The sequence below is a fragment of the Nocardioides sp. ChNu-153 genome, from assembly GCF_030466625.1.
Taxonomy (GTDB): domain Bacteria; phylum Actinomycetota; class Actinomycetes; order Propionibacteriales; family Nocardioidaceae; genus Nocardioides.
The window spans coordinates 56,507-113,547 of record NZ_JADEVT010000006.1 but is presented as its reverse complement, the minus strand read 5'-3'; the positions used below and the strand labels follow the sequence as shown (position 1 = coordinate 113,547).

Annotated in this window: 50 protein-coding genes (2 of these 50 running past the window's edge); 22 read left to right on the top strand and 28 right to left on the bottom strand. The window is 75.1% G+C overall.

The annotated features are described in order from the left end of the window. On the bottom strand, positions 1-1,158 hold the 5' portion of the coding sequence (locus INN71_RS10100) for a glycine hydroxymethyltransferase (RefSeq protein WP_301800193.1). 402 nt of this gene lie to the left of the window's left edge; only the first 1,158 of its 1,560 coding nucleotides appear in the window; it begins with the start codon at positions 1,156-1,158; its stop codon lies off the left edge, out of view. Between the two features lie 292 nt (positions 1,159-1,450). Here INN71_RS10100 and INN71_RS10095 point away from each other — a divergent pair, with 292 nt between their 5' ends. The 4 genes from INN71_RS10095 to INN71_RS10080 all read left to right on the top strand — a co-directional run bounded on the left by INN71_RS10095 (position 1,451) and on the right by INN71_RS10080 (position 4,988). After that, a complete protein-coding gene (locus INN71_RS10095; protein ID WP_277498265.1) occupies positions 1,451-3,184 on the top strand; it encodes a nitrite/sulfite reductase in 1,734 nt (577 codons plus the stop codon). After that, the gene (locus INN71_RS10090) at positions 3,177-3,380 is read left to right on the top strand and encodes a hypothetical protein (RefSeq protein WP_277498264.1); all 204 of its coding nucleotides are present in this window, start codon (positions 3,177-3,179) and stop codon (positions 3,378-3,380) included. The genes INN71_RS10095 and INN71_RS10090 overlap by 8 nt, the downstream gene beginning before the upstream one ends. Further along, positions 3,377-4,117 (top strand): phosphoadenylyl-sulfate reductase, encoded by a 741-nt coding sequence (locus INN71_RS10085; protein ID WP_277498263.1) that lies wholly within the window; start codon positions 3,377-3,379, stop codon positions 4,115-4,117. Before INN71_RS10090 ends, INN71_RS10085 begins: the two co-directional genes overlap by 4 nt. A gap of 127 nt (positions 4,118-4,244) precedes the next feature. Next, positions 4,245-4,988 carry a sirohydrochlorin chelatase gene (locus INN71_RS10080; RefSeq protein WP_277498261.1) on the top strand — a complete coding sequence of 248 codons (744 nt, stop codon included), beginning with the start codon at positions 4,245-4,247 and terminating at the stop codon, positions 4,986-4,988. Between the two features lie 4 nt (positions 4,989-4,992). Here the strand turns inward: INN71_RS10080 and INN71_RS10075 are convergent, their stop codons facing one another. The 7 genes from INN71_RS10075 to INN71_RS10045 all read right to left on the bottom strand — a co-directional run bounded on the left by INN71_RS10075 (position 4,993) and on the right by INN71_RS10045 (position 9,666). Next, the gene (locus tag INN71_RS10075) at positions 4,993-5,376 is read right to left on the bottom strand and encodes a DUF3037 domain-containing protein (protein ID WP_277498260.1); all 384 of its coding nucleotides are present in this window, start codon (positions 5,374-5,376) and stop codon (positions 4,993-4,995) included. After that, entirely contained in the window at positions 5,373-6,137 is a 765-nt protein-coding gene (locus tag INN71_RS10070) for a HipA family kinase (protein ID WP_277498259.1), read from the bottom strand. The genes INN71_RS10075 and INN71_RS10070 overlap by 4 nt, the downstream gene beginning before the upstream one ends. Further along, positions 6,134-6,979 (bottom strand): PPK2 family polyphosphate kinase, encoded by an 846-nt coding sequence (locus INN71_RS10065; protein WP_277498257.1) that lies wholly within the window; start codon positions 6,977-6,979, stop codon positions 6,134-6,136. The genes INN71_RS10070 and INN71_RS10065 overlap by 4 nt, the downstream gene beginning before the upstream one ends. A gap of 23 nt (positions 6,980-7,002) precedes the next feature. Beyond that, complete coding sequence (locus INN71_RS10060; protein WP_277498256.1) at positions 7,003-7,587, bottom strand: regulatory protein RecX; 585 nt, start codon at positions 7,585-7,587, stop codon at positions 7,003-7,005. Then, positions 7,577-8,614, bottom strand: coding sequence for a recombinase RecA (gene recA / locus INN71_RS10055; protein ID WP_277498255.1), 1,038 nt, complete (start codon positions 8,612-8,614; stop codon positions 7,577-7,579). Before recA ends, INN71_RS10060 begins: the two co-directional genes overlap by 11 nt. A gap of 231 nt (positions 8,615-8,845) precedes the next feature. Next, positions 8,846-9,040: a DUF3046 domain-containing protein gene (locus INN71_RS10050; RefSeq protein WP_277498254.1), complete on the bottom strand. Its 195-nt coding sequence runs from the start codon at positions 9,038-9,040 to the stop codon at positions 8,846-8,848. Next, complete coding sequence (locus INN71_RS10045) at positions 9,037-9,666, bottom strand: DinB family protein (protein ID WP_277498253.1); 630 nt, start codon at positions 9,664-9,666, stop codon at positions 9,037-9,039. The genes INN71_RS10050 and INN71_RS10045 overlap by 4 nt, the downstream gene beginning before the upstream one ends. A 41-nt stretch (positions 9,667-9,707) precedes the next feature. On the opposite strand from INN71_RS10045, the gene INN71_RS10040 reads away from it, so the two are divergent. From INN71_RS10040 to INN71_RS10030, 3 genes are all read left to right on the top strand, one after another. Next, positions 9,708-10,238, top strand: a complete 531-nt coding sequence (locus INN71_RS10040) for a GNAT family N-acetyltransferase (RefSeq protein WP_277498252.1) — start codon at positions 9,708-9,710, stop codon at positions 10,236-10,238. Positions 10,239-10,310: 72 nt separating this feature from the next. Next, the gene (locus INN71_RS10035; protein WP_301800180.1) at positions 10,311-15,101 is read left to right on the top strand and encodes an ATP-dependent helicase; all 4,791 of its coding nucleotides are present in this window, start codon (positions 10,311-10,313) and stop codon (positions 15,099-15,101) included. Then, complete coding sequence (locus tag INN71_RS10030) at positions 15,088-15,894, top strand: DNA-formamidopyrimidine glycosylase family protein (RefSeq protein WP_277501076.1); 807 nt, start codon at positions 15,088-15,090, stop codon at positions 15,892-15,894. Before INN71_RS10035 ends, INN71_RS10030 begins: the two co-directional genes overlap by 14 nt. A 67-nt stretch (positions 15,895-15,961) precedes the next feature. Here the strand turns inward: INN71_RS10030 and INN71_RS10025 are convergent, their stop codons facing one another. The 9 genes from INN71_RS10025 to INN71_RS09985 all read right to left on the bottom strand — a co-directional run bounded on the left by INN71_RS10025 (position 15,962) and on the right by INN71_RS09985 (position 28,604). Next, the gene (locus INN71_RS10025) at positions 15,962-16,276 is read right to left on the bottom strand and encodes a helix-turn-helix domain-containing protein (protein ID WP_277501075.1); all 315 of its coding nucleotides are present in this window, start codon (positions 16,274-16,276) and stop codon (positions 15,962-15,964) included. Between the two features lie 41 nt (positions 16,277-16,317). Continuing rightward, the gene (locus tag INN71_RS10020; RefSeq protein ID WP_277501074.1) at positions 16,318-16,824 is read right to left on the bottom strand and encodes a CinA family protein; all 507 of its coding nucleotides are present in this window, start codon (positions 16,822-16,824) and stop codon (positions 16,318-16,320) included. A 21-nt stretch (positions 16,825-16,845) separates the two neighbouring features. Beyond that, positions 16,846-19,965 (bottom strand): ExeM/NucH family extracellular endonuclease, encoded by a 3,120-nt coding sequence (locus INN71_RS10015; protein ID WP_277501073.1) that lies wholly within the window; start codon positions 19,963-19,965, stop codon positions 16,846-16,848. Positions 19,966-20,121: 156 nt separating this feature from the next. Beyond that, positions 20,122-20,736: a CDP-diacylglycerol--glycerol-3-phosphate 3-phosphatidyltransferase gene (gene pgsA / locus INN71_RS10010; RefSeq protein WP_277501072.1), complete on the bottom strand. Its 615-nt coding sequence runs from the start codon at positions 20,734-20,736 to the stop codon at positions 20,122-20,124. Next, the gene (gene rimO / locus INN71_RS10005; RefSeq protein WP_277501078.1) at positions 20,733-22,190 is read right to left on the bottom strand and encodes a 30S ribosomal protein S12 methylthiotransferase RimO; all 1,458 of its coding nucleotides are present in this window, start codon (positions 22,188-22,190) and stop codon (positions 20,733-20,735) included. Before rimO ends, pgsA begins: the two co-directional genes overlap by 4 nt. Positions 22,191-22,350: 160 nt before the next feature. Further along, positions 22,351-24,471, bottom strand: coding sequence for a RodZ domain-containing protein (locus INN71_RS10000; RefSeq protein ID WP_277501071.1), 2,121 nt, complete (start codon positions 24,469-24,471; stop codon positions 22,351-22,353). Next, complete coding sequence (locus INN71_RS09995; protein ID WP_277501070.1) at positions 24,468-27,194, bottom strand: DNA translocase FtsK; 2,727 nt, start codon at positions 27,192-27,194, stop codon at positions 24,468-24,470. The genes INN71_RS10000 and INN71_RS09995 overlap by 4 nt, the downstream gene beginning before the upstream one ends. A gap of 94 nt (positions 27,195-27,288) precedes the next feature. Then, positions 27,289-28,188, bottom strand: coding sequence for a M56 family metallopeptidase (locus tag INN71_RS09990; protein ID WP_301800172.1), 900 nt, complete (start codon positions 28,186-28,188; stop codon positions 27,289-27,291). Between the two features lie 5 nt (positions 28,189-28,193). Then, positions 28,194-28,604 (bottom strand): BlaI/MecI/CopY family transcriptional regulator, encoded by a 411-nt coding sequence (locus INN71_RS09985; RefSeq protein WP_277501068.1) that lies wholly within the window; start codon positions 28,602-28,604, stop codon positions 28,194-28,196. Between the two features lie 115 nt (positions 28,605-28,719). Here INN71_RS09985 and INN71_RS09980 point away from each other — a divergent pair, with 115 nt between their 5' ends. From INN71_RS09980 to INN71_RS09955, 6 genes are all read left to right on the top strand, one after another. Beyond that, positions 28,720-30,237 carry a cytochrome ubiquinol oxidase subunit I gene (locus INN71_RS09980; protein ID WP_277501067.1) on the top strand — a complete coding sequence of 506 codons (1,518 nt, stop codon included), beginning with the start codon at positions 28,720-28,722 and terminating at the stop codon, positions 30,235-30,237. Between the two features lie 33 nt (positions 30,238-30,270). Next, on the top strand, positions 30,271-31,299 hold the full coding sequence (gene cydB / locus INN71_RS09975; protein WP_277501066.1) for a cytochrome d ubiquinol oxidase subunit II: 1,029 nt from the start codon (positions 30,271-30,273) through the stop codon (positions 31,297-31,299). A gap of 28 nt (positions 31,300-31,327) precedes the next feature. Beyond that, positions 31,328-34,774, top strand: a complete 3,447-nt coding sequence (gene cydD / locus INN71_RS09970; protein WP_301800168.1) for a thiol reductant ABC exporter subunit CydD — start codon at positions 31,328-31,330, stop codon at positions 34,772-34,774. Between the two features lie 17 nt (positions 34,775-34,791). After that, a complete protein-coding gene (locus INN71_RS09965) occupies positions 34,792-35,478 on the top strand; it encodes a lysoplasmalogenase (protein ID WP_277498759.1) in 687 nt (228 codons plus the stop codon). Between the two features lie 10 nt (positions 35,479-35,488). Then, a complete protein-coding gene (locus tag INN71_RS09960; RefSeq protein WP_277498757.1) occupies positions 35,489-36,568 on the top strand; it encodes a VOC family protein in 1,080 nt (359 codons plus the stop codon). A gap of 329 nt (positions 36,569-36,897) precedes the next feature. Next, positions 36,898-37,569 (top strand): slipin family protein, encoded by a 672-nt coding sequence (locus INN71_RS09955; RefSeq protein WP_277498754.1) that lies wholly within the window; start codon positions 36,898-36,900, stop codon positions 37,567-37,569. A 91-nt stretch (positions 37,570-37,660) separates the two neighbouring features. Here the strand turns inward: INN71_RS09955 and INN71_RS09950 are convergent, their stop codons facing one another. Together INN71_RS09950 and dapA are read right to left on the bottom strand one after the other, a co-directional pair. Beyond that, a complete protein-coding gene (locus INN71_RS09950) occupies positions 37,661-39,352 on the bottom strand; it encodes a ribonuclease J (RefSeq protein WP_277498753.1) in 1,692 nt (563 codons plus the stop codon). 8 nt (positions 39,353-39,360) lie between these two features. After that, a complete protein-coding gene (gene dapA, locus INN71_RS09945; protein WP_277498752.1) occupies positions 39,361-40,263 on the bottom strand; it encodes a 4-hydroxy-tetrahydrodipicolinate synthase in 903 nt (300 codons plus the stop codon). Between the two features lie 80 nt (positions 40,264-40,343). On the opposite strand from dapA, the gene INN71_RS09940 reads away from it, so the two are divergent. Continuing rightward, positions 40,344-40,904: a hypothetical protein gene (locus INN71_RS09940; RefSeq protein WP_277498751.1), complete on the top strand. Its 561-nt coding sequence runs from the start codon at positions 40,344-40,346 to the stop codon at positions 40,902-40,904. On the opposite strand, the gene INN71_RS09935 is transcribed toward INN71_RS09940, so the two are convergent. After that, positions 40,873-41,796 carry an LLM class F420-dependent oxidoreductase gene (locus INN71_RS09935; protein WP_277498750.1) on the bottom strand — a complete coding sequence of 308 codons (924 nt, stop codon included), beginning with the start codon at positions 41,794-41,796 and terminating at the stop codon, positions 40,873-40,875. The genes INN71_RS09940 and INN71_RS09935 overlap by 32 nt on opposite strands. A gap of 40 nt (positions 41,797-41,836) precedes the next feature. Here INN71_RS09935 and INN71_RS09930 point away from each other — a divergent pair, with 40 nt between their 5' ends. Further along, positions 41,837-42,700: a YwqG family protein gene (locus INN71_RS09930; RefSeq protein WP_277498748.1), complete on the top strand. Its 864-nt coding sequence runs from the start codon at positions 41,837-41,839 to the stop codon at positions 42,698-42,700. A 33-nt stretch (positions 42,701-42,733) separates the two neighbouring features. On the opposite strand, the gene INN71_RS09925 is transcribed toward INN71_RS09930, so the two are convergent. Together INN71_RS09925 and INN71_RS09920 are read right to left on the bottom strand one after the other, a co-directional pair. Further along, complete coding sequence (locus INN71_RS09925; RefSeq protein ID WP_277498746.1) at positions 42,734-43,228, bottom strand: dihydrofolate reductase; 495 nt, start codon at positions 43,226-43,228, stop codon at positions 42,734-42,736. Continuing rightward, a complete protein-coding gene (locus INN71_RS09920; RefSeq protein WP_277498745.1) occupies positions 43,225-44,037 on the bottom strand; it encodes a thymidylate synthase in 813 nt (270 codons plus the stop codon). Before INN71_RS09920 ends, INN71_RS09925 begins: the two co-directional genes overlap by 4 nt. 52 nt (positions 44,038-44,089) lie before the next feature. On the opposite strand from INN71_RS09920, the gene INN71_RS09915 reads away from it, so the two are divergent. Then, the gene (locus tag INN71_RS09915; protein ID WP_277498743.1) at positions 44,090-45,010 is read left to right on the top strand and encodes a hypothetical protein; all 921 of its coding nucleotides are present in this window, start codon (positions 44,090-44,092) and stop codon (positions 45,008-45,010) included. Between the two features lie 439 nt (positions 45,011-45,449). Here the strand turns inward: INN71_RS09915 and INN71_RS09910 are convergent, their stop codons facing one another. Continuing rightward, positions 45,450-46,412: a sulfotransferase gene (locus tag INN71_RS09910; RefSeq protein ID WP_301800160.1), complete on the bottom strand. Its 963-nt coding sequence runs from the start codon at positions 46,410-46,412 to the stop codon at positions 45,450-45,452. 53 nt (positions 46,413-46,465) lie between these two features. Continuing rightward, complete coding sequence (locus INN71_RS09905) at positions 46,466-46,723, bottom strand: hypothetical protein (protein WP_277498738.1); 258 nt, start codon at positions 46,721-46,723, stop codon at positions 46,466-46,468. Between the two features lie 51 nt (positions 46,724-46,774). On the opposite strand from INN71_RS09905, the gene INN71_RS09900 reads away from it, so the two are divergent. Next, on the top strand, positions 46,775-48,151 hold the full coding sequence (locus INN71_RS09900) for a bifunctional adenosylcobinamide kinase/adenosylcobinamide-phosphate guanylyltransferase (protein ID WP_301800158.1): 1,377 nt from the start codon (positions 46,775-46,777) through the stop codon (positions 48,149-48,151). Then, positions 48,148-48,954, top strand: a complete 807-nt coding sequence (locus INN71_RS09895) for an adenosylcobinamide-GDP ribazoletransferase (RefSeq protein ID WP_301800156.1) — start codon at positions 48,148-48,150, stop codon at positions 48,952-48,954. Before INN71_RS09900 ends, INN71_RS09895 begins: the two co-directional genes overlap by 4 nt. A 32-nt stretch (positions 48,955-48,986) precedes the next feature. On the opposite strand, the gene gcvT is transcribed toward INN71_RS09895, so the two are convergent. Further along, complete coding sequence (gene gcvT / locus INN71_RS09890) at positions 48,987-50,108, bottom strand: glycine cleavage system aminomethyltransferase GcvT (RefSeq protein WP_301800155.1); 1,122 nt, start codon at positions 50,106-50,108, stop codon at positions 48,987-48,989. 76 nt (positions 50,109-50,184) lie between these two features. On the opposite strand from gcvT, the gene INN71_RS09885 reads away from it, so the two are divergent. Beyond that, on the top strand, positions 50,185-51,744 hold the full coding sequence (locus INN71_RS09885) for a leucyl aminopeptidase (protein ID WP_301800153.1): 1,560 nt from the start codon (positions 50,185-50,187) through the stop codon (positions 51,742-51,744). Position 51,745: 1 nt separating this feature from the next. Here INN71_RS09885 and INN71_RS09880 read toward each other — a convergent pair whose 3' ends face one another. Further along, positions 51,746-52,108, bottom strand: coding sequence for a hypothetical protein (locus INN71_RS09880; protein WP_277498731.1), 363 nt, complete (start codon positions 52,106-52,108; stop codon positions 51,746-51,748). 430 nt (positions 52,109-52,538) lie between these two features. Between INN71_RS09880 and sucB the strand changes: the two genes are divergently transcribed. Continuing rightward, the gene (gene sucB / locus INN71_RS09875) at positions 52,539-54,362 is read left to right on the top strand and encodes a 2-oxoglutarate dehydrogenase, E2 component, dihydrolipoamide succinyltransferase (RefSeq protein WP_301800150.1); all 1,824 of its coding nucleotides are present in this window, start codon (positions 52,539-52,541) and stop codon (positions 54,360-54,362) included. Between the two features lie 105 nt (positions 54,363-54,467). Continuing rightward, the gene (locus tag INN71_RS09870) at positions 54,468-55,373 is read left to right on the top strand and encodes a TIGR01777 family oxidoreductase (RefSeq protein WP_277498729.1); all 906 of its coding nucleotides are present in this window, start codon (positions 54,468-54,470) and stop codon (positions 55,371-55,373) included. Between the two features lie 21 nt (positions 55,374-55,394). Here the strand turns inward: INN71_RS09870 and INN71_RS09865 are convergent, their stop codons facing one another. Continuing rightward, entirely contained in the window at positions 55,395-55,943 is a 549-nt protein-coding gene (locus INN71_RS09865; RefSeq protein WP_301800147.1) for a hypothetical protein, read from the bottom strand. A 177-nt stretch (positions 55,944-56,120) separates the two neighbouring features. Here INN71_RS09865 and lipB point away from each other — a divergent pair, with 177 nt between their 5' ends. After that, the gene (gene lipB / locus INN71_RS09860) at positions 56,121-56,870 is read left to right on the top strand and encodes a lipoyl(octanoyl) transferase LipB (RefSeq protein WP_301800145.1); all 750 of its coding nucleotides are present in this window, start codon (positions 56,121-56,123) and stop codon (positions 56,868-56,870) included. On the opposite strand, the gene INN71_RS09855 is transcribed toward lipB, so the two are convergent. Further along, a protein-coding gene (locus INN71_RS09855) for a cytochrome c oxidase assembly protein (RefSeq protein WP_301800143.1) crosses the window boundary here: on the bottom strand, positions 56,851-57,041 show its final stretch. It continues 667 nt past the right edge of the window; the window shows 191 of its 858 coding nt (coding positions 668-858); its start codon lies beyond the right edge, outside the window; the stop codon is at positions 56,851-56,853. The two genes, lipB and INN71_RS09855, sit on opposite strands and share 20 nt — an antisense overlap.

Sequence of the window (57,041 nt, the reverse complement as noted above, 5' to 3'; positions counted from 1 at the left end):
CCGACTGAGGAAGCCCTCCGCGAGCGACTGCGCGTTGTCGGCGACCTGCTTGGCGTAGGTGGCGAACTCCGGACGGCGCGCCTCGGCCAGCGCCACGGCCTTGGCGGCCATCACGTGCGAGAGCGGGCCACCGAGCACCATCGGGCAGCCGCGGTCGACGCTCGGGGCGTACTCCTCCGTGGCCAGCACCATGCCGCCGCGCGGACCGCGCAGCGACTTGTGGGTCGTGGTGGTGACGACGTGGGCGTGGGGCACGGGGTTCTCGTCGCCCGTGAACACCTTGCCGGCGACGAGCCCGGCGAAGTGCGCCATGTCGACCATGAGGGTGGCGCCGACCTCGTCGGCGATCTCGCGCATCTTGGCGAAGTTCACCCGCCGCGGGTACGCCGAGTACCCGGCGACGAGCACGAGCGGCTTGAACTCCTTGGCGCGGGCGCGGACGACGTCGTAGTCGAGCAGGCCCGTCTCCGGGTCCGTGCCGTACTGCTGCTGGTGGAACATCTTGCCCGAGATGTTCGGGCGGAAGCCGTGGGTGAGGTGGCCGCCGGCGTCGAGGCTCATGCCGAGCAGGCGCTGGTTGCCGAGCTCGTTGCGCAGGCGCTCCCAGTCGGCCTCGGTGAGGTCGTTGACGTTCTTCGCGCCGGCCTCCTCCAGCCACGGCCCCTCGACGCGGTGGGCGAGGATCGACCAGAACGCGACGAGGTTCGCGTCGATGCCGGAGTGCGGCTGGGCGTACGCGTACTCGGCGCCGAACAGCTCCCGGGCGTGCTCGGCGGCGAGGGACTCGACGGTGTCGACGTTCTGGCAACCGGCGTAGAAGCGGTGACCGACCGTGCCCTCGGCGTACTTGTCGCTCAGCCAGGTGCCCATGGTGAGCAGCACGGCGGGCGACGCGTAGTTCTCGGAGGCGATGAGCTTGAGCGAGCTGCGCTGGTCGGCGAGCTCGGCGCGGGTCGCGTCCGCGATGCGGGGCTCCACCGAGGCGATGACCTCGAGAGCCTGGGAGTACGCACTGCTGATGAGGGCATCGGTCATGGACGCCAATGTAGTGAGGGCGCGCCGCAGCCGTCGATTTCGCGTCGTACGACGCGCAGCCCGCTGTGACCTGTGCCTCACGGGCGCCCGATCCGCCCTGCTGGCGCGGGGGTCCGTCCGCATCCTGGACAGCGTTCCCACATCATGAGATTCGTGGTTGTGGGACGCGTTCCGCCAGTTGAGACTCCTGTCCATGGTCACTGCTGCGACGCACGCGTACCTCGTGGTTCGACGCCACGTGGACCTCATGCGCACGCGCAGCATGATGTGTTGGCCGTCCTGACGTCCTCATCCGTCGGCCTCGCCGACGACGCACCGACCCGACCCACGTCGAGGTCGCAGGACCCGGCCGACGACCGTCCCCCGACGGCGACCTGATACCTGCGATCCCGCATCCCCGCGAAGGATCCTGGCTGTGAGCACCCCGGCAACCCCCGCCCAGCGCCGCCCCGCCGCGCCCCGCCGCAAGCGCGGCGAGGGCCAGTGGGCGCTCGGCTACACGGAGCCGTTGAACAAGAACGAGCAGTCCAAGAAGGACGACAACCCGCTCAACGTGCGGGCGCGCATCATCAACATCTACTCCAAGCGCGGCTTCGACTCGATCGACCCGGCCGACCTGCGCGGCCGCTTCCGCTGGATGGGTCTCTACACCCAGCGGGCCCCGGGCTTCGACGGCGGCAAGACCGCCACGCTCGAGGAGGAGGAGCTCGACGACCGCTACTTCATGATGCGCGTGCGCTCCGACGGCGCACTGCTCGGCGCCGACGCGCTGCGGGCGCTCGGCCGGGTCGGCACCGAGTTCGCCCGCGACACCGCGGACGTCACCGACCGGGCGAACATCCAGTACCACTGGATCCGCGTGGAGGACGTGCCGACGATCTGGGACATCCTCGACGCCTCCGGCCTCGACACCACCGAGGCGTGCGGCGACTCCCCCCGCCCGTTCCTCGGCTCCCCCGTCGCCGGCGTCGCCGCCGACGAGATCATCGACGGCACCGCGGCGCTCGAGGAGATCAAGCGGCGCTACATCGGCGACCCGGAGTTCTCGAACTTCCCCCGCAAGTTCAAGACGGCGCTGACCGGCCACCCCAGCCACGACGTCTCGCCCGAGACCAACGACGTGTCGTTCGTCGGCACGGTGCACCCCGAGCTGGGCCCGGGCTTCGACCTGTGGGTCGGCGGCGGGCTCTCGACGAACCCGATGCTCGCCCACAAGCTCGGCGTGTGGATAGCGCTCGACGACGTCCCGGACGTGTGGGCCGGCGTCGCGGGTGTCTTCCGCGACTACGGCTACCGCCGCCTGCGCTCCAAGGCCCGCCTGAAGTTCCTGCTGGCCGACTGGGGCCCGGAGAAGTTCCGCGAGGTGCTCGAGACGGAGTACCTGCACCGCACCCTCGTCGACAACCCGTCGCCCGAGGCGCCGGTGCGCCAGAGCGACCACGTCGGCGTGCACGCGCAGAAGGACGGCGCCTACTACGTCGGCCTCGCGCCGACGGTCGGGCGCATCTCCGGCACGGTGCTGACGGCGCTGGGCGACCTCGTCGAGCAGTACGGCGCGGCCGGCGCGCGGCTCACGGCGTACCAGAAGATCGTCGTCCTCGGCGTGGCGCCCGACGTCGTCGAGGACTTCGTCGCGGCGACGGAGGCCATCGGCCTCAGCGCGCGCCCCTCCAACTGGCGGCGCAACACGATGGCCTGCACGGGCATCGAGTACTGCAAGCTCGCGATCGTCGACACGAAGGACCGCAGCCGCGACCTCATCGCCTCGCTCGAGGAGCGCGTGCCCGACCTCGACGTGCCGATCACGGTCAACGTCAACGGCTGCCCCAACGCCTGCGCCCGCACCCAGGTCGCCGACTTCGGCCTCAAGGGCCAGCTCGTCCTGGACGACGACGGCCGCCAGGTCGAGGGCTTCCAGGTCCACCTCGGCGGCGCGACGGGCCTCAACTCGAACTTCGGCCGCAAGCTGCGGGCCCACAAGGTGACGAGCGCCGGGCTGGACGACTACATCACGGCGGTGGTGCAGGGCTACCTCGGCGACCGCACCGACGGCGAGAGCTTCGCCGACTGGGTGGTGCGCGCCGACGAGGCGCTCCTGCGCGGCGAGCCGGCCGAGCCCGCCCGGGAGCCGGAGGTGGCCGGTGTCTGAGCGCGCGGCGCCGTACCACTGCCCCTACTGCGCGGAGGAGGACCTCCGCCCGCACGAGACGACCGACCCCACGACGGGCGAGGTCACGTCCCCCGCCGGCGCCTGGGAATGCCGCAGCTGCCTGCGCGCCTTCTCCCTGCGCATGATCGGGCGCCTGCCGCGCCCGGCCGGCATCACGAAGGGAGCACCCGCATGATCGCCACCCAGGTGGCCCGCGCGAACCGCGGGAGCCAGACGGAGGGCCGCTCGTCGGAGGAGCTGCGCGAGATCGTCCAGCACGTCGGTGCCGAGCTCGAGCTCGCCCCGGCGGAGGACATCATCGAGTGGGCCTTCGCGACGTTCGGCGAGCGCTTCTGCCTGACGTCCTCCATGGGCGACGCGGTCCTGTCCCACCTCGCGGCGAAGGTCGCGCCGGGCATCGACGTCGTGTTCCTCGACACCGGCTACCACTTCGCCGAGACGATCGGCACGCGGGACGCGGTCGCGGCGACGATGGACGTCAACGTCATCACCATCGGCCCCACGCGCACCGTCGCCGAGCAGGACGCGGAGCACGGGCCCGAGCTCTACAAGCGCGATCCCGACCTGTGCTGCGCCCTGCGCAAGGTGGAGCCGCTGCGCTCCTCGCTCGACGGGTACGACGCGTGGGCCACCGGCCTGCGCCGCGCCGAGACCAGCAACCGCGTCATCGCCCCCGTCGTGGGGTGGGACGCGAAGAAGAAGAAGGTGAAGGTCTCCCCGATCGCGCGGTGGAGCGACGACGACGTCGAGCGCTACATCGAGGAGAACGGTGTGCTGGTGAACCCGCTGGCCTACGACGGCTACCCGTCCATCGGGTGCTGGCCGTGTACCCGACGGGTGGCCCCCGGCGACGACCCCCGGAGCGGTCGCTGGGCGGGCACCAACAAGACGGAGTGCGGCATCCACATGTGATGCCGGCCCACCGGCCGAGCACCCCCACCGCGACCACCCCACGGCGCGCCCCCGGGCACGGAGCGCGCCCCACCCCGCACCACCCCGCCCCCGGCCACCCCGGCCGGACCTCAGGAAGGAGGCCGTCATGGCCGCTCCTGCACTCATCGCCCTCGCCCACGGCAGCCGCGATCCCCGCTCCGCCGCCACCGTCCGCGCCCTCGTCGCCGAGGTGCGCGCGCAGCGCCCCGACCTCACGGTCGAGCCGGCGTTCCTCGAGCTGGCCCGCCCGGGCTTCCAGGACGTCGTCGACGACCTGGTGCGCGCGGGCCACGACGAGATCGTCGTCGTCCCCCTGCTCCTCTCCGACGCCTACCACGCGAAGGTCGACGTCCCCGCGGCCATCGCCGAGGCCGCGGCGCGCCACGAGGGGCTCGGCATCCGGGCCTCGGCCATCCTCGGGCTCGAGGCGGCGTTCCTGCAGGTGCTCGACGAGCGCCTGCGCGCGGCCTTGAGCTCGGCGCGGGTGCGCGAGCTCGACGCGCTCGTGCTGGCCGCCGCCGGCTCCAGCGACGCGCTGGCGAACCAGGCGGTGGCCCGCCTAGCCCGCGTCTGGGGTGCTCGTCACAAGCTGCCGGTCAGCGCCGCGTTCGCCTCGACCGCGCCGCCGGCGACCGGCGAGGCCGTGCGGGCGTTCCGCGGGGAGGGTCGCCGTCACATCGCGGTGGCCTCCCTGTTCCTCGCGCCGGGCATGCTGCCGGACCGCGCCGCCGAGCTGGCCCTCGAGGCCGGCGCCGTCGCGGTCTCCGAGCCGCTCGGCGCCCACCCCGAGGTGGCGCGCGTCGTCCTGGCCCGCTACGCCGTCGGCGCCGTGGAGCTCGTGCCCGTCTGAGCCGTCACACCAGCAGGTCCCGCAGCCGGGCGAGCTCGGCTGCGGGATCCGTCGTCAGCCCGCCGTGCACGGGGCCGGGCTGCACGACGGTGCTGCGCGGCGCCTTGAGGAAGCCGAAGCGCACGCCGATCGGGTGCGTCGCCGCCGACCCCGCCCGCTCGTCGGCGGCGCAGACCCCGTCGACGAAGTCGAGCGCCCGGCACAGGGTGGCGAGGTCGAGGGCGGGGAAGGCGGCGGTGAGCCGCTCCTCGTCGACGTGCCACGCCACGGCGAGGAAGCTGCGCGCCTCGCAGTAGAGCAGCACGCCGACGTTGAGGAACTCCTCGCGGTCCACGCGCGGCACGCAGCGGAGCACGACGTACTGGTACGGCGACCGCTCCCCGCTCACGCGTCGGCTCCCGGCAGCCAGGCGCGGGTGCCGAGGCGGGCGCCGAGGAAGCGCACGTACGCCGCGCGCAGCTCCGCGGGGGTCGCGGCTCCCGGCACGGGCTCGAGCCACTCGTCCGGCACCTGGGCCACCACGTCGGCGAGGACGTCGGGGCCCAGCAGTGCACGGCCCCGGGCGTCGACCTCGGCGAGGTCGCCGGCGCGGTCGGCGAAGACGTGGTCGCTGACGTCCCAGCGCTGCGCCGCGAACCGGGCCGGGTCGGTGACTCCGCCGCTCCACGCGTGGTGGAAGTAGAGCGAGGCCCCGTGGTCGATCGCCCAGGTGCGCCCGTGCCACCGCAGCAGGTTGGGGTTGCGCCACGAGCGGTCGACGTTGGCCGTCAGCGCGTCGAGCCACAGGATGCGTGGTGCCACCTCCGTGTCCTCCTCGACGGACCGGTCGAACCCGAAGGCCCCGGGCAGGAAGTCGACCCCCAGGTTCAGACCGACGCTGGCCCGCAGCAGGTCCTGGACCTCCTCGTCGGCCTCGTAGCGGGCCAGGTCGCGGTGCAGCTCCAGGGCGACGAGCCGCGGGGTGGGGATGTCGAGACGCTGGGCGAGCCCGCTGACGACGACCTCCGCGACGAGCACCCGCAGGCCCTGGCCGGCACCACGGAACTTGCACACGTAGGTGCCGAGGTCGTCGGCCTCGACGAGGCCGGGCAGGCTCCCCCCCTCCCGCAGCGGCGCGACGTACCGCGTGACGTGCTGGAGCGGGATCACGACAGCGGGTCCTCCTCGACCAGCCGACGGCGCTGCTCGGCGGGGTCGAACGACGCGGTGGGCCACTGCAGGTCCAGCGCCCGCAGCTCGGCCAGCAGCAGGTGGGCCACCGCCAGGTTGCGGTACCACTTCGACTCGGCGGGTACGACGTGCCACGGCGCCCCGGGCCGGTGCGTCTCGGTGATCGCCCGCTCGTAGGCCCCCTGGTAGTCGGCCCACAGGGCGCGGTCGTCGATGTCGGCCGGGCTGAACTTCCAGTGCTTCGCGGGCTCGTCGAGACGGGCGAGCAGCCGGTCGCGCTGCTCCTCGGGCGAGATGTGCAGCATCACCTTGACGACGCGGACGCCGTCGGCGACCAGGTCGGCCTCGAAGTCGCGGATCGCTGCGTAGCGGCGGTCCACCTCCTCGGCCGGCACCAGTGAGCGCACCCGGGCGATGAGCACGTCCTCGTAGTGCGAGCGGTCGAACACGCCGATGCGGCCCGGGGCCGGCAGCCGCGAGCGGACGCGCCACAGGAAGTCGTGCTCGAGCTCCTCGGGCGTCGGGGTGCCGAAGGAGGCGATCGCCACGCCCTGCGGGTCCAGGGACCCGATCACCTTCCGCACCGTGCCGCCCTTGCCGGACGTGTCCATCCCCTGCAGCACGAGCAGCACGCGTCGTGCGTCGGGCCGGGTGCGTCCCTCGGCGAAGAGACGCTCCTGCAGGTCGGTGAGCTCGGCGACGACCGTGCTCAGCTCCTCCTTGCCCGCGGCCTTGCCGCCGTCGAAGCCGGGCGTGGCGCCCGGGTCGATGTCGGCCAGGGAGAAGGCGCCGTCGGGTGCGCGCAGCAGCGAGGTGTCCACCGCGCCACTATGGCACCCGGGGCTCAGTCGTCGGCCGGCTCGTGGTCGGAGTCGTCGACCTCGCGGCCCTGGCGGCGCAGCTCGTCGCTGACGACGGCGTACGCCGTGCCGGGGCTGTACCCCTTCCGGGCGAGCATGCCGACGAGGCGACGGGTGGCCACCGGGGCCTCGACCCCCGAGAGGGAGCGGAGCCGCTTGCGCACCAGCGCCCGGGCCGTCGCCGTCTCGTCGTCGGGCTCGATCTCGTCGAGGGCCTCGCGGGCGACCTCGTCGTCGACGCCCTTGCGGCGCAGCTCCTGGGCCAGCGCCCGGCGCGCCAGGCCCTTCGCGGACCGGCGCCCGTCCACCCACGTGCGGGCGAAGGCGGCGTCGTCGACGAGGCCGACCTCCTCGAACCGGTCGAGGAGGCGGCTCGCGACGTCCGCCGGGACCTCGCGCGCGGCCAGCTTGTCGGCCAGCTCCTTGCGGCTGCGCGCCCGCCCCGTCAGCTGGTCGAGCAGGATCGTGCGGGCGACCTGCTCGACGTCGGCGTCGGGGCCCTCCGCCACCGGGTCGGGCGGCGGAGGGGCGTCGAGCAGCGCGCGCAGCTCGGCGGGATCAGAAGTCATCGACGCCGATCGGCTCCGCCGGCTGGTCGACCTGCGGACCCACGCCGAGCTTCTCGAGGATCTTCTTCTCCAGCTCGTCGGCCAGGTCGGGGTTGTCGCGCAGGAAGTTGCGCGCGTTCTCCTTGCCCTGGCCCAGCTGGTCGCCGTCGTAGGTGTACCAGGCACCCGCCTTGCGGACGAGGCCCGACTCCACGCCCACGTCGATGAGGCCACCCTCGCGGCTGATGCCCTTGCCGTACATGATGTCGAACTCGGCCTGCTTGAACGGCGGTGCGACCTTGTTCTTCACGACCTTCACGCGGGTGCGGTTGCCGACCGAGTCAGTGCCGTCCTTCAGCGTCTCGATGCGCCGCACGTCGAGGCGGACCGAGGAGTAGAACTTCAGCGCCCGGCCACCCGTGGTGGTCTCGGGCGAGCCGAACATGACGCCGATCTTCTCGCGCAGCTGGTTGATGAAGATCGCCGTCGTGCCGGCGCCGTTGAGCGCACCGGTCATCTTGCGGAGCGCCTGGCTCATGAGGCGGGCCTGGAGACCGACGTGGCTGTCACCCATCTCGCCCTCGATCTCGGCGCGGGGCACGAGCGCCGCGACCGAGTCGATGACGATGAGGGAGAGCGCGCCGGAGCGCACCAGCATGTCGGCGATCTCCAGCGCCTGCTCGCCCGAGTCGGGCTGCGAGACGAGGAGCGCGTCGGTGTCGACGCCCAGCGCCTTCGCGTAGTCGGGGTCGAGCGCGTGCTCCGCGTCGATGAACGCCACGATGCCCCCGGCGCGCTGGGCGCTGGCGACCGCGTGGAGCGCGACGGTCGTCTTTCCCGACGACTCCGGGCCGTAGATCTCGACGACGCGCCCGCGCGGGAGCCCGCCGAGGCCGAGGGCCACGTCGAGGGCGATCGAGCCCGTCGGGATGACCTCCAGGGGAGCGCGGGCGTCGTCACCCAGACGCATCACCGAGCCCTTGCCGAACTGCTTCTCGATGCTCGCGAGCGCCGTGTCGAGCGCCTTGCCGCGGTCTGCACCAGCCATGGTGTCCATCCCCTCCGAGCTCGTGGCCCGAGTCCAGCGGCAGCGTGCGCTGCCTGTGTCGTTCGCGTGGGCACGACGCTAGGACGAGCCACCGACAACGGTGGTGTGCCGCCGGCGCCTGGGGAGATCTCGACCCGATCTCGTGCCTGTGTGGGAAAAGCGTAGACGAACAGGTGTTCGATGTCAGGCAGGACCCGTGCGCGGCGTGTCGGCGCGTCCGGGTCGCCCCGCTCAGCGCTCGGAGTCGGGCAGCTCGAGCGCGCGGTGCACCACCGCCCAGACCTCGCGCGGGTCGACCCCGGCGTCGAGCGCCTCCACCACCGTGCGGTTGCCGAGCGCCGGGTGCACCTGCGTCTGGGCCCAGGAGCGTGCGAGGCGGGGACCGACCGCGACCTCGAGACGCGCCCAGAGCTCGGTGTGCCTCACGCCCGCTCCCCCGGCGTCGCGACCGCCGGCGGGGCCGCGGGGGTGCGCGGCGCCGTACGGGCGGCGGCGGGCAGGGCGTCCCGCACCGGGGAGCCGACGTCGTGCAGGTGGTGGACGACGTCGTGCAGGTGGTACTGCCCCAGCGAGACCAGGGTGAAGGCGGAGCCGTTGCTGCGCAGGCCCGTGCGGGCGAGGTCGCCGGGACCCACCTGCGCGTAGCGGTGCGCCACCTCCTCGGCGGCCTCGGCCAGCTCGTCGGCCACCACCGCCGGGTCCTGCTCGTGGTAGCGCCCGGCGACGGCGGCCGCGTCCTGGTCCCAGTTCGCGAACCGGGCCGGCCCGGGGTCGGTCCCCAGCACGAGCGCCAGGCGCTCGTCGAAGACCCGGTGCACGTCGCGGACGTGCGCGCCGTACTCCAGCGGGGACCACGTGCCCGGCCGCGGCCGCTCCGCGGCGCCCGGGCGGGCCAGGACGCGGTGCCACGCCTCGGCCGTGACGGACAGCAGCGACGGCAGGTCCTCGACGTCGAGGGCGCCGCTGGCGGTCCCGCAGTCGGGGCACGGCCGGTCCAGGACCCAGGTCCAGTCCTTGAGGTCCGGCGCCGGCGCCTCCCACGAGCTGCTCACCCCCGCATCCTCTCAAGGCCCACCTGGGCGATGATGGGCGGATGGCCGAGTACGCGACCCGCTCCGCGAACGAGCGCGACCTGCCCCGGATCGCCGCCATCTACAACCACGCCGTCGAGCACTCGCTCGCCACGTTCGACCTCGAGCCCCCCGACACCGACTACTGGCGCGCCCGCCTCGACGGCGAGCACCCGGGCGACCACCTCCTCGTCGCCGTCGACGCACACGACCACGCGGTGGGCTACGCCTACTCCTGGTCGTTCCGCCCCCGTCCCGCCTACGCGCTGACGCGGGAGACGTCGATCTACCTCGACGGCTCGGTGCGCGGCCGCGGCGTCGGCCGGATGCTCTACCCGGCCCTGCTGCAGACCATGGCGGTCTCCGGCGTGCACACCGCGATCGCGGCCGTCGCGCTGCCGAACCCCGCCAGCGAGCGGCTGCACGTGGCGTGCGGGTTCGCCAAGGTCGGCGAGTTCAAGGAGGTCGGCAACAAGTTCGACCACTGGGTCGACATGGCGTTCTACCAGCGGATGCTCGTCAACATCCCGACGGGCGACGCCGTCCTCGACTGACCCGGGGCGGCCCCGGGCGGCCCCGGGCGCAGCGGTCCGGGACTGTCGGTGCGGCCTGTCAAGATGTCCGGCATGGTCGGACCCCCCTCGGCGCTGGAGCGCTTCAGCCCGGTGACGCAGGCGTGGTTCCGCGCCGCGTTCCCCGCGCCGACGCCCGCGCAGGAGGGCGCCTGGAACGCGATCGGCACCGGCCGGCACGCGCTGGTCGTCGCACCCACGGGCTCGGGCAAGACCCTCTCGGCGTTCCTGTCGGCCATCGACCGGTTGTTCTCGACGCCCCCGCCGGAGGAGGCCGCTCACCGCTGCCGGGTGCTCTACGTCTCGCCCCTGAAGGCCCTCGCCGTCGACGTCGAGCGCAACCTGCGCTCCCCCCTCGTGGGCATCCGCGCGACCGGCGAGCGTCTCGGTGTCGAGGTGCCACCGGTGGCCGTCGGGGTGCGCTCGGGCGACACGTCGGCCGCCGACCGCCGCCGCCTCGGCACCCGGCCGCCCGACATCCTCATCACCACCCCCGAGTCCCTCTTCCTCATGCTCACCTCCCAGGCCCGCGAGAGCCTGCGGGGCGTCGAGACCGTGATCCTCGACGAGGTGCACGCCGTCGCCGGCAGCAAGCGCGGGGCCCACCTCGCGGTCACCCTCGAGCGGCTGGACGCCCTCCTGCCGCAGCCCGCCCAGCGGATCGGGCTCTCCGCGACCGTGCGCCCCATCGAGGAGGTGGCGCGCTTCCTCGGCGGCGGCGCCCCGGTCGACGTCGTCGCGCCGCCCTCGGAGAAGGCGTGGGAGCTCGAGGTCGCCGTCCCGGTCGAGGACATGACGACTCCGGGCGAGTACGACGAGACCGACCCCGACAGCGGTCGCGCCGCCTCGTCGATCTGGCCGCACGTGGAGAACCGCGTGCTCGACCTCGTCGAGGCCCACCGCTCCACCATCGTCTTCGCCAACTCGCGCCGGGTCGCCGAGCGCCTGACCGCCCGCCTCAACGAGCTGGCGGCCGAGCGGCACGAGGAGCGCGCGGCCGCCGAGCCCGACGGGCCCGGCCACGACGCCGACCACGACGCCGACCACGACGCCGACCACGACGCCGACGACCTGCCGCAGCGGCCCGCGCGCTTCCCGGCCGAGGCCGTCGCGCAGTCGGGCACCACGACGGGTGCGGCGCCGCTGGTCGCCCGGGCCCACCACGGGTCGGTCTCCAAGGAGCAGCGGGCGCTCATCGAGGACGATCTCAAGAGCGGGCGCCTGCCCGCGGTCGTCGCGACGAGCAGCCTCGAGCTGGGCATCGACATGGGCGCCGTCGACCTCGTCGTGCAGATCGGCTCGCCGCCCAGCGTCGCGAGCGCGCTCCAGCGCGTCGGCCGGGCCGGGCACCAGGTCGGCGAGGTCTCCCGCGGCGTCCTGTTCCCCCAGCACCGCGCCGACCTGGCCCCCACGGCCGTCGCCGTGGCGAGCATGCGCTCCGGCGCCATCGAGGCGCTGCGCGTGCCCGCGAACCCGCTGGACGTCCTGGCGCAGCAGGTGGTCGCCACCGTGGCGCTCGAGCCGATCGACGTCGACGCGCTCTACGCCCTGGTGCGGCGGGCCGCGCCGTACGCGACCCTGCCCCGCAGCGCGTTCGACGCGACGCTGGACCTGCTGAGCGGGCGCTACCCCTCCGACGAGTTCGCCGAGCTGCGGCCCCGCGTCGTGTGGGACCGGGTCGCCGGCACCCTGACGGCCCGGCCCGGCGCGCAGCGGCTCGCCGTGACCAGCGGCGGCACGATCCCCGACCGTGGCCTCTTCGGCGTCTTCCTCGTCACCGGCGGCGCCGACGACAAGAACGCCCGCGGCGGACGACGCGTCGGCGAGCTCGACGAGGAGATGGTCTACGAGTCCCGCGTCGGCGACGTGTTCGCGCTGGGCGCGACCAGCTGGCGCATCGAGGACATCACCCACGACCGCGTGCTCGTCACGCCCGCGCCGGGCGTTCCCGGGCGCCTGCCCTTCTGGAAGGGCGACTCCCCCGGCCGCCCCGCCGAGCTCGGCGCCGCGGTGGGGGCGCTGCACCGAGAGCTGGGTGGGCTGCCCCGGGCCGAGGCCGTGGCGCTGGTGCGGGAGCGGGGCCTCGACGCCAACGCCGCGCACAACCTGGTGGAGTACGTCGCGGAGCAGCGCGAGGCGACCAACGTGCTGCCGTCGGACCGCACCCTGCTGCTCGAGCGCTTCCGCGACGAGCTCGGCGACTGGCGCCTCGTGCTCCACTCGCCGTACGGCGTGCCGGTCCACGCCCCGTGGGCGCTCGCGGTCAACGCCCGGATCCGCGAGCGCACCGGCGTCGACGGCCAGGCCACCGCGTTCGACGACGGCATCGTCGTGCGCCTGCCCGACACCGGCGAGGACCCGCCCGGCGCCGAGGTGTTCGCGTTCGAGGCGGACGAGCTCAACGACCTGGTGACCGCCGAGGTCGGCTCGTCGTCGCTGTTCGCGTCCCGCTTCCGCGAGTCCGCGGCGCGGGCCCTGCTGCTCCCCCGCCGCGACCCCGGCCGCCGCTCCCCGCTGTGGCAGCAGCGGCAGCGGGCCTCGCAGCTGCTGGAGGTGGCGTCGAAGTACCCGGCGTTCCCCGTCGTGCTCGAGACGGTGCGTGAGTGCCTGCAGGACGTCTACGACCTGCCCGGCCTCCTCGGGCTCCAGGCGCAGGTCGAGCGGCGCGAGGTGCAGCTCGTGGACGTCGAGACGCCCTCCCCGTCGCCGTTCGCCCGCACCCTGCTGTTCGGGTACGTCGCGCAGTTCCTCTACGAGGGCGACTCCCCGCTCGCGGAACGTCGGGCTGCCGCCCTGTCGCTCGACCCCACCCTCCTGGCGGAGCTGCTGGGCCGCACCGAGCTGCGCGACCTGCTGGACCCCGAGGTGCTGGCCGAGGTCGAGGCCGAGCTCCAGCGGCTCGCGCCCGACCGGCGCGCCCGGGACGCCGAGGGCGTCGCCGACCTCCTGCGCCTCGTCGGCCCGCTCACCCCCGAGGAGGTCGTCGCCCGTTCGACCGCCGACCCGGACGAGACGGCCGCCTGGGTGGCGGCGCTCGTCGAGGCCCGCCGCGTCGTCACGGTCCGCGTCGCGGGCGAGGAGCGGCACGCGGTGGTCGAGGACGTGGCCCGCCTGCGCGACGCGCTCGGCGTCCCGGTCCCCCCGGGGGTCCCGGAGGTGTTCGGCGAGCAGGTCGAGGACCCGCTCGGCGACCTGGTCGCCCGCTACGCCCGCAGCCACGGGCCGTTCACCACCGCCGACGTCGCGGATCGGTTCGGTCTCGGTCCGGCCGTCGTCACCACCACCCTGGTGCGGCTCGGCGCCCAGGGCCGCGTGGTCGACGGCGAGTTCCGGCCGGGCGGCAGCGGCGGCGAGTGGTGCGACGCCGAGGTGCTGCGCCGCGTGCGCCGTCGCTCGCTGGCCCGGCTGCGCCAGGAGGTCGAGCCCGTCGACCCGGGTGCCCTCGGCCGCTTCCTGCCCGCCTGGCAGCAGGTGGCCGAGGCCGAGCAGCCGCAGCCCGACGGGTCGCGTCCGATGCCGCGGCAACCGGCGCGCCGGGGCGGGCTGCACGGCGTCGACGGGGTGCTCACCGCCGTCGACCAGCTCGCCGGGTGCGCGGTGCCCGCCTCGGCGTGGGAGACGCTCGTGCTGCCGGCGCGGGTGCGTGACTACGTGCCGGCGTACCTCGACGAGCTCACCGCGAGCGGCGAGGTGATCTGGGCCGGGCACGGCGCGCTCCCGGGCGCGGACGGCTGGGTCTCGCTGCACCTCGCGGACAGCGCCGACCTCACGGTGCCGCTGCCCGCGCCGTACGACGCGTCCGAGCTGCACGACCGGGTGCTCGAGGCGCTCCAGCCGGGTGGCGCCTACTTCTTCCGCCAGCTGGGCCAGGCCGCCGGCACCCTGGACGACGGCGCCCTCGCCGCCGCGCTGTGGGACCTCGTGTGGGCGGGGCGGGTCACCAACGACACGTTCTCCCCCGTGCGCGACCGCGTGGGTGGCTCCGGCGCGCACCGTTCCCGGCGACCCGCGCCCCGCTCGCGCGGTGTCGGGGTGCGCGGCCGGGGGCCGCTGGGGGGCGGGACCGCCCGTCCGGCGACGCCCCGCTCCGGCGGCGTCCCCGTCGGCACGTCCGGCCGCTGGTCGCTCGTGCCGGAGGCGGACGACGACGCGACCCGCCGGGGTCACGCCGCCGCGGAGCTGATGCTGGCCCGCCACGGCGTCGTCACCCGCGGCGCGGCGGTCAGCGAGCGCCTGCCGGGCGGGTTCGCGGCCGTCTACAAGGTGCTCTCCGCGTTCGAGGAGTCCGGACGGTGCCGGCGGGGCTACTTCGTCGGCAGCCTGGGCGCCGCCCAGTTCGGCACCACGGGCGCCGTCGACCGCCTGCGCACGTTCGCCGAGCCCGCCGGCGGCGTGGACGGCTCGTCGACGCCCCCGGCGACGCACGTGCTGGCCGCGACCGACCCGGCCAACCCGTTCGGCGCGGCGCTCGCCTGGCCCGACCGCCCGGCCGCCGACGCCGCGACCGACGGCGCGGGCGGCACCGACGCCCCGGGCCGCGCGAGCGGGCACCGCCCCGGGCGCAAGGCCGGCGCCGTCGTCGTGCTCGTGGACGGCGAGCTCGTGCTGTACGTCGAGCGGGGCGGGCGCACGCTGCTGACGTTCACCGACGACTCCGACACCCTGACCCGGGCCGCCCACGGCCTGGCCGGCACCGTGCGCCGCGGCGGTCTCGGGCGCCTCACCGTCGAGCAGGCCGACGGCAGCCAGCTGCTGGGGGCCCCCGACACCCCGCTGCGCCGGGCGCTGGCCGCCGCCGGGTTCACCACGACGCCGAAGGGGCTGCACCTCCGTGCCCGAGGGTGACACCGTCTACCGCGCCGCCCGCGGGCTCGACCGCGCCCTGGCCGGGCGGGTGCTCGACGTCGTCGACCTGCGGGTGCCGCGGCTGGCGACGGTCGACCTCGCCGGCTCCCGGCACGTGGCGACGGTCCCGCGCGGCAAGCACCTGCTGACCCGCCTCGAGCACGACACCGGGGAGTGGACCCTCCACACCCACCTCAAGATGGAGGGGGTCTGGCACACGTACGCCGCCGGTCAGCGCTGGCGGCGCCCCGCGCACGAGGCCCGCGTGGTGCTGCGCAGCGGTGACGTCAGCGCCGTCGGCTTCGCGCTCGGGGTCGTCGACCTGGTGCTGACCGCCCACGAGGACGAGGTCGTGGGCCACCTCGGGCCCGATCTCCTGGGGCCGGACTGGGACGCCGACGAGGCCACGCGGCGGCTGCTCGCGGACGCGGGGCGGCCGGTCGTCGAGGCCCTCCTCGAGCAGCGCTCGCTCGCCGGCGTGGGCAACGTCTTCGCCAACGAGCTGTGCTTCGTCGCCGGTGTCCACCCGGCGACGCCGGTGGGCGCGGTGGCCCGGCCCGAGCGGCTCGTGCAGCGGGCGCACCAGATGCTCGTGCTCAACAAGGACCGGGCGGTGCGGTGCACCACCGGGGACACGCGCCCGGGCCGCGAGCTGTGGGTGTATGGGCGGGCCCGCAAGCCCTGCCGGCGCTGCGGCACGCCGGTCGTCCGCCAGCTGCGCACCGACGACGAGCACCCCGACCGGGGCGAGCGCACGACGTACTGGTGCCCTCACTGCCAGCCGGAGCAGTGAGCGACACCGCCCGCCCGAGCGGGGCTCGGACGGGCGGTGGTGGACCGGACGGGCGGCGGCCCGAGGCCTAGGCGGCGGAGGCGACGACCTCGCCGGCGGCCGGGCGCGGGTGCACCTTGAGCGGGGTCGCGGCGGCGAGCACCACGGACTCCTCGCGCGCCACCTCGAGGCTGACCTCGCGCAGGACGTCGGAGAGCGGCACCTCGAGGGCGGCGCAGAGCGACGCGAGCAGCTCCGACGACGCCTCCTTCTGGCCGCGCTCGATCTCGGAGATGTAGCCCAGGCTCACGCGGGCTCCCGCGGAGACCTCGCGCAGCGTCATGCCGCGCTGCACGCGCTCACGACGGAGGACGTCACCCAACGAGCGTCGGAAGAGCACCATGCGCCGTCCTTTCACCTCGGTCCCTCGCGTGGGGTGCAACGCTACCCGATGGCCGTTTCATCCCGCGGGAGCCTCGACACCTCGGACAGCAGCAGCGCCAACGCTCCGGCGACGCTGGCGTCCTGGACGGCTGCGCGGTCGCCGGCCAGGTGGAGGCGCTGCGCCCGCGCGGGTCCGGTGGGGCCGGCGATGCCGACGAACACCGTGCCGGGCGGGTGCCCCTCCTGCGGGTCGGGACCGGCCACGCCCGTGGTCGCGACGCCCCACGTCGCGCCGAGCAGGCGTCGTACGCCGGCCGCCATCGCCGCCGCGCACCGGGCGGACACCACCCCGTCGGTCTCGACCACCAGCGAGGGCACGCCGAGCACCGCGACCTTCACGTCGCTGGCGTAGGCCACGACTCCCCCGCGGAACACGCGGGAGGCGCCCGGGACGCCCGTGAGCGCGGCCGCGAGGCGCCCGCCCGTCAACGACTCCGCGACAGCGAGCGAGGCCCCCGACGCGACCAGCGCGTCGAGGGCCTCGGCAGGGACGGTGGGGATGGTCATCCCCCCATCATGGCGGTCGCGTCAGCGTCCGACCTTCACCCCCAGCGTGGCGAACGCGGGGTTGATGGTGGCGTTGCCCTCGTAGTAGATGCTGGCGCGCTGCCAGCCCGCGGTGCGGACCGGCGGCAGCGACACCCGGGCGAAGCCGTTGACGACCTGCACCCGCTGGGCCTGGCCGCCGTACACGACGTTGACCCAGCCGTTGGCCCGGGCACCCGAGGAGTTCCCGACCTCGATGCCGAGCGTGCCGCGGGCACCGGGGGCGATCGGCTGCGGCCAGGCGGCCGTGACGAGCACGGAGCGCGCCTTGTCCACCGTCAGCACGACGCCGCCGGTCGACGGGTACGTCGTGGTGTCGCCCGAGTAGCGCAGACCGATGCGGTAGGTGTTCGGGAGGAGCTGGCGGCGCGGCAGCACGATGGTCGCGCGACCGTCGACGACCTCGGCGCTGCCGAGGACCCGACCGCCCCAGATCGCCTCGACGGTGCCGGTGCCGGCGCCCTCGGTGTCGATCTCGACGGGGATGCGGATGGCGTCGCCGTAGGCACCCGTGGTGGGCGAGGTGACGACCGTCGACTCGACCGGGGCCTGGTCGGCGCTGATGCCGATCACGTGCGGCTCGTGGTCCGACGAGCGGTACGGGTCGGGCGAGTAGAAGTCGGTGGCGTTGTAGTTGTACCGGCTGTACTCGTAGGAGATCGGCTCGACGGCGTTGATCTCCCAGATGTCCGAGCCCGTGACCGTGGCCAGCGCCGCCTCGTTCGCGAGCACGTGGTCCAGCGAGCCCGACTGGCCGCTGAAGCTGTAGCTCCACTCGTCGTCGGACGACAGGTTGGTGTAGCCCGCCTCCTCGAGGACCTGGATCGGGTCCTCCATCGAGTACGAGTTGAAGTCACCGGCGAGGAACACGGCCTCGGTGCCGACCTCGGCCGCCACCTCGTCCGCGAACGTGGTCAGCGCCTGCGCCTGGCGGGTGCGGTCGCCGTTGAAGGCGCCCTGGAGACCGTTGGCGTTGTCGCCCGTGGCGGGCGGGGTCGAGTCGCCCTTGGACTTGAAGTGGTTGACGACGACGGTGAACGCCGAGGAGTCGTCCGCCCCGCGGGCCTTGAACGCCTGGGCCAGCGGCCGGCGGGCGTTCGCGAACGCGGTCGAGTCGAGCAGGATCCGCGAGGAGCCCACCGTCTCGACGTCGGCGCGCTGGTAGATGAACGCCGTGCGGATGACGTCCTCCTCCTCCGGCACGTCACGCGGGGAGGGGACGAACGCCCAGCGGGTCTCGCCGGCGTCGGCGTTGAGCGCCTCCACCAGCGTCGCCAGCGCCAGGTCGCGGTTCTGGCCGAAGGCCGCCGAGTTCTCGATCTCCTCCAGCGACATCACGTCGGCGTCGATGGCGTTGATGGCCGCGACGATCTTCGCCTGCTGGCGCTCCAGGTTCTCCTGGTCGGCGGCACCGCGCGGGCCGTCGGGGTCGCAGCGGTTGTTCGTGACGGGGGCGCCGTCACGGTCCGTGTAGAACGAGCAGGTGCCGAGGCCCGACTCGACGAAGTCCTCACCGGTGGTGCTGAAGTAGTTCAGCACGTTGAAGGTGGCGAGCTGCAGGTCGCCGCCCACCTCCTCCGGAGCCGCGGTGCGGGTGTCCTCGAACGTCGCCGGGGCGGTGCCCTGCGCCGTCAGCTGCGTGGTCGGCTGGTACTTCCACGTGCTGTTGCGGAAGTCGAAGACGACCGGCGCGGTGATCTCGGCGCCCGCGTTGACCCGCACCGAGCGCTCCTGGGTGATCCAGGGCAGCGGGATGTCCTTGTTCGCCCCGCCGTTCGAGCTGGAGAGGAAGTTCGTGCTGGCGCCGTCGTCGAGGGTGACGGCACGCGCGGCGTTGTCGGCCTGCACGGCCGCGATGGCCTCCGCGTCCTGCGGGTCGGCCACCTCGGTCGGCGTCAGCAGCGGCAGGTCGCCGAGCGCGAGGCCGATCTCGGCGAAGTTGTTGAGGTTGTAGTTGTTCGTGACCGTGTAGGTCTCGGTGGGCGCCACGAGCTCGCCCTCGTACATCTCGCGCGCGGCGCCCGTCCCGGGGAGCGCGAAGGCGCGCGGGGTCACGGCGGTGAGCGGCGTGGACAGCTCGGTCCACGAGCCGGCGCTGGCGTCGACCTGGGTCTGCGACGCGAACTCCGTGGCGGTGCCGACCACCTGGACCGAGTCGCCGACCGCGGGGTACGTCGCGAAGCCGGAGGACCCGCCGTACACGAACACCGCGTCGGAGGCCGAGCCGGCCGCCTTGGCCGCGCCGCCGGTGCCGGCGGTCTGGACGTAGAAACCGTTGAAGCCGCCGGTCGGGTAGGCCGCGGTGACGACACCGGTGGTGGACACCCGCTGGCCGGCCAGCGGGGTGCTCGCACCCGTGCCCTGGATCTGGGCGATGGTGACCGCGGTCGGGGTCTCGGGCTCCGGGTCCGGCTCCGGGTCGGGGTCCGGCGCGGCGCCGGAGGCCTGCGGGGTCGGTGCACCCACGCGGAAGTCGGCGGTGTTGCTGTCGCTGTCGGTGCCCGGCGCGGTGCGCGCGACGCTGGTCGCGTTCGCCGTGCCCGCCGCGGGAGCGGTCTCGAAGCTGGTCGTGGCGGACCCCCAGCCGATCGCGTCGACGAGCGCCGGGTTGCCGGCCAGGTCGCCCGAGCCGGTGAAGGCGCTGGTGCCGTTGAGCAGCAGCACCTGACCGGCGCTGCCCGACATGTTGAACGGCACGCTCGCGTCGGGCGACGGCAGCGCGGGCAGCGTCGTGTTGGACCCGGCCGCTGCCTGCACGAGGAAGTACGAGCCCGGGGCGACCGAGCCCGTCAGCGACTGCACGCCGCCGCTGCCGCCGGCGGCAGAGCGGTACTGCAGCGCCAGGCCGTCCAGCGAGATCGCCGCACCCGTGGGGTTGTAGAGCTCGATGAAGTCGTTGCTGAAGGCGGCGCCGGAGTTGCCGCCACCGCCGTACACCTCGCTGATGACGAGACCGGTGCCGGCCGGGTTGGCCTGGGAGGGTGCCGCCACGAGGCACGTGGCGGCGACGCCGGCGCCGAGGCCGGCGGCGAGGCCGCGGCGGACGCGACTCCTCGTCGCGCGACGCGCGCGGGCTGGCGGGTTCTGCGGAGGTACGGACACGAGCGACCTTTCGGCAGGTGCGGACGCACGCCGAGCCGGCGTCCGGTCAGAGGGGAGACCCGGTCATCCCATCCCGGTCCGACGACCAGGTCAACGCCTCCCGGTGAACGGTCGGTAACGGTTCCGTCAGCGGCGCGTCCACGCCCTCGGGACGCGTCAGGCGCGGGGGGCGCGGCGCAGCACGTCGCGCTGCTTGACCAGGTCGCGGAAGAACTCATAGCCCGACCACAGGGTCATGACGACCGCGGCGGCCAGCAGGGCCTGGGCGGCGTGGAAGACGACCTCGCCGGGCACGTCGAGCCACCCGTCCACCTGCCGCAGCGGCAGCGCGAGGAGCCCGAGGGCGAACGCCTGCAGAACCGTCTTGATCTTGCCGCTGCGGGCCGCCGCGATGACGACCTGCTTGGCGACGGACAGCCGCAGCAGGGTGACGCTCCACTCGCGCACCAGCACGACGATCGCGACCCACCACCAGATGTCGCCGACGATCGCGAGACCGACGAAGGCCATGCCCGTGATCGCCTTGTCGGCGATGGGGTCCGCGATCTTGCCGAAGTCGGTCACCATGTTGCGCGCGCGGGCCAGGTCGCCGTCGACCTTGTCCGTCACCATCGCGACGAAGAAGATCGCCCACGCGACCGTGCGCCACAGCACCGAGTCCCCGCCGTCGACGAGCAGCGCCCAGCCGAAGAACGGCACGAGCACGATGCGCAGCGTCGTGAGGGCGTTCGGCAGGTTGTAGTTGCTGACCTTCACCGGGGCGTCCGTCATCGCGGGTCCTCCCTCACCTGGGCCACGAGGTCGACGCCCTCGCTGGCCACGACCACGGCGCGCACGAGGTCGCCCACGCGGGCGTCCACGGCAGCGCCGTCGGCGTCGACGAGGGTCGTCGTGCCGTCCACCTCGGGGCCCTGGTGGGCCGCGCGGCCCTCGGTGCCCTCGTCGCCCGTGCGCTCCACCAGCACCTCGACGTGCTCGCCGATCCGCTCCTCGGCGCGCTGCGCCGTGAGCTCCTCCACCAGCGCCGTGACGTGCTCGGTGCGGGCCCGCACCTCGTCCTCGTCGTGCTTGCCGTCGAGGTCCGCAGCCTCGGTGCCGTCCTCGTCGGAGTAGCCGAACACCCCGGTGACGTCGAGACGGGCGGCCTCCAGGAAGTCGCACAGCACCTCGAGGTCCTCCTCGGTCTCCCCGGGGAAGCCGACGATGACGTTGGAGCGGACGCCCGCCTCGGGGGCCAGGCCGCGGATGCGGTCGAGCAGGGCGAGGAAGCTCTCCGGGTCGCCGAAGCGGCGCATCCGGCGCAGCACCGGGTTGCTCGCGTGCTGGAACGACAGGTCGAAGTAGGGGACGACGCCCGGCGTCGTCGCGATCGCGCGGATCAGCCCCGGGCGCGTCTCGGCCGGCTGCAGGTAGGACACGCGCACGCGGGCCACGCCCTCGATCGCCGCGAGCTCGGGCAGCACGGTCTCGAGCAGCTTCACGTCGCCGAGGTCCTTGCCGTACGACGTCGAGTTCTCGCTGACGAGGAACAGCTCGCGCACGCCCTCGCCCGCGAGCCAGCGGGCCTCGCCCAGCACGTCGGCGGGACGACGGCTGACGAACGAGCCGCGGAAGGCCGGGATGGCGCAGAAGGTGCAGCGGCGGTCGCAGCCGCTGGCCAGCTTGAGCGGCGCCGTCGGCCCGTTCTCGAGGCGGCGCCGGTACACCCGCGGACCGCTGGCCGGCGCGACGTCGTCGAGCGGGTCGGCGGGGTCGATGACGAGCGCCTCGGCGCCGTGGCCGGGCACGCTCAGCCCGGAGGCGACGACGGCGTCGCCGCGCTCGACGGGGCTGATCGGCAGCAGGCGCCGCCGGTCGGTCGGCGTGTGCGGGTGGTGGGCCTCCCCCGCGACGATCGAGCGCAGCCGCGCGGCGATGTCGGGGTAGTCGTCGAAGCCGAGCACGGCGTCGGCCTCGGGCAGCTCGGCGGCGAGCTCCGCGCCGTACCGCTCCGCGAGGCAGCCCACCGCGACGACGGCCTGGGCGCGCCCGCCGTCCTTGAGGTCGGCGGCCGCGAGCAGCGTGTCGACGGAGTCCTTCTTGGCCGACTCGACGAAGCCGCAGGTGTTGACGACGACGGTGTCCGCGGCGTCGGGGTCGTCGACGAGGCGGAAACCACCCGCCTCGAGGCGGCCGGCGAGCTCCTCGGAGTCCACCTCGTTGCGGGCGCACCCCAGGGTCACCATCGCCACCGAGAGCGGCTCGGCTCCCGCGAGGTCGGCGGGGGCAGCGGGTCGCTCGGTCAGGGGTGTCGTCGGCGCAGTCATGACCGGGCCGAGTATGCCCCGGCGGCGGGCCGGGAGTCGAAACGGGCGGCCCGTGCCGACGGGCCGGGAAGCCGGGCGGTCAGGGGGCCAGCGTGCGCTGCACGGCGTCGCCCGGCTGGCCCAGCGGGGCCGGCTCGGCGCCGTCGAGAGCGGCGCGCACCGCACCGTCGGACGAGGAGATCCGCACCGGCGGCGCCGCGTCGACCGTGCGGCTCTCCCCCGCGGCCAGCTGGCCCTGCCACACGACCTCACCGTCGCCGTCGCGGACCGTCACCTCCGCCGGCGCCTCGGCGCCCGTGAGCGCGACGGGCACCGGCGCGACCGTCGACCCGGCCGACAGGCCCGCCGTGCCGGTGGTGGCGGTGTCGACCTCGGGGCCGCGGTCGAGCAGCAGCTGGGCCACCGACCAGAGCAGCACGACGGCCATGACCGCGGCCACGAGCACGGACCAGTTCGGGCCACCCCGGGTGGCGCGCAGCGAGCCGCCCGGCACCGTGGCCAGCTCGGCCTCGAAGACCCGGCGGGCGTCGATGGGGGCGTCGGCGTACTCGTCGTCGTAGCGCTGCACCAGCTCGGCGGCGTCGACACCCAGCACGCGCGCGAGGGTGCGCAGGTGGCCGCGGGCGTAGAAGTCGCCGCCGCACGGGGCGAAGTCGTCGACCTCGACGGCCTCGATCACGTGCGGGCGGATGCGGGTGCGCTCCGCGACCTGGTCGACGCTGAGGCCCAGGCGACGGCGCGCCCCGGCCAGCACGGGGCCGATGACGGGCTCGCGCCGTGCCTCGGGCTCCGGCTCGGGCTCGTCGGCCACGACGGCGGGTGGGAGCGGCTCCCACGGGCGCTCGTACGCCGCGAGCCCGTCGTCGGCGGGACGGCGCAGGTGGTCGTCCTGCTCCGGCAGCACGCGCTCGGGCGCCGCGCGGTGGATCTCGGCGCGCACGGCCGAGCGGGGCTCGCGCAGCGGCGACGGGGCCGCGGACGGCTCGACGGCGGCCGCAGCCCGCTCGTCGAGCACCGACACCGCGGTGGCGCCACCCGTGGGCCGGTCGAGGGTCGAGGCGGCGTGGACGCCGTCGGCGTCGGCCCCGTCGTCCAGCGGGTCGGCGTCGCGCCCGGGCTGCGCCGAGCGTGCCCGGTCGGCCACGCGGGCGGTACGGCGCTCCCCCAGCCGCGCGATCACGCCGGCGGCCCAGGGGCGCAGGCGGGGGCGGTGGCCGGGCGCCGCGTCGGGCTCCTCGTCCGTGGCGGGCTCGGCGGGCTGGACGGGCTCGGCGGGCTGGACGGGCTCGGCGGGCTGGGCCAGCGGGGCGGGCTCGGCGGTGGGAGCCGTGCCGGACGCGACGACGTGCGCCGCGACGGCGGGCTCGGCGGCCGGCTCGGCCGGCTCGGCCGGCTTGGCGACGGCCTCGGCGACGGGCTCGGCGGACTCGTCGCGGGGCTCCTCGGCAGCCTCGTCGGCAGCCTCGTCAGCGGGCGCGGGGCGCTCCACCTCCTGCACCAGCACGGGCACCTCGGGGTCGGCGAGGTCGCGCAGCGAGGTGGCGACGTCGTCGGTGCCCACGACGCGCGTGGACAGACCGACGGGGAGGGCGAAGGGGCCGCCGTACCAGCGCGTCGCCAGCCAGGCCTGCCAGCGGGCACGACGGTCGAGACCGGCCAGCACGGCCTCGGTCTCGAACGGCACCACCAGCACGGAGCCGTCCCGCAGCAGGCCGGCCCGCGGCACGTGCACGACGTGGTCGACGCTCTCCCACGGCAGGCCCTGCCACGTGCGGCCCAGGCGCATGCGCACACCGTGCTCGTCGAGCACCGCCAGCGGCACGCGGGCGTCCACGAACGACGACAGGTGGGCGACCGCGACGAGCGCGAGCAGCGCCGTGACGACCCAGGTGACGACGCCGCCGTCGGCCGCGGCCCGGCTCAGCCAGGCGACGGCGAGGCCGGCCGCGACGACGCCGATGGCGCCGCTGACGAGGCCGCTGCGGCGGATCTCGACGACCTGGCCCGGGGCCAGGTCCTCGCCGGCGCCCGGCTCGACGGCCTCGTGGACGACGCCGAGCGCCTCCCAGTCCGGTCGCCGGGGCAGGCCGAGGCCGAACGGGTCGCGGCGCGCCGCAGAGGCGTGCGCGTCGGTGTCGTGCCGGTCGGGCCGGTCGGGCCGGTCGTGTGCGGCCGTGGTGCGGGCGTGGTGCGTGCTCACTGCTCCCCCTGCAAGGTCACGATGACGGAGTCCAGCTCGTCGGGCTTGACCAGCACGTCGCGGGCCTTCGACCCCTCGCTGGGGCCGACGACACCCCTGCTCTCGAGGATGTCCATCAGTCGCCCGGCCTTGGCGAACCCGACCCGCAGCTTGCGCTGCAGCATCGAGGTCGAGCCGAACTGGGTCGACACGACGAGCTCCACGGCCTGGACCACCAGGTCGAGGTCGTCGCCGATGTCGTCGTCGAGCTCCCGCTTGCTCTGCGCGGGCGCGGTCACGTCCTCGCGGTACGTCGGCTCGAGCTGCCCGCGGCAGTGCTTGACGACGTGCGCGATCTCGGCCTCGGTGACCCAGGAGCCCTGCACGCGGATGGGCTTGGAGGCCCCCATCGGCAGGAACAGCCCGTCACCCTGGCCGACCAGCTTCTCGGCACCCGGCTGGTCGAGGATGACGCGGCTGTCGGCCAGCGACGAGGTCGCGAACGCCAGCCGTGAGGGCACGTTGGCCTTGATGAGGCCGGTGACGACGTCGACCGAGGGCCGCTGCGTCGCGAGCACCAGGTGGATGCCGGCGGCGCGGGCGAGCTGGGTGATGCGCACGACCGCGTCCTCGACGTCGCGCGGCGCGACCATCATGAGGTCGGCGAGCTCATCGACGATGACGACGAGGTACGGGTACGGCGAGAGCACCCGCTCGCTGCCCGGCGGCAGCTCGACCTTTCCGGCCCGCACCGCCTTGTTGAAATCGTCCACGTGGCGGAACCCGAAGTTGGCCAGGTCGTCGTAGCGCATGTCCATCTCGCGCACGACCCAGGCGAGCGCCTCGGCGGCCTTCTTCGGGTCGGTGATGATCGGCGTGATGAGGTGCGGGACGCCCTCGTAGGCGTTCAGCTCGACCCGCTTGGGGTCGACCATGATCATCCGCACCTCGTCGGGCGTCGCCCGCATCAGCAGCGACGTGATCATCGAGTTGATGAAGCTCGACTTTCCCGAGCCCGTCGCGCCGGCCACCAGCAGGTGGGGCATCTTGGCCAGGTTGGCGACGACGAACTGGCCCTCCACGTCCTTGCCGAGCCCGGCGATCATCGGGTGCGGGTCGGAACGCGCCGTGCCGGAGCGCAGCACGTCGCCGAGGGAGACGATCTCCTTGTCGAGGTTCGGGATCTCGATGCCGATCGCGGACTTGCCGGGGATCGGCGACAGGATGCGGACGTCGGCCGAGGCGACGGCGTACGCGATGTTCTTGCTGAGCGCCGTGACCTTCTCGACCTTGACGGCCGGGCCGAGCTCGACCTCGTACCGCGTGACCGTCGGGCCGCGCGTGTAGCCCGTCACCTGGGCGTCGATGGTGAACTCCTCGAGCACCTGGGTGAGGCGCTCGACGACGGCGTCGGAGGCCTTCGAGCGGGCCTTGTGCACCGAGCCCGGCTTGAGGACCTCGCTGCCCGGCAGCGAGTAGGCGATGTCCCCCGACAGCGAGAGCTGCTCGACGCGGGGCGGCAGCTGCGCGTGCGGCGGCGGCTCGAGGTCGCCCTTGGCCTCGCCCTTCTCCACCCTGGTGGCCCCACCCCGGGGCACCGGCGTGGGGACGACGGCACCCGTGGCGGGGGCCGCCCCCGGCGCCGCGGCGGCGGGACCGTCGGCCGGGGTCGGCTCGTCGGACAGGTCGAGGCTGGCGAGGAAGTCGATGGCGTCAGGGCCGGCGTCGGCGCCCGCGGCGGCCTCTGCGGCCTCGGCGGCCTCGGCGGCCTCGGCCTCCTTCTCCGCCTTGCGCTGGGCGCGCTTCTCCTTGCGGCTGGCGGCTCCGACGAGCGGGGTGTCGTACGCCGGGTCCCCGGCCTCGGGGTCGATCTCGTCGTCGTGGGCCGAGCGGGCGGCGGCGTCGTGGCCGCCGGGCGCGCCGAGCAGCCGGTCGCGGGCCTCGCGCAGCCGCGCGGGGATCTGGTAGACGGGCGTCGCGGTGATGATGAGGACGCCGAAGAAGGCGAGCAGCGCCAGCAGCGGCACCACGACCCAGCTGGTGCGGAGCAGGTCGAGCAGCAGGCTCGAGACGACGAAGCCGATGGCACCGCCGGCGTCCTGCAGCTCGCTCGTGTCGCCGAGCACGGGCTCGGGGCTGCCGTTGGCGATGTGGACCAGCCCGAGCACGCCGAAGGCGAGGGCGGTCCACCCGATCACCTGGCGACCGGCCGGGCCGTTGCGCTCCGGGTCGCGCATGTTGCGCCACCCGACGTACACGAGCGCGAGCGGCACGAAGCCGGCGAGCTTGCCGACCGAGCCGGCGACGACCGTGCGGACCGTGTCGAGCATGGCGCCCGAGAACTGCCACCACACCGCGCCGGCGACCACGACGGCGAGCCCGAACAGGGCCAGCCCGACGCCGTCGCGGCGGTGCTCGGGCTCGACCTCGCGGGCCGCGTTGCCGATGCTGCGGGCGGCGCCGCCGACGGCGCCGGCCACCCCCAGCCAGGCCGCGACGAGACCGCGGCCGACGAGCGCGAAGAACCGCAGGACGGGGCCGGGCCCGCTGCGCACCGCCCGGGGCGCCGGGCGCGCCGGTGGGCGCCGCGCGGTCGTGCCGCGCGACGCGGTGGTCCGGCCTGACTTGCCGGTACTCCGGGAGCGGTTGCTCGAACCACCTCGGGGCGCGCCGCCTCGCGACGCGCCGTTCCTGGACGTGCTCGAGCTCCGCGACCCCGGCGGGGAAGACGTACGGGTCGCCATGGTCGGGACCCTAGGCGATCGTCACACCCGCACCATGCTTCACAGGAGCGTGTCGCGGGGCGACCTCGTCACGCCCAGCCCTCACGCCCCGCCCTCAGGCCCAGGCGAGCCGGAGGACGGTGAGCAGCCACGGGGCGACGACCAGCCACGTCGGCAGCACCAGCAGGGCGAGGGCGCCGGCGAGCAGCACCGCACCCTGGGCACGACGGGGCGCGGGGTCGCCGAGCACCTCGATGCGGGCGAGGAGGTCGCCGCGGCGCCCGTCGCCGGCACCGAGGGCGGCCGCCGGCGTGCGCGCCTCGGCGAGCTGCACGAGCGCCTGCGCCAGCGGGCGGCGCCCGGCCTCGCGGGCCGCGGCGCGGTCGGCGCACATCTCGACGAGCAGGCGCACCTCGGCCAGCGCGGACCGGCTCGAGACCCAGCGCGGGAAGGCGCGGTGCAGGACGTCGAAGAACTCCACGACCAGGTCGTGGCGGAACCGCAGGTGCGCCCACTCGTGCGCGAGCACGGCGTCCACCTCGTCGCCGTCCAGGCGCTCCATGACGCCCTCCGAGACGACGACGCGGCCGCGGTGCAGGCCGGGCAGGCAGTAGGCGACGGGCAGGTCGCCGTCCAGCACGCGCACGCCGCCGGCCTGGGCGCGGCCGAGCAGGTCCACCTGGTCGGCGTGGCGTCGGCGCAGGCGGCGCAGGTCGGCGCCCGTGCGGTGCGCGCTGACGAGCAGCCGTCCGGCGACGAGGCCGGTGACGCCGAGCGCGACGACGGCCACGGCGTACTCCACCGCGTGCGGGACGCTGCGGTCGCTCGGCAGGAGGTGGGTCGTCACCAGCGCCAGGGTCGCGCCGAGGGCCGCCAGCACGGCGGCGAGCGCGACGGCCTGCCACAGCACGAGGGCGGCGTACGGCGTGCGCCGCAGCCAGGGCGCGCGCCCGAGCAGCGCCGGCACCGGGCCGGCGAGCAGCACGGCGAGCACGCCCAGCAGCAGGGGGGTCATGGCGGTCAGGAGCCGCCGGCCTCGCCCGGGATCCGAGCGAGCGCGGCGCGCAGCGCGTCGAGCTCCTCGGCGCTGGCGTCCCCCACGAAGGCGACGAGCGCACCGGCCCGGTCCTGCTGGCCGATGTCCTCGAGCGCGCCGCGCATGAGGGCGGCGGTCATCTCCCCGCGGGAGGCGCCGGCGCGGTAGCGGTAGGCCCGGCCGTCGCGCTCCTGGACCACGAGGTCCTTCCGCGCGAGGCGGTCCATGACGGTCATGACGGTGGTGTAGGCGACCTCGCGCCGGGCCGAGACCTCGGCGTGGACGTCGCGGACGGTGAGGGTCACGTCGGCGGCCTGGGACCACAGGACGTCCATCACCGCGCGCTCGAGATCACCGAGCGCGGACCTTGAGGAGCTCTTGCGGGATGCGGGCACGGCACCAGTGTACCTACGAGTTCCGTCGTACTACGATGCGTAGTACCTACTACGCAGTGTCGTAGGAGCAGGCCGGTCACGACCGGCCCCACACCGACCTGGAGGAGACGCAGCAATGGAGCTCGTCGACATCGCCCGGTGGCAGTTCGGGATCACGACCGTCTACCACTTCCTGTTCGTGCCGCTGACCATCGGGCTGACGCTGATCGTGGCGCTGTTCGAGTCCTTCTGGCTGCGGACCAGGAACCCGGACTACCTGCGGCTCACGAAGTTCTTCGGGAAGCTCTTCCTCATCAACTTCGCGCTGGGCCTCGTCACCGGCATCGTCCAGGAGTTCCAGTTCGGCATGAACTGGTCCGACTACTCCCGGTTCGTCGGTGACGTCTTCGGCGCCCCGCTCGCCATCGAGGGCCTGCTGGCCTTCTTCCTCGAGTCGACCTTCCTCGGCCTGTGGATCTTCGGCTGGGACAAGCTGCCCCGCCTCGTGCACGCCGCCTGCATGTGGATCGTCCACCTCGGCGTGCTCGCCTCCTCGTGGTTCATCCTCGCCGCCAACTCGTGGATGCAGCACCCGGTCGGCTACCGCTACGACGAGGAGAGCGGCCGCGCGGAGCTCACCGACTTCGCGGCCGTGATGTTCAACAAGGTGCAGCTGGTGACGTTCCCGCACGTGGTGCTCGCGGCGTACATGACCGCGGCCGCGTTCGTCATCGGCGTCAGCGCCTGGCTCTACGTCTCGAAGCGCCACGGCGGCCGCGTCGCCACCGAGGAGGAGGTCGAGGCGGGCACCGCCCCCGCGGTCCTCGCCGAGGCCGCGGGTGAGCGGACCATGTACCGCCGCGCGATGCGCATCTCGGCCGTCGTCCTGTTCGTCGCCGGCATCGGCGTCGTCGTCTCCGGTGACGTGCAGGGCAAGATCATGACCGAGGTGCAGCCCATGAAGATGGCGGCCGCCGAGGCGCTCTACGAGTCCGAGGAGTCCTGCGCCCCCTTCTCGGTCTTCACCGTGGGCACGCCCGACGGGCGCGAGGAGAAGTTCGCGGTCACCGTCCCCTGCCTGCTCTCCTTCCTCGGCACCGGCACCTTCGACGGCGAGGTCAAGGGCATCAACGAGCTCCGCGAGACCTACGCGGAGACCTACGGCAGCGACCCCGGCGCGACGTACTACACGCCGTCCGACTACGTGCCCAACATCCCCGTCACCTACTGGACGTTCCGCTGGATGATGGGCTTCGGCGCCCTCGGCACCGCCGGCGCCGCGCTCGTCCTGTGGCTCACCCGGCGCCGTCGCGACGACGTCGTCCACCGCGCCTGGGTCGGCCGCCTCGGCATCGCCCTGCCCGTGGTCGTCGTGGCCGCCAACTCGATGGGCTGGATCTTCACCGAGATGGGCCGTCAGCCGTGGGTGGTCTTCGGCCTCATGACCACCGAGCGCGGCGTCTCCCCCGGCGTCAGCATCCCCGAGGCCCTCATCTCGGTGGTCACCCTCACGACCCTGTACGGCGTGCTCGCCGTCATCGAGCTGAAGCTGCTGGCCCGGACCGTCCGCAAGGGCCCCGAGCCGTTCGCCGAGCCGCCGGACCCGGGTCGTGACGACCACGACGCCGACGCGCCCCTGACCTTCGCCTACTGAGCGCGCCGACCGCGCGCACCGAGGAGACCCACCGTGCTCGGACTCGAGCTCACCACCGTCTGGTTCGTCCTGATCGCCGTCCTCTGGATCGGCTACTTCGCCCTCGAGGGCTTCGACTTCGGGGTCGGCATGCTCGTGCCGGTGCTCGCCCGGGACGAGACCGAGCGGCGCGTCATGATCAACACCGTCGGCCCCGTGTGGGACGGCAACGAGGTGTGGCTGCTGGTGGCCGGCGGCGCGACGTTCGCCGCCTTCCCCGAGTGGTACGCCACCCTCTTCAGCGGGTTCTACCTCCCGCTGCTGCTCATCCTGGTCGCGCTGATCCTGCGCAACCTGTCCTTCGAGTTCCGCCACAAGGGCGACACCGCGCAGTGGCGCGCCCGGTGGGACACGGCCCTCATCGGCGGCTCGTTCACCGCCGCGTTCCTGTGGGGCGTCGCGTTCGCGAACATCACCGCCGGCGTCCCGATCGACGCCGAGAAGGACTTCACCGGCAGCCTGCTCACGCTGCTCAACCCCTTCGGTCTCCTCGGCGGGGTCGTGATGGTGCTGCTCTTCCTCACCCACGGCGCGATGTTCGTGGCGCTCAAGACGGACGGCGAGATCCGTCACCGGGCCCGCGCCCTCGCGGTGCGGATCGGGCTGGCCGCGGCCGTCGCGGCGGTCGTGTTCCTCACCTGGACCCAGCTGCGCACCGGTGACCTCGCCTCGGCCGCCGCCTTCGTGGCCGCCGCCGCCCTCCTCGTCGCCGGCATCGGCGCGGCCCGGGCGGGACGCGAGGGCTGGGCGTTCCTCGGCACGTTCCTCACCGTCGTGCTGGCCGTCGCCGGGCTGTTCCTGGCGCTCTTCCCGGACGTCATGCCGTCGACGACGGACCCGGCGTACTCGCTGACGACCACCAACGCGGCGGCCACGCCGTACACGCTGGAGATCATGACCTGGGTGGCCCTGGTGTTCACGCCCATCGTCATCGGCTACCAGGCCTGGACCTACTGGGTGTTCCGCAAGCGCATCTCCACGCGGCACATCCCGACCGCCCGGCTCGCCGACTCCGCCCGCTGACCGCGCGCGACGGCCGAGAGGAAGCGCCGTGAAGCCCGTCGACCCCCGGGTCCTCCCCCACCTGGTCCCCGCCCGGCGACCGCTGGCCGTCGTGCTGGTCGCCGCCACCCTCGGCGCCGCCCTCCTGGTCGTGCAGGCGCTGGCCCTCGCCGCGGTCGTCGCCGGTCTCGTCGACGACGCGGCCGGCGGCGGGTGGCACACGGCGCTGGGCGTCTTCGTCGCCGTCCTGCTGGGGCGGGCCGCGACGGCGTACGCCGGGGACGTCGCCGCCGCCCGCGCCGCCGGGATCGTGGGCGTGCGGCTGCGCGACGTCGTGCTGCGCCAGGCCCTCGCAAGCCCCGGCGGGGTCGCCGCGGGCGACGGGCGGCAGCGCCTCGGCGAGCTCGGGCTGCTGGCCACGCGCGGCACGAGCGCGGTGGAGCCCTACCTCACCCGCTACCTGCCGGCCCTCGTGCTGGCGGTCGTCCTCCCCGCCGTCACGGTGCTCGCGATCGCGGCGCTGGACTGGATGAGCGCGCTGGTCGTCGTGCTCACGCTGCCGCTGCTGCCGGTCTTCGCGATCCTCATCGGGATGACGACGCGGGAGCGCGCCGACCGTCAGTGGCGGGTGCTCAGCCAGCTCGCCGGGCACTTCGTCGACGTGGTCCGCGGGCTGCCCACCCTCGTCGCGCACCGCCGGGCCCGCGCCCAGGCGCCGCGGATCCGTGAGGTGACCGACCGCTACCGCCGCGCGAACACCGACGTGCTGCGCCTCGCGTTCGCGTCGTCCGCCGCGCTCGAGCTGATCGCCACCATCTCGGTGGCACTCGTCGCCGTGCTCGTCGGTCTGCGCCTGGCCCACGGGGGTCTCGAGCTGCAGACCGCGCTCGCCGTGCTGCTGCTGGCGCCCGAGGCGTACTGGCCGCTGCGCCGCGTCGGCGCCGAGTTCCACGCCGCCGCCGAGGGCACCGCCACGTTCGAGGCGATCGACGCGCTGACCTCGGGCGCCGTCGGCGAGGTGCCGGAGGCCAGGGGGACGGCCCCGCAGCCGGACGCGGCGCCGTACCCCCTCCAGGGCGACCTGCGCCTCGAGGGCCTCACGGTGACCTGGCCCGGCGCCACCTCCCCCGTCGTCGACGGGCTCGACGCGGTGGTGCCCGCCCGCGGGCTGACCGTCGTGGTCGGCCGCTCGGGCAGCGGCAAGTCGACGTTGCTGGCGGCGCTGCGCGGCGAGCTGGGGTACGCCGGCTCGCTGCGGGTCGGCGGCACCGACCTCGCCGGCGTCGACCCCGCGCTCTGGCGCCGCCACCTCGCCACGACGAGCCAGCGACCGTGGCTCGCGGGCACCACGATCCGCGCGAACCTGCTCGTGGGCCGGCCGGGCGCCGCCGAGGCCGATGTGTGGGCCGCGCTCGAGGCGGTCCGGCTCGGCGGCGTCGTGCGCGCCCTGCCGGACGGACTCGACACCGAGCTGGGCGAGGACGGCGCCGGGCTCTCCGCCGGCCAGCGCGCCCGCCTCGCCGTGGCCCGCGTCGTGCTGAGCGACCGCCCGTACGTGCTGCTCGACGAGCCCACCGCCCACCTCGACGCCGAGACCGAGCGCGTGCTCGTCGACGTCGTGCGCGACCTGGCCCGCACCCGTTGCGTCGTCGCCGTCGCCCACCGTCCCGCCCTCGTCGCCGCCGCCGACCACCGGATCGCCCTGTCCGAGGGGCCCCAGGCGCCCCAGGTCTCCCCGCAGAGGCGGGGTGACCTGGTCTCAGCGAGCCAGGCATCGGCCGCAGACCACAGGTCTCCCCACGTAGGCGGGGGAACCCCCACTCCCGCCCCCGACCCCACGCCGGCGGCGGCGCGGCGACGCTGGGTGCTGGCGGTCGCCCTCGGCGTGCTCGCCTCGGCCTGCGGGGTCGCCCTCACCGCGACCGCGGGCTGGCTCATCGTGCGGGCCTCCGAGCAGCCGCCGGTGCTGATGCTCATGGTGGCGATCGTCGGGGTGCGCACCTTCGGCCTGGGGCGCCCGGCGCTGCGCTACGCCGAGCGCCTGGTCTCCCACGACGTCGCGCTGCGTGAGCTGGCCGAGCGCCGGGCGCGGGTCTACGACGCGCTCGTCCCGCTCGTGCCCGGCCGCCTCGGCGGTCGCCGCCGCGGCGACCTCCTCGCGACCGTCGTCGACGACGTCGACAGCCTGCTCGACGAGCGCCTGCGGGTGCGGATGCCGGTCGCGACCGTCGTCGGCGTGCTCGCCCTGGCCGGGGCGGTCGCCGTACCACTGCTGCCGTCCGCGGGGGCCGCCACCGTCGGCGTCGCCGCGCTCGCCGCCGTCGCGGCCTGGTGCACGGGCCGGTACGGCGTGCGCCGCACCGCCGCGCGCACCGTCGCCGCCCGGGCCCGGGTGGCCGACCGGGTGCTCGGCACGCTGGCCGACGCCCGCGAGCTCGTCGCCTGGCAGCAGGACGAGGTGGCCCGCGCCGAGGTGCGCGCCGCCGGTCGCGACCTGGCCGCGGCCGCCACCCGCGACGCCGCCTGGATCGCGCTCGCCCGCGCGTGGGCCCCGGTCGCCGCCGCGCTCGCGGTCGTCGTCGTCGCGCTCCTGGGGGCCGACGCCCTGGCGGCCGGCGAGGTCGGGGCCCCGGTGCTGGCGCTGCTGCTGCTCCTGCCGCTCGCCCTGGCCGACGTCGTGTCGCCCCTGGCCGACGCGGGCGCGCTGCGCGTCTCCACCACCGTGGCGGCCGCGCGCATCGCCGACCTCGACGCCCTGCCGCCCGCCGTCGCCGACCCGGCGAACCCCGCCCCCCTGCCGGCAGGCCCGGGCGCCGCCGATGTCCGCCTCCAGCACGCCACCGCCGGGTGGAGCGACGACACGGGCGTCGGCCCGTTCGAGCTCGACCTGCCGGCCGGGAGCCACGTCGGCGTCGTCGGACCGTCCGGCTGCGGGAAGTCGACGATGGCCGCGGTGCTCGTGCGGTTCCTCGGCCCCCGCGACGGCCGGCACCTGCTGGGCGACCCGGCCGTCGACGTCAGCACGCTCGCGGCCGACGAGGTGCGGCGCCGGACGGGGCTGGTCGACGACGACCCCTACCTCTTCGCCTCCACCGTCGCCGAGAACGTGCGGCTCGCCCGCCCCGGGGCCAGCGACGCCGAGGTCACCGACGCGCTCCGGCGCGCCCGGCTCGACCTGTGGCTCGCCGACCTGCCCGACGGCCTGGCCACCCGCGTCGGCGACGGCGGGCGGGGCGTCTCCGGCGGGGAGCGCGCCCGCCTCGGCCTGGCCCGGGCGCTGCTCGCCGACACCCCGGTCCTCGTGCTCGACGAGCCGACCGCGCACCTCGACGCCGCCACCGCCGAGGCCGTGACCGCCGACCTCCTCGACGCGGCCGCGGGACGCTCGGTCGTGTGGATCACCCACGGCACCGCCGGCCTCGACCGGATGGACACCGTGCTCGACCTGGGGGCGGCGCGGGACGCGTCCCCCGACGAGGTCCCTGCCGGCCGCTGACCTGCGATGCTGCGGCGGTGCCCGTCGAGACGACCGCCGTACCCGCCCTCGCGTGGGGCCTCGTCGCCGTGACCGCCCTCCTGGACTGGTGGGCCGTCGCGCGCGAGGACCGGCGCACCGAGGCCCTGGTCAAGCCCGTCGTGCTCCTCGCGCTGACGGCGGCCGCGCTCGCCGGCGGGGTGCTCGACACCACCGCCGGGCGCTGGCTCGTCGTCGCGCTGCTGCTGGGCGCCGTCGGCGACACGTTCCTCCTCGGCGACTCCCGCGGGCGCTTCCTGGCGGGCCTGGCCGCGTTCCTCGTCGGCCACCTCGCGTACGTCGCGGCCTTCGTCGCCCTGGGCGCCGGCTGGTCGTGGTGGGTGGCGGCCGCCGCCGTCGTGCTGCTCGGCTCCCTCGCGGCGACGCGGACGGTGCTGCCGCGCGTGCTGCGCGACGACGGGCCCGCGACGGCGCTCCCCGTGGCGGTCTACACGGCCGTCATCGGGGCCATGCTCCTCACCGCGGGCGCCACCGGCGAGCCCCTGGTGGTGGTCGGCGCCGCGGTCTTCGTCGTCAGCGACACGGTGCTGGCGCTCGACCGGTTCGACCGGCCGCGGGGGTGGGTGGCGCCGTACCCGCACGTCGCGGTGATGACGACCTACCACGTCGGGCGAGTGCTCATCGTGCTCGGCGTGCTGGCCGCCCTGGCCCGCGGCGAGGGCTAGCGTCACGCGCATGAGCATCCCCGTCGCCCTCGCGGACCTGGCCGCCGCGATCGCCGCGCCCGGCACCGGTGACCACCCCTACCTGCTGACCACGGGCGGCACCCACCCCAAGGCGGTGCACGTCGCCCCCGTGCCGGCTGCTGACGGGACGCTCCTGCTCCCCTCCCCCGGCGGCGGCTCGCTGCGCAACGCTGCGACGCGCCCGGGCGTCACGGTCGTGTGGCCGCCCGCCGACGCCCCGGGCTTCTCGCTCCTCGTCGACGGCACCGCCCGTGTGGTGGGCGACGACCTCGTCGTCGCGCCGACCTCGGCGGTCCTCCACAAGCCCGTCGCCACCGACGACGCGACCGCCGGACGCCCGTTCTGGGTGAGTGCCTTCCTCGACGTGGCCCCGGCGCACTGGGACCGGGTGCCGGCCTTCTGGGCAGCGGTCAGCGGCTCCACCCTCTCCGTCCCCCGCGGCGACGCGAACGAGTTCACCACCCTCGTCCCGCCCGGGGGCCACGACCACCTCCGCGCCCAGCGCGTCGCCACCGGCCCCGCCGACGCCCCCACCCGGCTGCACCTCGACCTGCACGTGCCCGACCCCGGGCGGGCCGCGCGACGCGCGGTCGGGCTCGGCGCCCGGGTGGTGCACCGCAGCGAGCACGGGTACGTCGTGCTCGACTCCCCGGGCGGGTTGCCGTTCTGCCTCGTCGCGCACCCGGCCGCGCTGCGGACCCCGCCCGTCGCCTGGCCCGGCGGCCGCTCGCTGGTCGACCAGGTGTGCCTCGACGCGCCCGCCGCGCTCCACGACGACGAGGCCGCGTTCTGGGGCGCCCTCACCGGCTGGCCCGCCCGGCCGAGCGACCTCCGGGGGTTCACCGCCCTGCACCGGCCCGCCGGGCAGCCGCTGCGCCTGCTCGTCCAGGCTGTCGACGACGACCGGCCCCGCGTCACGGCCCATCTCGACGTCGCCTGCGACGACCGCGAGGCGGAGGTGGCCCGCCACGTCGCCCTGGGCGCCGAGGTCCGCGACCGGCGCCAGTGGTGGTCGGTGCTCGCCGACCCCAGCGGCGCGCCGTACTGCGTCGTCGACCGCACACCCTGAGGGCTCGGAAAAACCGGGTGCGCCGGGGCACGGCCCGCCCGTAGGGTCCTGCGGCGGCGGGATCAGCGGCCACGACGGCGTTGCCGGAGCGTGGTCCCGCGCCTCGTACCCCGCCACTGCCGCTGTCGACGGCTGTCTGCCGGACACCGCACGTCGGACCGGCTCCCCGGGGTCCGGCCGCCGGCAGCACGACCCGGGACCAGCGGACCGGACGGTCAGCACGACGTCCGGCTCCCCGTCCCCGGTCCGGCCGGCGGCCGGGCCCCACCCGCACCACCCGCACCTGACCGCACAGCACCACCCGACGCCTCGGAAGGAGGCACCGCACCATGTCACCGAAGTCCTGGAACCCCTTCGTCCGCCACCTGACGGTCCCCGCCGGCCAGGTCTGCGTCGAGCACGTCGACGGCGCCGTCCGCCGCCTCCTCGAGCCCGGCCGCTACCGGCGCCCCCGGCGCGCGACGTACACCGGGGTGCCGACCACCGAGCAGCTGCTCACCACCGCCACCCAGCGCGTGCCCGACGCCGACGGCGTCGTGGTGCAGGCGACCGTCACCGTGCGCTGGCGCGTGGTCGACGCGGCCGTGCACGTGGCGGCGGCCGACGAGCCGACGGACCTGCTCTACCTCGCCGCGCAGCTCGCGGTTCGGGACGTGGTGGGAGCCGCGACCACGGACGACCTCGTGCGCGGCCGCGGCCCGGCGCTCGACGAGACGGCCCTGACGGAGGCCGCGCGCTCGCGGGTCGCGGACCTCGGGATCGAGGTGCGCCAGGTCGTGCTCAAGGACGTGGTGCTGCCGCCGGAGGTTCGCGAGGCGTACGCCGCGCAGCTCACCGCCCGCCTGCAGGGGCAGGCGTCCCTCGAGCGCGCCCGCGCCGAGGTGGCGTCGCTGCGGGCGCTCGCCAACGGCGCGCGGCTGCTCGAGGAGCACCCCGCGCTCGCCCGGCTGCGGCTCGTCGAGGCGGTACCGATGGGCTCCTCGGTGCGCATCGAGGTCTGAGCGCCCCGCCCGGCCCCGACGCACCGGCGCCCGGCCCCCACGAGGGAGCCGGGCGCCGGTGCGCGTCGTACGAGCGGTGCGGGTGCGGGCCTCAGGCCTCGACGACCACCGGGACGATCATCGGCCGGCGGCGCAGCTGGTTGCCGACCCAGCGGCCGACGACGCGGCGCATGGTCTGCTGCAGCTGGTAGGTGTCGGTCGTGCCGTCGGCCATCGCCTGCTCGACGGCAGCCAGCAGCGGACCGCGGACCTTGTCGAACTTCGAGGCCTCCTCGGCGAAGCCGCGGGCGTGGATCTCGGGCCCGCTCAGCACCTTCCCCGTCACCGTGTCGACGACGACGATGACGGAGACGAAGCCCTCCTCGCCCAGGATGCGGCGGTCCTTCAGCGACGACTCGGAGATGCCGCCGACGGTGGAGCCGTCGACGAAGACGTAGCCGCACTCGACCTTGCCGGTGACCGACGCGACCCCGTCGACCAGGTCGACGACGACACCGTCCTCGGCGAGCAGCACGCGGTCGGCGGGCACGCCGGTGGCCCGCGCGAGGTCGCCGTTGGCCCGCATGTGCCGCACCTCGCCGTGCACGGGCAGCACGTTGCGGGGCTTCACGATGTTGTAGCAGTAGAGGAGCTCGCCGGCGCTGGCGTGGCCCGAGACGTGCACCATCGCGTTGCCCTTGTGCACGACGTTGGCGCCGAGGCGCGAGAGGCCGTTGATGACGCGGTAGACCGCGTTCTCGTTGCCGGGGATGAGCGAGCTGGCCAGGATGACCGTGTCGTTCTCCTCCAGGTGCACGAAGCTGTGGCTGCGCTGCGCGATGCGGCTCAGGGCCGACAGCGGCTCGCCCTGGGAGCCGGTGGAGATGAGCACCTGCTGGTGGGGCGGCAGCTTGCCGAGCTCCTTGGCGTCCACGATGAGGCCCGGGGGCACCGTCAGGTAGCCGAGCTCGCGGGCGATGCCCATGTTGCGCACCATCGAGCGGCCCACCCAGGCGACCTTCCGACCGTGCTTCACGGCGGCGTCGAGCACCTGCTGCACGCGGTGCACGTGGGAGGCGAAGCAGGCCACGATGATGCGCTGGCTGCTGTTGTAGAACGCCCGGTCCAGCGACGGGGTGATGTCCTTCTCGTGGGTCGTGAACCCGGGGACCTCGGCGTTCGTGGAGTCCGTCAGGAAGAGGTCCACGCCCTCCTCCCCCAGCCGCGCGAACGCGTTGAGGTCGGTGATGCGGCCGTCGAGGGGCAGCTGGTCCATCTTGAAGTCGCCGGTGTGCAGGACCAGCCCGGCGCCGGTGCGGATCGCCACCGCCAGCGCGTCGGGGATCGAGTGGTTGACGGCCACGAACTCGAGCTCGAACGGCCCGAAGGAGATGACGTCGCCCGCGGCCACGACGTGGTGCACCGTGTTCTTCAGCCGGTGCTCGCGGAACTTGCTCTCCAGCAGCGCCAGCGTCAGCTTCGAGCCGACGAGCGGGATGTCCCCGCGCTCGCGCAGGAGGTACGGCGTGGCGCCGATGTGGTCCTCGTGGCCGTGCGTCAGCACGAGCGCCTCGATGGCGTCGAGGCGGTCCCGGATGGCGGCGAAGTCCGGGAGGATCAGGTCGACGCCCGGGTGGTGGTCCTCGGGGAACAGGACGCCGCAGTCGACGACCAGCAGGCGGCCGTCGTACTCGAAGACCGTCATGTTGCGGCCGACCTCGCCGAGGCCGCCCAGCGGGATGACCCGGAGGCCACCCTTCGGCAGAGTCGGAGGAGCGGTCAGCTCGGGGTGGGGGTGGGACAAGCGATCTCCTAGGGGATGAGCCCCGACGCCTCGAGGCCGGCCCGCAGGGCGGCGACCTCCGCGTCGTCGAGGGGAACGAGCGGGCTGCGCACGTTCCGGTTGGGGAGGACGCCGAGCAGCTGCAGCGCAGCCTTGGCGGTGGTGGCTCCGTAGTTGGGGACGCCCATCATGGCGTCGAACGCGGGGAGCAACCGCGTGAAGACCTGGTGCGCGCCGAGCGCGTCGCCGCCGAGGTGGGCCTCGACCATGGCGCGCAGCTCGTTGCCGGCCGCGTGGCCGCACACGGAGACGACGCCGACCGCGCCGTACGCGAGCCAGCCGAGGTTCAGCGCGTCGTCACCGGAGTAGACGGCGAAGCCGAGCTGGGAGATGCGGTGCCCGCGCACGAGGTCGCCGACCGCGTCCTTGACGGCGACGACCTCGTCCCACGAGGCCATCTCCTCGTAGGAGGCCATCGCGATCTGCGAGCCGGTGCGCCCGGGGATGTCGTAGAGCATCACGGGCAGCTCGGCGGCGTCCGCCACCTGGCGGAAGTGGTGGAGGATGCCGCGCTGGGCGGGCTTGCTGTAGTACGGCGTCACGAGCAGCACGCCGTCGGCGCCCCTCGCGCGCGCCTGGCGGGCGAGCTCGACGGACGTGCGGGTGTCGTTGGTGCCGACGCCCGCCACGAGGACGACGTCGGGGCCGACGGCGTCGCGCACGGCGGCGAGGATCTCGCCGTCCTCCGCCTGGGTCGTGGTCGGCGACTCCCCCGTCGTGCCCGAGACGACGATCCCGTCGTTGCCGTTGGTGACCAGGTGCCGCGCGATCGCCTGCGTGCCGTCGAGGTCGAGCGACCCGTCGGCGTGGAAGGCGGTCGCCATGGCGGTGAGGACGCGGCCGAGGGGCGCGGCGGGAACGGCGGTGGTCACGAGGGACAGGCTAGCGCTGCCCGGCTCCCCGCTCGTACGCCGCACCGTCGCCCCCGGCGGCACGGGGCATGATCGTGCCCATGACGCACCTGGCGGGTCTCGGCTCCTTCCGACCGGACGACGACGGCCTGGGGTGGCTCGTCGGCGAGGACACCCACGTCGTGCCGGCGCTCGGGGTGTCGGGCAGGTTCGTGCTCGACGACCCGGACGGCGACCTCGACGCGGCGGCCGCCGTGATGCGGCGGCTCCTCGCGCTGCCCGCCGGCTTCCGGGAGCGCCTCACGCCGTTCCTGTGGGCCTACTACCGCGACACCGTGGAGACGAACGGCGGACAGGTCGCCCTCGCGAGCCCGGACCAGGTCTGGTCGCAGGTGCGGATCGGCGACGAGCTCCACGTCCTCCAGCAGGACGGCGCCTGGTACGTCGACGTCGAGTCGGGCTGCGACTGGGAGCCCGAGCACGGCCTCCAGGTCGTGCTGCGCGACGGTGACACCCTGGTCAAGGTGGGCCAGTACGACGGCCACCTCGACCACCTCGGCACCGACGAGGTGTACCCCGGGGCCGGACACGCGGACGACGGGTCCGCGCGCCCGGCGTGGTGGCGGCGGCTCAGACCTCCGGGAGCACCTCGGCGGCGATGAGCCGCAGGTGGTCGAGGTCGGACAGGTCCAGCACCTGCAGGTAGGCGCGCTGGGCGCCGGCCTCGCCGTACGCGCGGAGCTTCTCGACGACCTCCGCGGGGGTGCCGGCCAGGCCGTTGAGGCGCAGCTCGGCCTTCTCGCGGCCGATCGCCGCGGCCCGGCGGTCGATCTCGGCCTCGGTCTCGCCCACGCAGACGACGAGCGCGTTGGACCACGTCATCGTCGCGGGGTCGCGCTCGATCGCCTCGCAGGCTCGGGCGACGCGCGCGAGCTGGGCACGCGTGGTGTCGAGGTCGACGAAGGGCAGGTTGAACTCGTCGGCGTGACGGGCCGCGAGGGCGGGCGTCCGCTTCTTGCCGAGACCACCGACGAGCAGTGGGACCCGGTCCTGGACGGGCTTCGGCAGGGCCGGGGAGTCGGTCAGCCGGTAGTGCTCCCCGGCGTACGAGAACAGCTCGCCGGTCGGGGTGCCCCACAGCCCGGTGACGACGTCGAGCTGCTCGGCGTAGCGGTCGAACCGCACGCCCGTGTCGGGGAACGGGATGCCGTACGCCGTGTGCTCGGCCTCGAACCAGCCCGCACCGAGGCCGAGCTCGACGCGGCCGCCCGACATCTGGTCCACCTGCGCGACCTGGATCGCGAGCACGCCGGGGTGGCGGAAGGTCGCGGAGGTCATGAGGGTGCCGAGACGGATCGTGCTGGTGTCGCGGGCCAGGCCGGCCAGCGTCGTCCAGGCGTCCGTCGGACCGGGGAGACCGTCGCCGCCCATCGTCAGGTAGTGGTCGGAGCGGAAGAAGGCGCCGAAGCCGAGCCGCTCGGCCTCCAGCGCGACGGCGAGGAGGTCGTCGTACGTCGCCCCCATCTGGGGCTCGGTGAAGATGCGCAGGTCCATGCCCGCAAGAGTGTCAGACCCCCCGCGTACGTTGCCCGGCATGAGCGAGTCCTGGAGCCACCCGCCCGCCGACGCCACGGAGCTGGCCGAGCGTCTGGACGCCGTCGGCCTGGCCGCCCGCACCGCCGACCTGGCGGCACTGGCCCGGCCCTCGGCCCGCCTGCACACGCTGGACGGGGCGGGCGACCGTGTCGGTGGCAGCCGGCTCGGGGGCGAGCCCGACCTGCGGGCGGAGGACGCGTGGCCCCGCGACGGCGAGGGGCGACCGCTCAGCTTCCTCCTGCAGGTCGACCTCGCCGAGGTCCGCGCGGCCCTCGGCCCGAACGACCTGCCCGACGCGGGGGTCCTGGCGTTCTTCTACGACGCCGCCGGCCAGCCGTGGGGGTTCGACGACGACGACCCGCTCCAGTGGCGCGTCCTGCACCTCCCGGCGGGTGCCCCGCTCGCGCCGCGACCGCTGCCCGACGACCACCACCCGGAGAACCGGTTCACCTCGTGCCCGGTGCTCGTCGCCGCCGAGCCGGTGTTCGCCGACGTGGGCGACTTCGAGGTCACCGACGTCCTCGGCACCGACGACGCGGCGCTGGAGGCCTACGAGACGGCCGTCCCACCCCGTCAGGACTTCGCGCACCGCCTGCTCGGCCGCCCCGAGACCATCCAGAACGACCTGAGGTTCGACGCGGCGCTCGCGGCGACCGTCGCCGCGGGCGGTGCGGGCGAGCCCGCCGCCGAGCCCACCGCGGAGGTGGCCGGCCGGTGGCGGCTCCTCGCGCAGGTCGACAGCGACGAGGAGCGCACCGAGATGATGTGGGGCGATTCCGGGCGCCTGTACTTCGTGATGACCGAGGAGGACCTGCGGGCGCGGGCCTGGGACCGGGTGCGCGTCGTGCTCCAGTGCTGCTGAGCTGCCGGGCCCGGCTCGGGCCGTCGGGGCCGCTCAGGCGCGGCGGCGCACGACGACGGTGAAGCCCTCGTGATCGTCACGCTCCACGACCGGCCAGGCGGCCTCGTCGAACGCGGGGTACGTCGTGTCGCCCGCGGGCTCGAGCGGGATCTCGGTCAGCACCTGCTCGTCGACGAGCCCCGGCACGGCCAGCGCGGCGGCGTACACCTGCGCCCCGCCGGCGACGACGACGTCGCCGCTCGCGCCCTCGGCGAGGGCGAGCGCGCCCGCCAGGTCGTGCGCGACGAGCACGCCCGGGGCGGTCCAGGCCGGGTCGCGCGTGAGCACGACCGTCGTGCGGCCCGGCAGTGGGCGGCCGATGGAGGCGTAGGTCGCGCGGCCCATGAGCAGCACCGACCCGAGGGTGCGGCGCTTGAACTCGGCCTGCTCTCCCGGCACCTGCCAGGGGATGTCGGGGCCGTCGCCGATGACGCCGTTGCGGGCGACGGCGGCGACGCAGCGGACGGTGCGGCCGGACGGGGTGGTCATACGGCGATCGGGGCCTTGATGCCCGGGTGCGGGTCGTAGCCCTTCACCTCGACGTGGTGCAGGTCGAACGCGTCGATCTCGGTGACCGCGGGATCGAGCCACAGCGTCGGCAGCGGCCGCGGCTCGCGCGTGAGCTGCAGGCGGGCCTGGTCGAGGTGGTTGAGGTAGAGGTGCGCGTCGCCGAGCGTGTGGACGAAGTCGCCGACCTCGAGCCCCGCGACCTGCGCGACCATGTGGGTCAGCAGCGCGTACGACGCGATGTTGAACGGCACGCCGAGGAACACGTCGGCGGAGCGCTGGTAGAGCTGGCACGACAGGCGCCCCGGGCCGCCGTCGACGCCGGGCGCGACGTAGAACTGGAAGAGCGTGTGGCACGGCATGAGGGCCATCTGGTCGACCTCGGCCACGTTCCAGGCGCTCACCACGTGCCGACGGGAGTCGGGGTCGGCGCGGAGCTGGTCGATGATCTTGGCGATCTGGTCGACGCTGCCGCCGTCGGGTGTGGGCCACGAGCGCCACTGCGCGCCGTACACGGGCCCGAGGTCGCCGTTCTCGTCCGCCCACTCGTCCCAGATCGTGACGCCGCGCTCCTGCAGCCAGCGCACGTTCGTGTCGCCGCGCAGGAACCACAGCAGCTCGGCGAAGACGGAGCGCGTGTGCACCTTCTTGGTCGTCACGAGGGGGAAGCCCTCGGAGAGGTCGAAGCGCATCTGGTGGCCGAAGACGCTGAGCGTCCCCGTGCCCGTGCGGTCGCCCTTCTCCACCCCCTCGTCGAGGATCCGGCGGACGAGGTCGAGGTAGGCCTGCACGCGCCCGAGACTACTCCGGGCGGGCGCCGACCCGCCGGTAGTGTCGACGGACGTGTCCGCCCCCTCCCTCCTGCCCGCCGCCCTCACCGATCCCTCGGCGGCCGTGGCCGTGCCCGCGCCCGCGCCCGGTGCGGGCAACTGGTCCGGCGCGGCCAGCGCGACCTGGGCCGACGGCGCCGTCCACCTCACCTACCGGGTACGCCGACCGCTCACCGAGGGCCGCGGCGTCACCACCGTCGTGGCGCGCTCCGAGGACGGCGTCCGCTTCACCACCGTGGCCGAGGTGCACCGCGACGCGTTCGGCGCGGAGTCGTTCGAGCGACCCGTCGTCGTCGCGGTGCCCGGGGGCGGGTGGCGGCTCTACCTCTCCTGCGCCACCCCCGGCTCGAAGCACTGGTGGATCGAGGCCCTGGACGCCCCGACGGTCGAGCAGCTGCCCGCGGGGCGCCGGACCGTCGTGCTGGCGGGCGACGACCGCGTGGCGGTGAAGGACCCGGTCGTCGTCGTGGATGACGGGCGCTGGCACGCCTGGGTCTGCGAGCACCCCCTCGACGTGCCCGGCCACGAGGACCGGATGAGCACCGCCTACTACTCGAGCACCGACGGCCTGGTGTGGCGGCGGCACGGGCCCGTGCTCGCGCCCCGTGACGGCAGCTGGGACGCGCGCGGCGCCCGTGTCACCGCGGTGCTCTCGCTGGCCCCGCTGGTGGTCCTGTACGACGGCCGCCCCCGCGCCGAGGACAACTGGCACGAGACGACCGGCGTCGCGCTCGGCACCGACCCGGCGCTCGGCCCCGCCTCGCCGCTGCGCGCCACCGACGACGAGCCGTTGCGCTCCCCCGACTCCGACGGCGCGCTGCGCTACGTCAGCGCCGTGCCGTTGCCGGACGGGAGCGTGCGGTACTACGCCGAGCGCGCCCGCCCCGACGGCGCCCACGACCTCGTGACGGTGCTGGCACCCGCCGCCGGCTGAGGTGGGTGCGCCGCCGGTGGTTGCCGTGGGTGCGCTCGTCGGTGGTTGAGGTGGGTGCGCTAGCACCCCTCGAAACCACAGCGCAACCTCGGCGTGGTTGAGGCGGGTGCGCCCGTCGGTGGTCGAGGTGGGTGCGCCGTCGGTGGTTGAGGTGGGTGCGCTAGCACCCCTCGAAACCACCAGCCGCCTCCGCGTGGTTTCGAGGGCCGCTAGCGCGGCCACCTCAACCACCGAACCACGCGCCACCCCGACCACCAAGCCACGCGGCCACCTCAACCACCGAACCAAGCGCCACCTCCGCGTGGTTTCGAGGGCCGCTAGCGCGGCCACCTCAACCACCGAAACCACCAGCCACCTGCGCGTGGTCTCGAGGGCCGCTAACGCGGCCACCTCGACCACCGAGCCACGCGGCCACCCCGACCACGGGAGCGGGCCCGCGTCACCCGCCCTTGCGGCTCGCGAACGTCCCGCCGTCGCGGTAGGTCAGCCAGTCCGCGAACGACTGCGCGGTGACCTCCTCGAGGCGGGCGACGTCCTCGCGGTGCGGGGCGATGAGCTGCTCGCGCTGCTCGGGCGTCAGCCGCGGGCGCGAGGGTGCGCCGCCGCGGTGCAGCAGCCGGACGGCGGGCCGGCTCGCGGCGCGCCAGACCTCCGGCGGGGCGAACTGGCCGGCGTACGCCCCGAGTCGGATGGCCCGCCCGAGCACGCGGCTACGCAGTCCGTGCTCGACGAAGCCGCGCGTGTTGTCGGACGGGATGTCGTCGACCTGCAGGTCGGGCACGCCGAGGAACGTCAGCACGCGCGTCAGCGTGGCGCCGGGCTCGTCGACGAGCTCGCGGTAGCGCAGCACCAGCACCTGCTCGCGGTCGAACAGGCCGTAGAGGTCGTCGAGCTGCTCGCCGTACCGCCCGAGGCCCGCGTAGTGCCAGAACGGCGCCCAGCCGGCGGCGATGCGCTCGGGCTCGCGCCGCACCGCCTCGACGACGTCGGGCACCGGCTCGAGGCCGTCCATCCACAGGTGCATCCAGTTGGAGTACGCCCGGTCGACGGGGTCGCGCAGCACCACCACGAGCTTGGCCGCCGGCGCGTCGGCGGCGATCCGCCGCCGGGCCTCGGGCGAGTAGAGGTAGAACGGCGTGCTCTCGCCCCGCAGCGCGCCCGGGGCGCCGCCGTCGAGCAGGCGCAGGTAGTCGTCCCGGCGCCACACCCACTCCTGCTGGCTGTGGGCGTCGCCGGGCCCGCGGTACGCCGGCGGCGGGGCGTCGCCGCACAGGTAGTACTTCGGCTCCTTCACCGGGCTCAGGTGCAGGCCCGGGTGCTGGGCGAGCGCGGCGTGCAGCGCGGTCGTCCCGGCCTTGGGCACGCCGACGAGGAGGAAGTCCGGCGGACGGCGATCGGTCATGGCCTAACGCTACCGATCCGGTGCACTTTGGCCGTCCTCGTCCGACGGGTGGTCTAGGGGTGCAGCGACATGGGGCCGTAGACGCGCCGCTCACCCTCGAACAGCACGACGGCGTCGACGCCCTGCTCGGCGAGCGCCGGGAACTCCTCGCCCACCCAGGACTCGGCGTCCGCCTGCGCGGCGAAGCGCTGGTCGGCCAGCGGGCCGGTCACGCTGACCTCGCCGCCCGCGGCGTCCTCGAGGCGCCACCACCACGGCAGCTCCTCGGCGCTGGGCGGGCGGAAGGTCGGCGGCACGTCGGGAAGGTTCACGTCCTCGACCCTAGCGAGCCGCCACCCCCCCGCGTGACCCACAATGCCCGGGTGAGTCTCCGTCTGCTGGGCACCGGGACGGCCGAGGGCTGGCCGCAGGCCTCCTGCCGCTGCGCCTCGTGCGCCACCGAGCGCACCGAGGGCCGCGTGCGCTCCTCGACGGCGGCCCTCCTCGACGACACGGTCCTGCTGGACTGCGGGCCGACCACGCCCGAGGCAGCCGTGCGGGCCGGCGTGCACCTCTCCCGCGTGCGGGTCCTGCTCGTCACCCGCCAGCACCGCGACCACCCCGGCCAGGCCGCGCTGCTGCGCCGCGGCTGGGTCGCCGACGCCCCCCTCGTGGTCGCCGGCCCCGCCGACGCCGTCGAGGCGGCCCGCGCCTGGCTCGCCCCCGAGGCGCCCGTCACCTGGCTCGTCGTGGTGCCCGGCGACCGCCACGAGCTCCACGGGTACGACGTCCGCGTGCTCGCCGCGAACCACCGCACCGGCCTCGGCACGCCCGGCGCGACGGAGGCGGTGCTGTACGACGTCACGAGCCCCACCGGGCTCCGGGCGCTGCACGCCACCGGCACGGGCCCGCTCCCCGACGCGAGCGTCGCGGCGACGGAGGGCGCGGCGTACGACGTCGTGCTGCTGGACGAGACCCACGGCGACCACGACGACCCGGCCGACGCCCAGCACCTCGGCCTCGCGTCGTTCGCCGACCAGGTGCGCCGCCTGCGCGCCGTCGGGGCCGTCACCGACGCCACCGACGTCGTCGCCGTCCACCTCTCCCACCACAACCCGCCGACCCGCGAGCTGGCCCGGCGCCTCGCCGCGCACGGCGCCCGCGTCGTCGACGACGGCACCGAGCTCGCCGCGCACGGCGGGCTGCCGGTGCCCGGCGGGCGCACGCTCGTGCTCGGCGGCGCGCGCTCCGGGAAGTCCGCCGAGGCCGAGCGGCTCCTGCTGGCCGCGCCCGCGGTCGAGTACGTCGCGACCTCCGGACGCCGTGACGGCGACGCCGAGTGGGCCGCCCGCGTCGCGACCCACGTCGAGCGGCGCCCCGCCCACTGGACGACGACCGAGACCCTCGACCTCGTCCCCCTGCTCGCCGACCCGCGGCCCGACGCCCCCGCCCTCCTCGTCGACTGCCTGACCCTCTGGCTGACCGGCGTCATCGACCGCCACGGGGCCTGGGAGCCCGGCGTGCCCGGCCACGACGCCGCGTGGGCCGGGGTCGAGGCCGACGTCGCGGGCCTCCTGGCCGCGTGGCGCACCACGAGCCGGCGGGTGGTCGCGGTCAGCAACGAGGTCGGGCAGGGCGTGGTGCCCGCGACCGCGTCCGGGCGGCTGTTCCGCGACGCGATGGGCCGGCTCAACGCCGCGGTGGCCGCCGAGACCGAGGACGTCCGCTGGTGCGTCGCCGGCCGGGTGGTGCGGCTGTGAGCACGCTCGTCGACGCGGGCCGCCTCGCCGTCGGCACCCTCTCGGTGCTGCCGGTGCGCCCGCCCCGTCGCGTCGACGGGGCCGTCGGCGGGGTCGCGATGCTGCTCGCGCCGGCCGTCGGCCTGGTGCTGGCGGCGCTCGTCGCCGTACCGGCCGGCGTGCTCACCGGTCCGCTGGAGCGACCGCCCCTGCTCGTCGCGGTGCTCGTGGTCGGCGCCCTGGCGTTCCTCACCCGCGCGATGCACGCCGACGGCCTGGCGGACGTCGCCGACGGGCTCGGGTCCGGCCGCACCGGCGAAGAGGCCCTCGCCGTGATGAAGCGGTCCGACATCGGCCCGTTCGGCGTCGTCACCCTCCTCGTCGCCCTCCTGGCCCAGGTGGCCGCCACCGCCGTGCTGCTGGCGGCGGACCCGCTGCTCGGCGCGGCCGCGCTGGGCGTCGCCGTCGTCCTCGGACGCACGACGCTGCCGTGGCTGTGCACGCCGGCGTACCCCGCCGCCCGCCCCGGCGGTCTCGGCGCTCTCGTCGCCGGGCGGGTGGAGCGCCCGGCTGCCGCCGTGGCGGTGGCCCTCGTCGTGGCGCTGCTCGCCGTCGGTGCCTGGTCCGTCACCGCCGGTCACGACGACCGCAGCCGCTGGCTCGTCGCCGCGGGCCTCGGGCTCGTCGTCGGCCAGGGCTGCGCGCGCGGGCTCGCCTCGCGCTGCGTGCGCCGCTTCGGCGGCGTCACCGGGGACGTGTACGGCGCGGCCGTCGAGACCGCGGTGACCGCGACCCTCGTGGCCACCGCCCTCGTCGCCGCCTGACCAGCCGAACCGGGCCGAGCGGGGGCGGGGGTTCAGCGCACGGAGCTCGGCACGAACGGCGGGCGCACCACGGTGAACGCCTCGCTGCGGCCGCGCACGTCGACCACGACCTCGTCGCCCTCGGCGACCGTGGGGTCGAGCAGCGCCAGGGCGATCCCGGTGCGCAGGCTCGGGCTGAAGGTGCCCGAGGTGACGGTGCCGACCTCGCCGCCCCCGGCGCCCAGCACCCGCATGCCCGGCCGCGGGATACCCCGGCGCACGGCCCGCAGCCCCCGCAGGACGCGCGCCGGCCCGGCCTCCTTCTCCGCGAGGAGCGCGTCACGCCCCCAGAACGCCGGCTTCGTCCAGCCCACCGCCCAGCCGAGCCGCGCCTGCAGCGGACTGATGCTGGGCGAGACGTCCTGGCCGTGCAGGGGGTAGCCCATCTCGGTGCGCAGCGTGTCGCGCGCCCCGAGACCCGCGGCCACGGCGCCGTGCTCCGCTCCGGCCGCCAGCAGCCGGTCCCACACCTCGAGGGCGACCCCGACCGGGGCCACGACCTCGTAGCCGCGCTCGCCCGTGTACCCGGTGCGGCACACCACCACGGTGGCGCCGGCGAACGGCACCTCCACGAACGACATGTAGTCGTGGCCCGCCGCCAGCCCCGCGCCGGTCATCACCGCGTCGGAGGCGGGCCCCTGCACGGCGACGACCGCGTGGTCGCGGTGCTCGTCGCGCACCGTCACACCGGCGGGCGCGGCGGCCGCGAGCCGCCGTACGACCTCGGCGGTGTTCGCCGCGTTGGGGACGAGGAGCACGTCGTCGTCGGCGCGCAGGTAGACGATGAGGTCGTCCACCACGCCGCCGTCCTCGGCGCAGCACAGCGTGTACTGCGCCTGCCCCGGCGCGATGCGCGACAGCGCGTTCGTCAGCGTGGCGTCGACGAACGCCGCCGCGCCCGGCCCCCGCACCGTCGCCTTGCCGAGGTGGGAGACGTCGAAGACGCCCACGGCCCCGCGCACCGCGGCGTGCTCGGCGGCGGTGCCCGTCGCGTACTCCAGCGGCATCGCCCACCCGCCGAACTCCCCCAGCTTCGCGCCGAGCGCGACGTGGCGCTCGTGCAGCGGGGAGGTGAGGAGCGGGGTGCCGACGGTCTGGACGTCATCGGTGGCCATGGGCCGCAGTGTGCCAGCGCACACCGACGGGGTGGGAGGCCCGGCCGCGGCGCCGGCGCGGGCTAGCATCGCCCGGGTGACGTCGTACACCCTGAGCAAGGCCAGCCCCGCCAAGAGCCGCTCCGACGCCGTCGTGGTCGGCGTCGTGCGCACCGACCAGGGACCGCGCCTGGCCGCCGGGGCGGAGGACGTCACCGCCGCCTACGGCCGCCGCCTGCGCCCGCTGCTCACCGCCCTCGGCGTCACGGGGGACCCGGGTGAGACCCACGTCGTGCCCACCACCGACGCGGTCACCACCCCGCTGCTCGTGCTCGTCGGCCTCGGGGACGCGGCCGCGGAGACCGACCCCGCCGCCGTACGACGTGCCGCGGGCGCCGCGGCCCGCGCGGCCACGAACGCCGCCACGGTCGCCCTCGCCCTGCCGGCCACCACGCCGGCGCTCGTCACCGCCGTCGTCGAGGGCCACGCCCTGGGCGGCTACCGCTTCACGACGTACCGCAGGGACACCCGCACCGAGGACACCCGGGCCAACGAGGTCGTCGTGCTCACCGACGGGCCCCGCCGCGCCGACCTGCAGCAGGCCTGCGAGGACGCCCAGGTCGTGGCGCGCGCCGTGGCGGCGACCCGCGACTGGGTGAACACGCCGCCCGTCGACCTGACCCCGCCGCTGTTCGCCGACGCCGTGGTCGCCGCCCACCAGGCCGCCACGAAGGGCCGCGGCGCGCCGCGCATCGAGATCACCGTGCACGACGAGGCCGCCCTCGCCGAGCTCGGCTGCGGCGGCATCCTCGGGGTCGGCGCCGGCTCCAGCGCTCCCCCACGCCTCGTCGAGCTGACCTACGAGCCGGCCGACCCGGTCGCGCACCTCGCCCTCGTCGGCAAGGGCATCACGTTCGACTCCGGCGGGCTCTCGCTCAAGCCGGGCGGCTCCATGACCACGATGAAGAGCGACATGGCCGGCGCGGCCGCCGTCGTGCAGGCGACCCTCGCCATCGCCGAGCTGGGCCTGCCGGTGCGCATCTCCGCGTTCGCGCCGATGGCCGAGAACATGGTCTCCGGCTCGGCCACCCGGCCCGGCGACGTCCTGCGGCTCTACGGCGGCACGACCGTCGAGATCTCCAACACCGACGCCGAGGGCCGCCTCGTGCTGGCCGATGCCCTCGCCCGCGCCGTCGAGCTCGAGCCCGACGTGGTGCTCGACGTCGCCACCCTCACCGGCGCCATGGTCGTCGCGCTCGGCGACCGCGTCAGCGGCGTCATGGGCACGGAGGCGACCGTCGCCGACGTCGTCGCCGCGGCCACCTCCGCCGGCGAGGCCATGTGGCCGATGCCGCTGCCCGACGAGATGCGGGAGCGGGTGCGCAGCAGCAAGGTCGCCGACCTGGCCCAGCACGACTGGGTGCGCTGGGGCGGCGGGCTCTTCGCCGGCGCGTTCCTGCGCGAGTTCACCGGCGACGTGCCGTGGGCCCACCTCGACATCGCGGGGCCCTCGTTCCACTCCGGCGGCCCGGCCGGCCACCTGACCGCGGGCGGCACCGGCGCCGCCGTACCGACCCTCGTCGCCTACGCCCGGCACCTCGCCGCGACCCGCGGCGCGACGGCTGCGGACACGGCTGCGGGCACGGCTGCGGGGTGACCTACAGCTCGCCCTGGAGCTTGCGGCGGCGGTTGTAGTCGCGCATCCGCTGCGGCACCCCCACGACCGCGGCGTCGTACGACGGCACGCGGTGCTTGTTGGCGAACGCGTGCGCCCACTTCACCGAGGGCACGCGCCGCCGCGTCCACTCCCCGTCGTGGGCGACGAGCAGCAGCGTCACGTCGCTCACCGCCGTGCGGGGCTCGACGAAACCCTCGACGCCGCGGCGCGAGGTGACGAACTCCAGCAGGTGCTGCGCGTCGGCGCCGTCGGAGGCACGGACGGTGGTGGACCCGGTGCGTGCGGTGTCCCGTCCGGGACGACGGCGGCGCGGACGGTCACGGAAGCGGTCGAGCAGGCCCATGCGCGACATTCTGCCGGTCGCGGTCGGCGCTCCGGAGCGGGTTGCCCCAACGCGTCCCCGGGGCCCGCGGCGGACTGGACCGGTCGGGCCCCGACGGGTGCGGCGCGTGGCGGCCGGGAGGCGCCTCCGTCCGGCCGCGGAGGCTACCCGGCAGTAGGTCGACACGGCGGCAGCCGCCTGGGTGCGGCCACGGGCTTAGTGCAAGGATGGTCCACCGACAGCACGTGATCCGGATGCGTGGAGGCGACCCGTGAGGGACTTCGACACACCCGCCCCCGTCGTGGGGCGACCAGGGCCCGGCCGTGCTTCCGTCCTGCGCTCCGGGGCCCCACCCCGTCCCCGGGACGCGCACCCCTGACCTTGGTACGCCGACCGGCGACCACCGACACCGCCCACCGATCAGATCGACGATCAGAGGAATAGGAAGCACATGGCGACCGAAGTAAACCTGCCGGCCCTCGGCGAGTCCGTCACCGAAGGCACCGTGACCCGCTGGCTCAAGCAGGTGGGCGACACCATCGCGGTCGACGAGCCGCTGCTCGAGGTCTCCACCGACAAGGTCGACACCGAGATCCCCTCGCCCGTCGCCGGCACGCTGCTGGAGATCCGGGCCGAGGAGGACGACACGGTCGAGGTCGGCGCGGTGCTGGCGATCGTGGGCGACGCCGACGAGGGCAGCGGCGACTCGGGCTCCACCGACGACGCCGCGACCCCCGAGGCGCAGCCGAAGGACGAGGAGCAGGCCGAGAAGAAGGCCGAGCAGGAGCAGGAGATCGTCGAGGAGAAGGGCGAGCTGCCCCCCGGCGACGAGACCCCCGAGGCCGAGAAGCCGGCCAGCCCCGCCGCGTCGGGCGGCTCCGGCGGGTCCGGCGAGGGCACCCCCGTGACGCTGCCCGCGCTGGGCGAGTCCGTCACCGAGGGCACCGTCACCCGCTGGCTCAAGCAGGTCGGCGACGAGGTCGCCGTCGACGAGCCGCTGCTCGAGGTCTCCACCGACAAGGTCGACACCGAGATCCCCTCCCCCGTCGCCGGCACGCTGCTGGAGATCAAGGCCGACGAGGACGAGACCGTCGAGGTCGGCGCCGAGCTGGCCATCATCGGTTCCGGCTCGCCCGCGCCGTCCGCCCCGGCTGCCGAGCCCACCCCGGAGCCGGAGCCCGAGCCCGAGCCCGAGCCGGAGCCGAAGCAGGCCGAGGAGCCCGCCCCGGCCGCCGAGCCGGCGAAGCCCGCCGCGTCGGCGAGCACGCCCGCCCCCGAGCAGCCGGCCCAGTCCGCGCCGGCCCCGTCGGCCCCGTCGGCGGCGTCGTCGTCCTCCTCGGAGGAGTCCTCGACGTACGTGACGCCGCTCGTGCGCAAGCTCGCCGCCCAGCACGACGTCGACCTGTCGACCGTCACGGGCAGCGGCGTCGGTGGCCGCATCCGCAAGCAGGACGTGCTCGACGCCGCCGCGAAGGCGAAGGAGGCCGCTGCGGCCCCCGCCGCTGCCGCGCCGGCCGCCCAGCCCGCCACCGCGTCCGCCCCCTCCGCGCCGTCGACGACCCCGTCGCCGCTGCGGGGCACGACGGAGAAGATGTCGCGCCTGCGCAAGGTCATCGCCTCGCGCATGGTCGAGTCGCTCCAGGGCTCGGCGCAGCTCACGCAGGTCGTCGAGGTCGACGTCACCCGCATCGCCCGTCTGCGCGACAGCGTCAAGGCCGACTTCCTCGCCCGTGAGGGCGTGAAGCTCAGCTACCTGCCGTTCTTCGCCAAGGCGGCGGTCGAGGCCCTCAAGCAGCACCCGGCGCTCAACGCGTCGATCGAGGGCGACGAGGTGACCTACCACGACCGCGAGAACCTGTCGTTCGCGGTCGACACCCCGAAGGGCCTCATCACGCCCGTCGTCAAGGACGCCGGCGACCTGTCGATCTCCGGCCTGGCCAAGAAGATCGCCGACGTCGCGCAGCGCACCCGCACCAACCAGATCGGCCCCGACGACCTGTCGGGCGGCACGTTCACGATCACGAACCTCGGCAGCGTCGGCGCCCTGTGGGACACGCCGATCATCAACGCGCCGCAGGTCGCAATCCTGGGCCCGGGTGCCGTCGTCAAGCGTCCGGTCGTCATCGACGACCCGAACCTGGGCGAGACGATCGCGGTGCGCCACATGGTGTACCTGGCGCTGACCTACGACCACCGCCTGGTCGACGGCGCCGACGCCGGCCGCTTCCTGCAGGACGTGAAGCAGCGCCTCGAGGCCGGTCAGTTCGAGGTCTGAGCACCACCGGTCCGCGGCCCCGCGCCGCTGACCCGCACGGCCCGTAGACGGCCCCGCCCTACTGTGGGCGGGGCCGTCCCCGTCCCGGCACCTCGGAGGTCCGTCATGCACGTCGTCGTCGCCGGCTCGTCCGGCTTCCTGGGCCAGGCCCTCGTCCGGGCGCTGCGGGGTCGCGGGCACGACGTGACCCGGCTGGTACGGCGCGACTCCACGTCCGCGGACACCTCGCGGTGGGACCCCTACGCGGGTGTGGTCGACGCCGGTCTCGTCGGCTCCGCCGATGCCGTGGTCAACCTGGCCGGCTCGCCCACCATGGGCAACCCGCACTCGGGGAAGTGGGCCACCGAGCTGCGCCGCAGCCGGGTCACCACGACCGCGCTGCTCGCCCGGACCATCGCGGCCGCCGACCGCCCGCCGGCCTTCCTCGCCGGCAACGGCATCTCCTACTACGGCGACCACCGCGACGCCGGCGACCCGGTGCTCACCGAGTCGGGTGACTCGCGCGGCGACGCCCTGCTCACCACCGTCACCCGCGAGTGGCAGGCCGCCACGACCCCCGCCGCCGAGGCCGGCGCCCGCGTCGCCGTGCTGCGCACCGCCCCCGTGCTCGACCGGGCCAGCGCGCCGCTGAACCTGCTGCTGCCGCTGTTCCGCCTGGGCGGCGCGGCCAAGCTCGGGGACGGTCGGCAGTACTTCCCGGTCATCTCGCTGCGCGACTGGGTCGACGGCGTCGTCTTCGTCGCCGAGCACGACGTCGCGGGACCCGTGAACCTCTGCTGCCCCGACGTGCCGACGAACGCCGAGTTCACCCGCGCGCTGGCCGACCTGGTGCGCCGGCCCGCCTTCCTCAAGGTGCCCTCGCCGCTGATCCGCGCCGGCGCGGGCCGGATGGCGCCGGAGGTGCTGGGCTCGGTGCGCGCCCGTCCGGCGGCGCTGCTCGACGCGGGCTACGTGTTCCACGACGAGGACGTCCGCGACGTCCTCGCCACGGCGCTCGCCCCCTCCGCCTGACCCCCACACGTCAGGGGGGCGTCACGTGGGCGCTGCGGCCGACCCGGCCAGCAGCCAGTCGTCGCCGTGGCGCTCGAACCGCAGCACGCGGCGCGCCTCGGCCCGCGCCGGCAGGTGCGCGACCACGACGTCGCCCCGGGCGACCGCCGCCCGCGGCATCCGGTCGCGCACGGCGACGAGGAGGGTGGCGGGGCGGGTCGCCGTACCGGCCGCCGCGGTGACCACGTCGACGTCCACGAGCTGGAAGCCCAGACCGACCACGCGCAGGCCGCGGGCGTCGTACGCCGCGAGCAGCGCGAGGTCCGCCGCCGCCAGCGTGTCGCCCCGCGGACCGGGCGCGAACAGCGACCGCAGTGCGTCGGCGTCGCCGTCGGCCAGGGCGGCCGAGCGGCGCTCGTCCCAGCCCCGCACGACGGCGACGGCGGCGGGCACGGGCGGCGCCGTCGGTGCGGAGGACCGGGTGGCGCCCGACGCCCCGGAGGGGCCCGTGACGTCGGCGACCACCCAGGCGACGAGCACCAGCGGCGCGAGCAGGGTCGCGACCGCCGCGACCAGCAGCGCGCGGGGCACCCCCGTGTCCCCGCCCACCGCCGGGGCACGGCGGTGCCGCGCCGCCCCCGCACGCGCCCGTCCCCCCGGCGCCGCGCCTGCCCGTCCCGTGACCACCCGACCACTGTGCCGCGGTCGGCGCGTGCGTGCTCGCGCCCGTCCACAGGCCCGGCGCGCGGCGGGCGTAGGCTCGACGCCATGGCTCTGGTGGTGCGCACGCACGGGCTCGGCCCGGGCGAGGTCGGGATCGACTACCGCGAGGCGTGGGCGTTGCAGCGTGCCGTGCACGAGGAGGTCGCCTCCGCCCCGGTCGGCGAGCCGGGCGACGGGCCCGCGGGCACCGTCCTCCTCCTCCAGCACCCGCCGGTCTTCACCTGCGGCAAGCGCACCGACCCCCACGAGCGTCCGCTCGACCCCGGCGGCGCGGAGGTCATCGACGTCGACCGGGGCGGCAAGATCACGTTCCACGGCCCGGGCCAGCTCGTCGGCTACCCCGTGGTCCGCCTGCCCGACCACGTGCTGGTCGTGGACTACGTGCGGCGCGTCGAGGAGGCCCTCATCGCCGTGTGCCGCGACCTCGGCGTGTCCACCGCGCGCGTGCCGGGCCGGAGCGGCGTGTGGCTGCAGGCGGACGACCGCGGCCCCGAGCGCAAGATCGCCGCCATCGGCATCCGGGTCTCCCGCGGGGTGACGATGCACGGCTTCGCCCTCAACTGCGACGTCGACCTCGACTGGTACTCCCGCTTCACCCCCTGCGGCATCACCGACGCCGGCGTCACCTCGCTCTCGGCCGAGCTGGGGCGCGACGTGCCGATCACCGAGGTGCTCCCCCTCGTCGAGCACCACCTGCGGCGGCTGCTGACCTGGGAGCCGTACGACGCGACCCCCGACTACGAGGCGCGCCCCGAGCCGCCGCGCATCACCCTCGTCACGCCCGGCGGCCGCTGAGCCCCCGCGTCGCCACCGCTCGGCCCGCGGAGGCGCGGCGGGCGGGCGCGGCGGCGTACCACTGCGCGAGCAGGAGCGCCGCGAGCGCGAGCTCGACGACGTCTCCGCCGTAGTACATGAGCAGCGCGCCCGAGCGGGCCTCCGCGACCTCGACGCCGGCCGGCGGGTGCG

What these genes read in the sequence shown, in the direction of transcription:
- lipB (WP_301800145.1), top strand. Translation starts at nt 56,121, where the DNA reads ATGGCTCTGGTGGTGCGCACGCACGGGCTCGGCCCGGGCGAGGTCGGG.
- INN71_RS10085 (WP_277498263.1), top strand. Translation starts at nt 3,377, where the DNA reads ATGATCGCCACCCAGGTGGCCCGCGCGAACCGCGGGAGCCAGACGGAG.
- INN71_RS10040 (WP_277498252.1), top strand. Translation starts at nt 9,708, where the DNA reads ATGGCCGAGTACGCGACCCGCTCCGCGAACGAGCGCGACCTGCCCCGG.
- INN71_RS09930 (WP_277498748.1), top strand. Translation starts at nt 41,837, where the DNA reads ATGAGCGAGTCCTGGAGCCACCCGCCCGCCGACGCCACGGAGCTGGCC.
- INN71_RS10060 (WP_277498256.1), bottom strand. Translation starts at nt 7,587, where the DNA reads ATGACTTCTGATCCCGCCGAGCTGCGCGCGCTGCTCGACGCCCCTCCG.
- INN71_RS10020 (WP_277501074.1), bottom strand. Translation starts at nt 16,824, where the DNA reads ATGACCATCCCCACCGTCCCTGCCGAGGCCCTCGACGCGCTGGTCGCG.
- INN71_RS09880 (WP_277498731.1), bottom strand. Translation starts at nt 52,108, where the DNA reads ATGGGCCTGCTCGACCGCTTCCGTGACCGTCCGCGCCGCCGTCGTCCC.
- INN71_RS10080 (WP_277498261.1), top strand. Translation starts at nt 4,245, where the DNA reads ATGGCCGCTCCTGCACTCATCGCCCTCGCCCACGGCAGCCGCGATCCC.
- INN71_RS09910 (WP_301800160.1), bottom strand. Translation starts at nt 46,412, where the DNA reads ATGACCGATCGCCGTCCGCCGGACTTCCTCCTCGTCGGCGTGCCCAAG.
- INN71_RS09995 (WP_277501070.1), bottom strand. Translation starts at nt 27,194, where the DNA reads ATGGCGACCCGTACGTCTTCCCCGCCGGGGTCGCGGAGCTCGAGCACG.
- INN71_RS09940 (WP_277498751.1), top strand. Translation starts at nt 40,344, where the DNA reads ATGACGCACCTGGCGGGTCTCGGCTCCTTCCGACCGGACGACGACGGC.
- recA (WP_277498255.1), bottom strand. Translation starts at nt 8,614, where the DNA reads ATGGCTGGTGCAGACCGCGGCAAGGCGCTCGACACGGCGCTCGCGAGC.
- rimO (WP_277501078.1), bottom strand. Translation starts at nt 22,190, where the DNA reads ATGGTGACCCTGGGGTGCGCCCGCAACGAGGTGGACTCCGAGGAGCTC.
- gcvT (WP_301800155.1), bottom strand. Translation starts at nt 50,108, where the DNA reads ATGGCCACCGATGACGTCCAGACCGTCGGCACCCCGCTCCTCACCTCC.
- INN71_RS09870 (WP_277498729.1), top strand. Translation starts at nt 54,468, where the DNA reads ATGCACGTCGTCGTCGCCGGCTCGTCCGGCTTCCTGGGCCAGGCCCTC.
- INN71_RS10025 (WP_277501075.1), bottom strand. Translation starts at nt 16,276, where the DNA reads ATGGTGCTCTTCCGACGCTCGTTGGGTGACGTCCTCCGTCGTGAGCGC.
- INN71_RS09990 (WP_301800172.1), bottom strand. Translation starts at nt 28,188, where the DNA reads ATGACCCCCCTGCTGCTGGGCGTGCTCGCCGTGCTGCTCGCCGGCCCG.
- pgsA (WP_277501072.1), bottom strand. Translation starts at nt 20,736, where the DNA reads ATGACGGACGCCCCGGTGAAGGTCAGCAACTACAACCTGCCGAACGCC.
- INN71_RS09960 (WP_277498757.1), top strand. Translation starts at nt 35,489, where the DNA reads ATGAGCATCCCCGTCGCCCTCGCGGACCTGGCCGCCGCGATCGCCGCG.
- INN71_RS10035 (WP_301800180.1), top strand. Translation starts at nt 10,311, where the DNA reads ATGGTCGGACCCCCCTCGGCGCTGGAGCGCTTCAGCCCGGTGACGCAG.
- sucB (WP_301800150.1), top strand. Translation starts at nt 52,539, where the DNA reads ATGGCGACCGAAGTAAACCTGCCGGCCCTCGGCGAGTCCGTCACCGAA.
- INN71_RS09980 (WP_277501067.1), top strand. Translation starts at nt 28,720, where the DNA reads ATGGAGCTCGTCGACATCGCCCGGTGGCAGTTCGGGATCACGACCGTC.
- INN71_RS09955 (WP_277498754.1), top strand. Translation starts at nt 36,898, where the DNA reads ATGTCACCGAAGTCCTGGAACCCCTTCGTCCGCCACCTGACGGTCCCC.
- INN71_RS09935 (WP_277498750.1), bottom strand. Translation starts at nt 41,796, where the DNA reads ATGGACCTGCGCATCTTCACCGAGCCCCAGATGGGGGCGACGTACGAC.
- INN71_RS09925 (WP_277498746.1), bottom strand. Translation starts at nt 43,228, where the DNA reads ATGACCACCCCGTCCGGCCGCACCGTCCGCTGCGTCGCCGCCGTCGCC.